At 61.3% G+C, this 56507-nt stretch carries 57 protein-coding genes (1 of these 57 running past the window's edge); 25 read left to right on the plus strand and 32 right to left on the minus strand.

Going from position 1 to position 56507, the window contains the following annotated elements; all coding sequences use genetic code 11:
- Positions 1-193 precede the first annotated feature (193 nt).
- The 12 genes from C2134_RS05215 to C2134_RS05270 form a co-directional block, all read right to left on the minus strand.
- Complete coding sequence (locus C2134_RS05215; RefSeq protein WP_103318128.1) at positions 194-754, minus strand: glutathione peroxidase; 561 nt, start codon at positions 752-754, stop codon at positions 194-196.
- 123 nt (positions 755-877) lie between these two features.
- A complete protein-coding gene (gene trxA, locus C2134_RS05220) occupies positions 878-1240 on the minus strand; it encodes a thioredoxin (protein ID WP_103318130.1) in 363 nt (120 codons plus the stop codon).
- Positions 1241-1372: 132 nt separating this feature from the next.
- A complete protein-coding gene (gene gltS / locus C2134_RS05225; RefSeq protein WP_103318132.1) occupies positions 1373-2575 on the minus strand; it encodes a sodium/glutamate symporter in 1203 nt (400 codons plus the stop codon).
- A gap of 233 nt (positions 2576-2808) precedes the next feature.
- Positions 2809-3753, minus strand: coding sequence for a class I SAM-dependent methyltransferase (locus C2134_RS05230; protein ID WP_103318134.1), 945 nt, complete (start codon positions 3751-3753; stop codon positions 2809-2811).
- Positions 3754-3831: 78 nt separating this feature from the next.
- Entirely contained in the window at positions 3832-4362 is a 531-nt protein-coding gene (gene coaD / locus C2134_RS05235; RefSeq protein ID WP_043628250.1) for a pantetheine-phosphate adenylyltransferase, read from the minus strand.
- Between the two features lie 91 nt (positions 4363-4453).
- Positions 4454-4861, minus strand: coding sequence for a VOC family protein (locus C2134_RS05240; RefSeq protein WP_103318136.1), 408 nt, complete (start codon positions 4859-4861; stop codon positions 4454-4456).
- A gap of 104 nt (positions 4862-4965) precedes the next feature.
- On the minus strand, positions 4966-5937 hold the full coding sequence (locus C2134_RS05245) for a peptide ABC transporter ATP-binding protein (protein WP_103318138.1): 972 nt from the start codon (positions 5935-5937) through the stop codon (positions 4966-4968).
- Positions 5930-6910: an ABC transporter ATP-binding protein gene (locus tag C2134_RS05250; RefSeq protein ID WP_103318139.1), complete on the minus strand. Its 981-nt coding sequence runs from the start codon at positions 6908-6910 to the stop codon at positions 5930-5932. Before C2134_RS05250 ends, C2134_RS05245 begins: the two co-directional genes overlap by 8 nt.
- 10 nt (positions 6911-6920) lie before the next feature.
- Positions 6921-7841: an ABC transporter permease subunit gene (locus C2134_RS05255; protein WP_103318142.1), complete on the minus strand. Its 921-nt coding sequence runs from the start codon at positions 7839-7841 to the stop codon at positions 6921-6923.
- 13 nt (positions 7842-7854) lie between these two features.
- Positions 7855-8883: an ABC transporter permease subunit gene (locus C2134_RS05260; RefSeq protein ID WP_071109704.1), complete on the minus strand. Its 1029-nt coding sequence runs from the start codon at positions 8881-8883 to the stop codon at positions 7855-7857.
- A gap of 433 nt (positions 8884-9316) precedes the next feature.
- Entirely contained in the window at positions 9317-10912 is a 1596-nt protein-coding gene (locus C2134_RS05265) for an ABC transporter substrate-binding protein (protein WP_043628261.1), read from the minus strand.
- A 173-nt stretch (positions 10913-11085) separates the two neighbouring features.
- Positions 11086-12207: a beta-ketoacyl-ACP synthase III gene (locus C2134_RS05270; protein WP_103318144.1), complete on the minus strand. Its 1122-nt coding sequence runs from the start codon at positions 12205-12207 to the stop codon at positions 11086-11088.
- A gap of 288 nt (positions 12208-12495) precedes the next feature.
- Here C2134_RS05270 and iscR point away from each other — a divergent pair, with 288 nt between their 5' ends.
- From iscR to C2134_RS05330, 12 genes are all read left to right on the plus strand, one after another.
- Positions 12496-12993: a Fe-S cluster assembly transcriptional regulator IscR gene (gene iscR / locus C2134_RS05275; protein WP_103318146.1), complete on the plus strand. Its 498-nt coding sequence runs from the start codon at positions 12496-12498 to the stop codon at positions 12991-12993.
- A 28-nt stretch (positions 12994-13021) separates the two neighbouring features.
- A complete protein-coding gene (locus tag C2134_RS05280; RefSeq protein WP_103318148.1) occupies positions 13022-14239 on the plus strand; it encodes an IscS subfamily cysteine desulfurase in 1218 nt (405 codons plus the stop codon).
- Between the two features lie 60 nt (positions 14240-14299).
- Complete coding sequence (gene iscU / locus C2134_RS05285) at positions 14300-14683, plus strand: Fe-S cluster assembly scaffold IscU (RefSeq protein ID WP_043628269.1); 384 nt, start codon at positions 14300-14302, stop codon at positions 14681-14683.
- Between the two features lie 13 nt (positions 14684-14696).
- Positions 14697-15020 carry an iron-sulfur cluster assembly protein IscA gene (iscA, locus tag C2134_RS05290; RefSeq protein WP_043628271.1) on the plus strand — a complete coding sequence of 108 codons (324 nt, stop codon included), beginning with the start codon at positions 14697-14699 and terminating at the stop codon, positions 15018-15020.
- Positions 15021-15113: 93 nt separating this feature from the next.
- On the plus strand, positions 15114-15641 hold the full coding sequence (gene hscB, locus C2134_RS05295; protein WP_103318150.1) for a Fe-S protein assembly co-chaperone HscB: 528 nt from the start codon (positions 15114-15116) through the stop codon (positions 15639-15641).
- Between the two features lie 46 nt (positions 15642-15687).
- Positions 15688-17547: a Fe-S protein assembly chaperone HscA gene (gene hscA / locus C2134_RS05300; protein WP_103318152.1), complete on the plus strand. Its 1860-nt coding sequence runs from the start codon at positions 15688-15690 to the stop codon at positions 17545-17547.
- Positions 17548-17556: 9 nt separating this feature from the next.
- Entirely contained in the window at positions 17557-17898 is a 342-nt protein-coding gene (gene fdx, locus C2134_RS05305; RefSeq protein ID WP_071109699.1) for an ISC system 2Fe-2S type ferredoxin, read from the plus strand.
- 16 nt (positions 17899-17914) lie between these two features.
- Complete coding sequence (gene iscX, locus C2134_RS05310; RefSeq protein WP_071109698.1) at positions 17915-18109, plus strand: Fe-S cluster assembly protein IscX; 195 nt, start codon at positions 17915-17917, stop codon at positions 18107-18109.
- A 127-nt stretch (positions 18110-18236) separates the two neighbouring features.
- Entirely contained in the window at positions 18237-18872 is a 636-nt protein-coding gene (locus C2134_RS05315; RefSeq protein WP_103318448.1) for a glutathione S-transferase family protein, read from the plus strand.
- Between the two features lie 103 nt (positions 18873-18975).
- Complete coding sequence (gene udk, locus C2134_RS05320; protein ID WP_043628282.1) at positions 18976-19590, plus strand: uridine kinase; 615 nt, start codon at positions 18976-18978, stop codon at positions 19588-19590.
- Between the two features lie 117 nt (positions 19591-19707).
- The gene (locus C2134_RS05325; RefSeq protein ID WP_103318154.1) at positions 19708-20022 is read left to right on the plus strand and encodes a hypothetical protein; all 315 of its coding nucleotides are present in this window, start codon (positions 19708-19710) and stop codon (positions 20020-20022) included.
- A gap of 37 nt (positions 20023-20059) precedes the next feature.
- Positions 20060-20512 carry an LEA/WHy family protein gene (locus C2134_RS05330; protein WP_103318450.1) on the plus strand — a complete coding sequence of 151 codons (453 nt, stop codon included), beginning with the start codon at positions 20060-20062 and terminating at the stop codon, positions 20510-20512.
- 3 nt (positions 20513-20515) lie between these two features.
- On the opposite strand, the gene C2134_RS05335 is transcribed toward C2134_RS05330, so the two are convergent.
- The 4 genes from C2134_RS05335 to C2134_RS21140 form a co-directional block, all read right to left on the minus strand.
- Positions 20516-20956 (minus strand): hypothetical protein, encoded by a 441-nt coding sequence (locus tag C2134_RS05335; protein ID WP_103318156.1) that lies wholly within the window; start codon positions 20954-20956, stop codon positions 20516-20518.
- Between the two features lie 106 nt (positions 20957-21062).
- Complete coding sequence (locus tag C2134_RS05340) at positions 21063-22946, minus strand: methyl-accepting chemotaxis protein (RefSeq protein ID WP_103318452.1); 1884 nt, start codon at positions 22944-22946, stop codon at positions 21063-21065.
- Between the two features lie 217 nt (positions 22947-23163).
- The gene (locus C2134_RS05345; protein ID WP_071109692.1) at positions 23164-25050 is read right to left on the minus strand and encodes a methyl-accepting chemotaxis protein; all 1887 of its coding nucleotides are present in this window, start codon (positions 25048-25050) and stop codon (positions 23164-23166) included.
- Between the two features lie 132 nt (positions 25051-25182).
- The gene (locus C2134_RS21140) at positions 25183-26112 is read right to left on the minus strand and encodes a LysR family transcriptional regulator (RefSeq protein WP_158248702.1); all 930 of its coding nucleotides are present in this window, start codon (positions 26110-26112) and stop codon (positions 25183-25185) included.
- Between the two features lie 88 nt (positions 26113-26200).
- On the opposite strand from C2134_RS21140, the gene C2134_RS05360 reads away from it, so the two are divergent.
- Positions 26201-27706, plus strand: a complete 1506-nt coding sequence (locus C2134_RS05360) for an MFS transporter (protein ID WP_103318160.1) — start codon at positions 26201-26203, stop codon at positions 27704-27706.
- 53 nt (positions 27707-27759) lie between these two features.
- Entirely contained in the window at positions 27760-28404 is a 645-nt protein-coding gene (locus C2134_RS05365; RefSeq protein ID WP_158248703.1) for a TetR/AcrR family transcriptional regulator, read from the plus strand.
- A 205-nt stretch (positions 28405-28609) separates the two neighbouring features.
- Here C2134_RS05365 and sucD read toward each other — a convergent pair whose 3' ends face one another.
- The 13 genes from sucD to C2134_RS05430 form a co-directional block, all read right to left on the minus strand.
- Positions 28610-29494 (minus strand): succinate--CoA ligase subunit alpha, encoded by an 885-nt coding sequence (gene sucD, locus C2134_RS05370; RefSeq protein WP_071109690.1) that lies wholly within the window; start codon positions 29492-29494, stop codon positions 28610-28612.
- Positions 29495-29521: 27 nt separating this feature from the next.
- A complete protein-coding gene (sucC, locus tag C2134_RS05375) occupies positions 29522-30694 on the minus strand; it encodes an ADP-forming succinate--CoA ligase subunit beta (RefSeq protein WP_043624884.1) in 1173 nt (390 codons plus the stop codon).
- Between the two features lie 161 nt (positions 30695-30855).
- Positions 30856-32289 carry a dihydrolipoyl dehydrogenase gene (lpdA, locus tag C2134_RS05380; protein WP_103318165.1) on the minus strand — a complete coding sequence of 478 codons (1434 nt, stop codon included), beginning with the start codon at positions 32287-32289 and terminating at the stop codon, positions 30856-30858.
- Between the two features lie 16 nt (positions 32290-32305).
- Entirely contained in the window at positions 32306-32491 is a 186-nt protein-coding gene (locus C2134_RS05385; RefSeq protein WP_071109688.1) for a hypothetical protein, read from the minus strand.
- 53 nt (positions 32492-32544) lie between these two features.
- The gene (gene odhB, locus C2134_RS05390) at positions 32545-33801 is read right to left on the minus strand and encodes a 2-oxoglutarate dehydrogenase complex dihydrolipoyllysine-residue succinyltransferase (protein WP_103318454.1); all 1257 of its coding nucleotides are present in this window, start codon (positions 33799-33801) and stop codon (positions 32545-32547) included.
- Between the two features lie 52 nt (positions 33802-33853).
- Positions 33854-36682: a 2-oxoglutarate dehydrogenase E1 component gene (locus C2134_RS05395; RefSeq protein ID WP_103318167.1), complete on the minus strand. Its 2829-nt coding sequence runs from the start codon at positions 36680-36682 to the stop codon at positions 33854-33856.
- Positions 36683-36827: 145 nt separating this feature from the next.
- A complete protein-coding gene (gene gltA, locus C2134_RS05400; RefSeq protein ID WP_103318169.1) occupies positions 36828-38117 on the minus strand; it encodes a citrate synthase in 1290 nt (429 codons plus the stop codon).
- Positions 38118-38169: 52 nt separating this feature from the next.
- Positions 38170-38418 (minus strand): FAD assembly factor SdhE, encoded by a 249-nt coding sequence (locus C2134_RS05405; protein ID WP_043624895.1) that lies wholly within the window; start codon positions 38416-38418, stop codon positions 38170-38172.
- The gene (locus tag C2134_RS05410; RefSeq protein WP_043624897.1) at positions 38415-39125 is read right to left on the minus strand and encodes a succinate dehydrogenase iron-sulfur subunit; all 711 of its coding nucleotides are present in this window, start codon (positions 39123-39125) and stop codon (positions 38415-38417) included. Before C2134_RS05410 ends, C2134_RS05405 begins: the two co-directional genes overlap by 4 nt.
- A gap of 13 nt (positions 39126-39138) precedes the next feature.
- On the minus strand, positions 39139-40914 hold the full coding sequence (gene sdhA, locus C2134_RS05415) for a succinate dehydrogenase flavoprotein subunit (RefSeq protein ID WP_103318171.1): 1776 nt from the start codon (positions 40912-40914) through the stop codon (positions 39139-39141).
- A complete protein-coding gene (gene sdhD / locus C2134_RS05420) occupies positions 40914-41258 on the minus strand; it encodes a succinate dehydrogenase, hydrophobic membrane anchor protein (protein ID WP_103318173.1) in 345 nt (114 codons plus the stop codon). Before sdhD ends, sdhA begins: the two co-directional genes overlap by 1 nt.
- A complete protein-coding gene (gene sdhC / locus C2134_RS05425) occupies positions 41252-41629 on the minus strand; it encodes a succinate dehydrogenase, cytochrome b556 subunit (RefSeq protein WP_043624903.1) in 378 nt (125 codons plus the stop codon). Before sdhC ends, sdhD begins: the two co-directional genes overlap by 7 nt.
- A gap of 221 nt (positions 41630-41850) precedes the next feature.
- Entirely contained in the window at positions 41851-42588 is a 738-nt protein-coding gene (locus tag C2134_RS05430; RefSeq protein ID WP_103318175.1) for a GntR family transcriptional regulator, read from the minus strand.
- A gap of 198 nt (positions 42589-42786) precedes the next feature.
- Here C2134_RS05430 and C2134_RS05435 point away from each other — a divergent pair, with 198 nt between their 5' ends.
- The 4 genes from C2134_RS05435 to C2134_RS05450 all read left to right on the plus strand — a co-directional run bounded on the left by C2134_RS05435 (position 42787) and on the right by C2134_RS05450 (position 48178).
- A complete protein-coding gene (locus C2134_RS05435) occupies positions 42787-43767 on the plus strand; it encodes a malate dehydrogenase (RefSeq protein WP_103318177.1) in 981 nt (326 codons plus the stop codon).
- 111 nt (positions 43768-43878) lie between these two features.
- Positions 43879-44986, plus strand: a protein-coding gene (gene prfB / locus C2134_RS05440) for a peptide chain release factor 2 (protein ID WP_103318178.1) whose coding sequence is annotated in 2 segments (ribosomal slippage) — positions 43879-43962 and positions 43964-44986 — 1107 coding nt in all. Because the reading frame shifts where the segments join, the coding sequence is not laid out codon by codon here.
- 89 nt (positions 44987-45075) lie between these two features.
- The gene (gene lysS / locus C2134_RS05445; RefSeq protein ID WP_103318180.1) at positions 45076-46584 is read left to right on the plus strand and encodes a lysine--tRNA ligase; all 1509 of its coding nucleotides are present in this window, start codon (positions 45076-45078) and stop codon (positions 46582-46584) included.
- Positions 46585-47086: 502 nt separating this feature from the next.
- Positions 47087-48178 (plus strand): acyltransferase family protein, encoded by a 1092-nt coding sequence (locus C2134_RS05450; RefSeq protein WP_158248704.1) that lies wholly within the window; start codon positions 47087-47089, stop codon positions 48176-48178.
- A gap of 1400 nt (positions 48179-49578) precedes the next feature.
- On the opposite strand, the gene C2134_RS05455 is transcribed toward C2134_RS05450, so the two are convergent.
- Positions 49579-49842 carry a helix-turn-helix domain-containing protein gene (locus C2134_RS05455; protein WP_046155361.1) on the minus strand — a complete coding sequence of 88 codons (264 nt, stop codon included), beginning with the start codon at positions 49840-49842 and terminating at the stop codon, positions 49579-49581.
- A gap of 270 nt (positions 49843-50112) precedes the next feature.
- On the opposite strand from C2134_RS05455, the gene C2134_RS05460 reads away from it, so the two are divergent.
- The 5 genes from C2134_RS05460 to C2134_RS05480 all read left to right on the plus strand — a co-directional run bounded on the left by C2134_RS05460 (position 50113) and on the right by C2134_RS05480 (position 53631).
- Complete coding sequence (locus tag C2134_RS05460; protein ID WP_103318183.1) at positions 50113-50529, plus strand: DUF1484 domain-containing protein; 417 nt, start codon at positions 50113-50115, stop codon at positions 50527-50529.
- 142 nt (positions 50530-50671) lie between these two features.
- Positions 50672-50986, plus strand: a complete 315-nt coding sequence (locus C2134_RS05465; protein ID WP_103318185.1) for a transcriptional regulator — start codon at positions 50672-50674, stop codon at positions 50984-50986.
- Positions 50987-50990: 4 nt separating this feature from the next.
- Positions 50991-51263 (plus strand): helix-turn-helix domain-containing protein, encoded by a 273-nt coding sequence (locus C2134_RS05470; protein ID WP_199179879.1) that lies wholly within the window; start codon positions 50991-50993, stop codon positions 51261-51263.
- A gap of 306 nt (positions 51264-51569) precedes the next feature.
- A complete protein-coding gene (locus tag C2134_RS05475) occupies positions 51570-52811 on the plus strand; it encodes an ABC transporter substrate-binding protein (RefSeq protein ID WP_103318189.1) in 1242 nt (413 codons plus the stop codon).
- 346 nt (positions 52812-53157) lie between these two features.
- Complete coding sequence (locus tag C2134_RS05480) at positions 53158-53631, plus strand: lectin (RefSeq protein ID WP_233196370.1); 474 nt, start codon at positions 53158-53160, stop codon at positions 53629-53631.
- An 8-nt stretch (positions 53632-53639) separates the two neighbouring features.
- Here C2134_RS05480 and C2134_RS22150 read toward each other — a convergent pair whose 3' ends face one another.
- Both C2134_RS22150 and blaCRP read right to left on the minus strand, forming a co-directional pair.
- Entirely contained in the window at positions 53640-53897 is a 258-nt protein-coding gene (locus C2134_RS22150; RefSeq protein ID WP_103318190.1) for a double zinc ribbon domain-containing protein, read from the minus strand.
- A gap of 117 nt (positions 53898-54014) precedes the next feature.
- Complete coding sequence (gene blaCRP / locus C2134_RS05490) at positions 54015-54896, minus strand: CRP family carbapenem-hydrolyzing class A beta-lactamase (protein ID WP_103318192.1); 882 nt, start codon at positions 54894-54896, stop codon at positions 54015-54017.
- Between the two features lie 289 nt (positions 54897-55185).
- Between blaCRP and C2134_RS05495 the strand changes: the two genes are divergently transcribed.
- On the plus strand, positions 55186-56304 hold the full coding sequence (locus C2134_RS05495) for a hypothetical protein (protein ID WP_103318194.1): 1119 nt from the start codon (positions 55186-55188) through the stop codon (positions 56302-56304).
- A gap of 23 nt (positions 56305-56327) precedes the next feature.
- On the plus strand, positions 56328-56507 hold the 5' end (the start) of the coding sequence (locus C2134_RS05500) for an HBL/NHE enterotoxin family protein (RefSeq protein WP_199179880.1). The gene runs 906 nt beyond the window's last position; only the first 180 of its 1086 coding nucleotides appear in the window; it begins with the start codon at positions 56328-56330; its stop codon lies beyond the right edge, outside the window.

Here is a 56507-nt window from a genome sequence, read left to right on the forward strand (position 1 = left end):
GCTGTTTCGTTCGCTGCGTCAGCTGAGGAGGCGAACTATACGCCCGGGCCTCACCCTCGTCAACACCTTTTGCGAGAAAAAGTGAGATTTCCTCATCACAATCTTGCAAGCCACTGATTTGAAAGAAAACTGAAATGACGGGATTACAAGAAAAGACAACGCCGCCTGGCGGCGGCGCTATTCAAGGCAGGCTTCAAGGCTGTGTTTGAGCGGTGGATTGGGCCGCAGCGGGCTTCAAATAAGGCAGAAAAGCGTCCACCACCTCCGGCGCGTCGGGCTTGGTCCTGGTATTGATGCTGATAACCTTGCTTGCGCCCGGCAGGATCAGATACTTGTGGAAATTCCACATCGGCGCGTCGTCGGTAGCGGCGATCAGCGCCTTGAAGAAGGGCTGAGCGTCGCCGCCCCGGACATGCCCCTTGCCCGCCATTGGAAAGGTCACGCCATAGTTGGCCTGGCAGAACGCGCCGATCTCGCTCGGCTTGTCCAGTTCCTGATAAAAATCGTTGCTCGGGAAGCCGATGACCATCAGGCCGCGCGGCCCGTATTGCTTATATAACGACTCCAGCTGGGTGAACTGCGGGGTGAAGCCGCAGTGGCTGGCCGTATTGACCACCAGCACCGGCCGGTCCGCATACTGGCAGAGATTGATTTCGCCGCCCATCAGACCGGGCACCGTGTAATTGAGCAGAGACGGGCAACTGGCCAGCGCCGCTTGCCCCCACAACAGCAATAGCACACTCCAACGCTTCATGATGCCTCCCAGCCGAACGCGCTTCAGCTTCGGCGCAATACCACATAATAAGATAAGAATAGGGCAATGCGCCCTCGCCTGCCCTATCGTCTCACATTACATCCACCGTCTGCCGCTACCCTGTCATTCTTGCTGGCTGGCGATATCCGCCCTCACTTTGTCCATATCCAGCTCGCGCAATCCCTGAATCAACTGCTCGAACTGGGCGCCCATCATGGCGCCGGCCTGGTTGAACACCATGATGCCATCCTTGATGGCGATCAGCGTCGGGATGGAGCGGATATTGAAATGGCTGGCCAAGTCGCGTTCGTCTTCGGTATTGATCTTGCCGAACACGATGTCGGCGTGCTTCTCCGACGCCGCCTCGAATACCGGGCCGAACATCTTGCAGGGCCCGCACCATGGCGCCCAGAAGTCGAGGATGACCAACCCCTCTTCCTTCATATTGGCGTTGAAATTGTCGGCGGTGAGGTTGATATAAGACATGGCTGCTCTCTTTCGCTATCGGGTGGCCCGCCTGCGGCGGACCGTCTTGAGATCAACATATGAGCGCGGCAAGCCCATTGCAAGCCATCGCCCCAGTTGAATTTTTCTATTCCCCCGATAGCCGCGGCGCTGTCAGCCGATGAACGGCAACGCCAGATACAGCTTGATCACGATGGCGTTGACGATATCGATGAAGAAGGCCCCCACCATCGGCACCACTAGGAAAGCCAGATGCGACGGACCGAAGCGCTCGGTCACCGCCTGCATATTGGCGATGGCGGTGGGCGTGGCGCCCAGGCCGAAGCCGCAATGGCCGGCCGCCAAGACAGCCGCGTCGTAGTTGCGCCCCATCACGCGGAAGGTGACGAACACGGCGTACAGCGCCATCGCCAGCGTCTGCAGCAATAGCAGCGCGAAGATAGGCAGCGCCAGCGCCGCCAAGTCCCACAGACGCAGCGACATCAAGGCCAGCGCCAGGAACAGCGACAGGCTGACGTTGCCGAGCACCGACACCTCGCGCTCGAAGATCTTGTACCAGCCGAGCGCCGCCAGGCCGTTGCTGATCAGCACGCCGACGAACAGCACGCAGACGAAAGTGGGCAGTTCGAACGCCGTTCCCTTCAATAGCGAGCCGATGAAAGTGCCGCCCAGCAGGCAGACAGCGATCAGCGCCAGCGTCTCGATGAAGGAATGCGGCGTGATCAGCCGCTGCGCATCCGGTTGCTCGAAGCCCTGCGGCGGCTGGTCGCTATTGTGTTCCGCGCCCGGCGTCTTGACCCGCTTGACCAGGAAGCGCGCCACCGGGCCGCCGATCAGGCCGCCCAGCACCAGGCCGAAAGTGGCGCAGGCCATCGCCAGCTCGGCGGCGGAGGCCAGGCCATAGGTGTCGCTGAAGGTGCCGCTCCATGCCGCGCCCGTGCCATGGCCGCCTGACAGCGTGATCGAGCCGGCCAACAATCCCATCAGCGGGTCCAGGCCCAGCGCGCTGGCCACAGCCACGCCCAGGGTGTTCTGCACCAGCAACAGGCCGACCACCACGCCGAGGAAGATGCCTACCGTCTTGCCGCCCTGCTTCAGACTGGCCAGGTTGGCGTTCAGGCCGATGGCGGCGAAAAAGGCCAGCATCAGCGGCGTTTGCAGCGAGGTGTCGAAACGGACCTCTATGCCGGAAAACTGGCGCAAGGCCAGCAGGCAGGCGGCGACGACCAGGCCGCCGGCGACGGGTTCGGGAATGTTATACGTGCGCAGCACGCCGGCATGGGCGACCAGTTTGCGCCCTAGCAGCAGGACGAGAGAGGCAGCCACCAGGGTGCCGTAGAAATCAAGCTGGATCATCGTTTCTCCTGTTGTCGTTTTGAGCGAAAGCGCGCACGCGCCGCGACACAGACAGACCGATGATTGAGAGGAAGGCATGGCGCATTCCGCATCTTGCCGCGCGCGGCAAGGCGACACACAGGCCGCCGGCTGGCTAGTCGGCGGCTCCATGCGGAAACGCGCTGTGCTATTCGAGTGGAGGGCGCAGGAGAAAGTTCGCGTAAAAACGTTTTACAATCAGCGCGATGCGCCAATCAAGCGCGGCTGATGCGCCAGCACTGGTGAATCTTGCGATTGCGGAAGTCTTCCGGCACCGATTGCGCGCTGATGTCGCGGATCTGATAATCGTCGCTCAGCCGCTCGTCCAACTGGAAAGTGCGCAGATTATTGGAGAAATACAGCCAGCCCCCCGGCGCCAGCAGCGCCATCGCGTAGTCGATCAGCCAGACGTGGTCGCGTTGCACGTCCAGGATGTCGCGCATTTTCTTGGAGTTGGAGAAAGTGGGCGGGTCCATCACGATCAGATCGAACTGCTTGCCCTCGTCCACCGCCTGCTCCAGATACTGGAACACATCGGCGCGGACCAGCTGGTGCTTGTCCAGGTCCAGGCCGTTCAGCTCGAAATTGCGGCGCGACCAATCCTGGTAGGTATTGGACATGTCGACGGTTTCCGAGCTGACCGCGCCGCCGGCGCCGGCATAGACGGTGAAACTGCCGGTGTAGGCGAACAGGTTCAGGAAACGTTTGCCGGCGGCTTCTTCGCGCACCCGCTTGCGGGTATTGCGGTGATCCAGAAACAAACCCGTGTCCAGATAGCGGTCCAGATTGACGATAAAGCGCTGGCCGAACTCTTCGACCACAAAATCGTCTCCCTCGCGCCCCACTTTCTCGTACTGGCTGACCCCCTTCTGCCGACGGCGGTTCTTCAGCGTCACCGCGGCGGCAGGGATGCCAGTCACCAGCTCGATGGCCGCGGCCACCGCATCGATCCAGGCGCGATACTCATCGTCGCCCATTTCCCAGCCGGTGTCGTATTCCTGCAGATGCACCTTGCCGCCGTAGATGTCAACGGCGAACGGAAACTGCGGCACGTCCTTATCGTAGACCCGCCAGGCATCCAGCCCCTGACGGCGCGCCCATTTGGCGTAATGCTTGTAGTTCTTGGCCAGACGGTTGGCGAAGGCGCTGACATCCTGCATGAAAAATCCTCGAAGCGGCAAAGCAAAGCGCCAGCCGAGGGCTGGCGCGACATTCGGTTCAGGCCTGCATTATAAGGCCTATTGCGGGGAATACATCTCCAGCATCTTGCGGTACACCGGCTCCGGCAGGTACTGGCGAATCACGCCCTCCCAGCCGCGCGGCCCGATCAGCCCCTTGACCATGGTCGATGACACCTCGGCGTACTCGCGCGGCGGCAGCAGGAACAAGGTGGTGATGTCCGGATGCAGGTCGGAGTTGATATAGCGCATGGTGCGCTCGTATTCGTAGTCGCTGGCGGTGCGGATGCCCCGGACGATGTAGTTGGCGCCGACGCTTTGCGCGTAATTCACCAGAAACTGATTTTCGAAGACCTCGACTCTCAGCTTGCTGAATCCGGCAGTCACCTCGCGCAGCAGCGCCACCCGCTGCTCGGCGCTGAAGGTGCAATGCTTGTCGGGATTGACGCCAACGGCGACGATCAGCTCGTCAAACAATTCCACCGCCTCTCGTATCATCCACAAGTGGCCATTGGTCACCGGGTCAAAGCTGCCGGCATAGACGGCTCGTTTCAATTGACGTTTTCCTCGGGCTTTGAGTGCGTGTTCCATGGCGAATGTATCTCGCGAAGGCGGGGTGGTAAAGGAATTTTTGTGCGACGCGGCAAAAAACTGCCGCGCCGGGAGGGACGTCAAGAAAAGATCATAATTGACAGTTGACCATCCAGCTGATGCCGAATTTATCACTAAAACAGCCAAAAAGCGCGTTCCAGAACGTTTTGCTCAGCGGCACCGTCACCTGGCCGCCTGCGCTCAGCGCGGCAAAAACCCTTTCCGCCGCAGCGGTGTCGCCCTCCAGGTTGATCGACAGCGTGATCTGCTGGCCAGGCGCCATCTGCCGGTCGGTGTCCGAAATCATCAGCGCATTGGCACCGAAGGTCAGCCTGGCGTGCATCACCCAGTTCGGGTCGATGCCCCCCATCGACGGCACATCCTTGGGCGCGTCGGCGTAACGCATCAGCATGGCGATTTGGCCGTCCAGCGCCTCGCGGTAGAAATTCAGCGCCTGCTCGGCCTGGCCGTTGAAGTGCAGATAGGGGTGAAGATGCATGATCCGCCTCCGTTGTGGGTGAGCTTTCAGTGTAGCCGCACATGCAGACGAAAAATGAAAAGCCCGCAACGGGGGCCGTTGCGGGCTGACAGGCGCGTTGGAACTCAGCCGTTGATCTCTTCCGCGCGATGACAGGCCACCATGCGCGCATCCAGCTCGCGCAATTGCGGCACTTCCACCTTGCAGCGCTCCGCCGCGTGCGGGCAGCGCTTGTGAAACGCGCAGCCGGACGGCGGATTGAGCGGGCTGGGCAGTTCGCCTTCGATCTTGATCTTGATGCGGCGGTCCTCCGGATGGATGGACGGCGTGGCCGACAACAGCGCCTGGGTGTACGGATGCAAGGGGCGCCCGTAGACGCGGGATTTGTCGCCCACTTCCACCGCCCGGCCCAGATACATCACCATCAGATCATTAGCCACGTGCTCCACCACCGCCAGGTTGTGCGAGATGAACACATAGGCGGTATTGAACTCTTCCTGCAAATCCATGAACAGGTTCAGCACCTGCGCCTGGATCGATACGTCCAGCGCGGAGGTCGGCTCATCCGCCACCACGATCTTGGGGTTCAGCATCATGGCGCGGGCGATGGCGATGCGCTGGCGTTGGCCGCCGGAGAACATGTGCGGGTAACGGAAGTAGTGCTCCGGACGCAGACCGACGCGCGTCATCATCGCGCGGACTTTCTCCTCGCGCGCCTTGGCCGACAGATCGGTATTGATCAACAGCGGCTCGGACAGCTGATCGCCTATCTTCTGGCGCGGATTCAGGGAACCATAAGGGTTCTGGAACACCATCTGCACCTTGCGGCGCATGGCTTTCAGTTCGGCGCTGCCGGCCTGGGCGGCATCCTGGCCGTCCAACAGCAGCGAGCCGGACGTCGGCTGCTCGATCAGCGTCAGCTGGCGCGCCAGCGTGCTCTTGCCGCAGCCTGACTCGCCCACCACCGCCAGCGTGCGGCCGGCTTCCAGTTCAAACGAAACGCCAGCCAGCGCCTTCACCTGCGCCTTGGGCTTGAACATGCCCTGCGCCACATCGTAATAACGGGTCAGATCCCTTGCTTGCAAAACCTTAGCCATGCTGCTTCTCCTTGGCCGGCAACGGGTAGTGGCAACGCACCGCGCCATGCGCATGGGCGGTCAGTCCGGGCCGCTGGCTGCGGCAATTGTCCTGCGCGTACGGGCAGCGCGGCGACAACAGGCAGCCGCTCGGACGGTCGTATTGCCCCGGCACGATGCCAGGCAGCGTGGACAGGCGGCGCGCGCCCTTGCTGTGCTCCGGAATGGACATCAGCAAGGCCTCGGTATACGGGTGGGTCGGATGGCGGAAGATTTCCGGCACCGTGCCCATCTCCGCCACCTGGCCGGCATACATCACCACCAGCCGCTGCGCCACCTCGGCCACCACGGCCAGATCGTGGGTGATCAGGATCAGGGCCATGTTCTGGCTCTTCTGCAAGGACACCAGCAGTTCCATGATCTGCGCCTGAATGGTGACGTCCAGCGCGGTGGTCGGCTCGTCGGCGATCAACAGCTTGGGATTGCAGGCGATAGCCATGGCGATCGCCACGCGCTGGCTCATGCCGCCGGACAGCTGGTGCGGGTACGCGTCCAGACGGGTGGCGGCGGCGGGAATCTCCACCAGCTGCATCAGCTCCAGCGCGCGCGCCTTCAAGGCCGCGCCGCGCAGGCCCTGATGCACTTTCAGCACTTCCATGATCTGGTAGCCGACGGTGTAGCTGGGGTTCAGCGCCGTCATCGGATCCTGGAAGATCATCGAGATATCCTTGCCGACGATCTTGCGGCGGCCGCGCGCCGAGATGGTCAGCAAGTCCTTGCCGTCGAAGGACAATTCGTCGGCGACGATGCGGCCCTGCCCTTCCAGCAGGCCCATCATGGCCATCATGGTGACCGACTTGCCGGAACCGGACTCACCGACAATGCCGACGATCTCGCCCTGATCGACCGACAGCTCCAGCCCTTCCACTGCGCGGAACGGATTTTTTTCCGATCCGAACTCCACGGACAGATTCTTGATTTGCAACAGACTCATATTCTTATCCTCAGGCGGCGCGCTTCAGTTTCGGGTCCAGCGCGTCGCGCAGGCCGTCGCCCATCAGGTTGATCGCCAATACCGACAGCAGGATGGTCAGGCCGGGCAAAGTCACCACCCACCACGCGCTCTCGATGTAGTCGCGGGCCGAGGCCAGCATGGTGCCCCACTCGGCGGTCGGCGGTTGGACGCCCAGGCCCAAGAAGCCCAGCGCGGCGATTTCCAGAATCGCGGAGGAGAAACTCATGGTGGCGTGCACGATCAACGGCGCCATGCAGTTCGGCAGCACGGTCACGAACATCAAGCGGAACAGACCGGCGCCTGCCACGCGCGAAGCCACCACGTAGTCGCGGTTCAGCTCGGTCATGGCGGAGGCGCGCGTCAGCCGCACATAGGCCGGCAGCGAGACAGTGGCGATGGCGATCATCGCATTGGTCAGGCCGGGCCCGAGGATGGCCATGATGGCCACCGCCAGCAGCAGCGACGGCAGGGCCATCATGATGTCCATCAGGCGCATGATGGAAGCGCCCAGCACTTTGGGGAAGAAGGCGGCGAGCAAGCCCAGGATCACGCCCGGCACCAGCGCCATCACCACCGACATCAGGCCGATGAACAGCGACAGGCGCGCGCCGTAGATCAGGCGCGACAGGATGTCGCGGCCCAGCTCGTCGGTGCCGAACAGGAATTGCACGCTGCCGCCGGCCTCCCAGGACGGCGGCGTCAGCAGGTGGTCGCGATACTGCTCGATCGGGCTGTACGGCGCCAGCAGCGGCGCCAGCAGCGCACAGGTGACGATGAAGACCACGAAGACGAGGCCGGCGACCGCGCCCTTGTTGTGGGAAAAGCCCTGCCAGAACTCCTTCAGCGGAGACGGATAGGACAGCGCCAGGTCGGCCGGCTGAGCGGCCGCGGTTTGCTTGGTTTGGCTCATATTGCGTCCCTGCTTACTTGGCGTGACGGATGCGCGGATTGGCGATGCCGTACAGGATGTCGACGATGAAGTTGGTGACGATCACCAGCGTGGCCACCATCAGGATGCCGTTCTGCACCACCGGGTAGTCGCGGCGGCCGATGGCGTCGATCAGCCATTTGCCGATGCCGGGCCAGGAGAAGATGGTCTCGGTCAGCACCGCGCCGCCCATCAACGTGCCCACCTGCAGGCCGATCACCGTCAGCACCGGGATCAGCGCATTGCGCAGGGTGTGGATGAAGATGACGCGGGCCGGCGACAGGCCCTTGGCGCGCGCGGTGCGCACGTAGTCTTCGCGCAGCACTTCCAGCATGGACGAACGGGTCATCCGGGCGATCACCGCCAGCGGAATGGTGCCCAGCACGATGGACGGCAGGATCAGGTGGCTCAACGCGCTCTTGAACGCGCCGGCATTGCCCTCGGGGTCGGCCGACTCGGCCAGCCAGCTGTCGATCAGCATGAAGCCGGTGCGCGGATGGATGTCGAACATCAGGTCCATGCGGCCCGATACCGGCGTCCAGCCCAGCTTGACCGAGAAGAACATGATCAGGATCAGGCCCCACCAGAAGATGGGCATGGAAAAGCCGGTCAAGGAGATGCCCATCACGCCGTGATCAAACAGCGAGCCGCGCTTGATCGCCGCCAGCACGCCGGCCAGCAGCCCCCAGACAATGGCGAACAGCAGCGCCGACAGCGCCAGCTCCAGCGTGGCGGGGAACAAGGTCTTGAACTCGGTCCAGACGCTGCTCTTGGTCACCAGCGACTCGCCCAGATTGCCATGCAGCAGGTTGACGATGTAGTCGAAATACTGGGCGTACAAGGGCTTGTCCAAGCCCAAGCGGTGCAGCGCCTCGGCGTGCATCTTGGGGTCGAGCGTGCGCTCGCCCACCATCACTTCCACCGGGTCGCCGGGAATCATGCGGATCAGGCCGAATGTCAGCAGCGTAATGCCGAAAAAGGTGGGCACCAGAAGGCCCAGCCTGCGCAAGATGAATGAAAACATGGATAACTCTCCCGGGCGCGGACGATGCCAACATCGCGCGCGCCGTCTGACTTCTAGAGACATGGCGAGCAGGAAATCGGCACGGGGAGATACTGGGAGAGAACTGGGCCGCCGCGCGAGGCGCGACGTAAAGAGGACAGGGTGCCGGGCGGCGGACGGCAACTAAACCACCCACCAGCATTAGCTGCATCCACCACTCCGGCGAAACAGACGATATCAGTCCGCCTCCCGCGAGGGATTGACGCAGGTCAAACCGGCGTCATGCCGGCTGCCTTGCCCTGGCCTTGCTTCTAGCTTCTACCTTGATTCCCGTGCAGATACTGCCATGCCGGACCACCGCTTTCTCTAAACGGATCGCTGATGAGGCCGGCACTTGTTGCAAGCGGCGGAGCCTGGGCCCCGCCGCCATGGTCATGCCTGATTCAGGCTAAGCTTACTTGACGCTGACGCCGTAGAAGGAGTTCAGGCCAAACGGGCTGACCTTGAACCCTTGCACCGACTTCAGCATCGGCTGATTGACGGTGGAGTGGGCGATGGTGGTCAGCGGCACTTGCTGCTTCACGATCTCCTGCGCCTTCATGTACAGCTTGGTGCGCTCGGCGACGTTGGCGGTGCTCTTGCCCTTCTGGATCAGGTCTTCGAACGGCTTGTAGCAGAACTTGGAGAAGTTGTTGCCGTTCATCGCATCGCAGCCGAACAGCACGCCCAGCCAGTTGTCCGGATCGCCGTTGTCGCCGGTCCAGCCGATCAGCATGGAGTCATGCTCGCCGGCCTTGGCGCGCTTCAGGTACTCGCCCCACTCGTAGGAGGTGATCTTGGCCTTGACGCCGATCTTGGCCCAGTCGGACTGGATCATTTCCGCCATCAGCTTGGCGTTGGGGTTGTACGGACGCTGCACCGGCATCGCCCACAGGGTGATGTCGAAGCCGTTGGGGTAGCCCGCCTTGGCCAGCAGGGCCTTGGCCTTGGCCGTGTCGTACGGCGCGTCCTTCAGGTTCTTGTTGTACGACCACTGGGTCGGCGGCATCGGGTTGGTCGCGGCTTGGCCGGCGCCCTGGTACACCGCCTGCAGGATGGCCTTCTTGTTGATGGCCATGTCCAGCGCCTCGCGCACTTCCAGCTTGTCCAGCGGCTTGTGCTTGACGTTGTAGGCCAGGTAACCCAGGTTGAAGCCGGCCTGGGAGATCACTTTCATCTTCGGATCGGCCTTCATCGCGGCGATGTCGGTCGGACGCGGATAGGTGGTGATCTGGCACTCGCCGGCCTTCAGCTTCTGGTAGCGCACGGAGGCGTCGGTGGTGATGGCGAACACCAGGTTGTCCACCTTCGGACCATCAGCCTTGTCCCAGTAATCCTTGTTGGCGGCAAAGCGGATCTGCGCATCTTTCTGGTAGCGCTTGAAGATGAACGGACCGGTACCCACCGGCTGCTGGTTGATCAGCTGCGGCTTGCCGTCCTTCAGCAGCTTGTCGGCGTATTCGGCGGACTGGATCGAAGCGAAGCTCATCGCCAGGTTCTGCACAAAGGCGGCGTCGATCTTCTTCAGCGTGAACTTGACGGTGTACGGATCCACCTTCTCGACCTTGACGATGTTCTCGTCCATACCCATGTCGGTGAAGTACGGGAACTCGGTCGGGTAAGCCTTGCGGAACGGATTGTTCTTGTTGAGCATCCGGTCGAAGGTGAACACCACGTCATCGGCGTTGAATTCGCGCGTCGGCTTGAAGTAGTCGGTGGTCTGGAACTTCACGCCCTTGCGCAGATTGAAAGTGTAAGTCAGGCCATCGGCCGACACTTCCCACTTTTCGGCCAGGCCCGGAATCACCTTGGTGCCGCCGCGCTGGAATTGCACCAGACGGTTGAACACGGTTTCGGCCGAGGCGTCGAAATCGGTGCCGGAAGTGTATTGGCCCGGATCGAAACCGGCCGGGCTGCCCTCGGAACAGAACACCAGGGTTCCGGCGGCATGCGCCGCCAATGAAGTTCCCGCAAACGCGCCAAGCACCAAAAGCTTTTTGAAAGCTTGCATAAATGTTTCCCTTCCCTTTGTACAGACCATCAGTCGGGTCTTTTTTGCTATTGAACCGGAATCTTGGATTCGGCTGGTGGGGATACATTATGCACAGAGGGCGCTTTTGACAAGCGCCCTCTGGCTTTTTTATGGCATTGTCGGCCGTTGCAGGCCCTTCACCCAACAAGCGCTTACAGTTTGCGCAACACCACGGAGCCGACGGAATAGCCCGCCCCGAAAGAACTGATGACGCCAACATCGCCGGCCTGCAAGTCGTTGGAATGCAAGTGGAAGGCAATGACAGAGCCGGCGGAACTGGTGTTGGCGTAACGGTCCAAAATCACCGGCGCCTCCACCGTGTCGGCCTCGCGCCCCAGCACGCGCCGGGCGATCAGCTGGTTCATCGCCAGATTGGCCTGATGCAGCCAGAAGCGGCGCACCGCCGACGGCTCAATGTCCAAGAACTCCAGATGGGCGACGATATGCTCGCCAACCATCGGGCATACTTCTTTGAATACCTTGCGCCCCTGTTGCACAAACAGCTTGTCAGGCTTGCCGATGCCACTTTCGTCGCAACGGTTCAGGAAGCCGAAATTATTGCGGATATTGTTGGAAAACACCGTGGCCAGCTTGCAGCCGAGCACTTCGTAGCGCTGCGCGGAAACGGCCGCGTCGGCCCGTTCCAACACCACGGCGGTGCAGGCATCGCCGAAGATGAAGTGGCTGTCGCGGTCGCGGAAGTTCAGGTGAGCGGAACAGATCTCCGGATTCACCATCAGCACCGCCCGCGCCTGGCCAGTGGCCACCGCATTGACCGCGGTCTGGATGCCGAAGGTGGCCGACGAGCAGGCCACATTCATATCGAAGGCGTAGCCGGCTATGCCCAGCGCCTGCTGCACCTCAACCGCCATCGCCGGATACGGCCGCTGCATATTGGAGCAGGCGACAATCACCATGTCGATGTCGGCGGCGCTGCGGCCGGCAGCCTCCATGGCCTGGCGGGCGGCGGCCACGGCCATCTCGGCCTGCACCGACAGCTCGTCGTTGGGGCGTTCCGGCAGATACGGCGTCATCCTGGCCGGATCGAGCACGCCGCTCTTGTCCATCAAAAAGCGTTGCTTGATGCCGGATGCCTTCTCGATGAATTCGGCGCTGGATTCGGCCAGCGGCTCAAGCGCGCCGGCTTCGATTTCGGCCTGATGAGCCGCGTTATGGTTGCGGACGAAGGTATTGAACGCCTCGACCAACTCCTCATTGCTGACGGCATGAGGCGGGGTGAACAACCCCGTGCCGCTGATGACGACCTTATGCATTGTGCTTGTATCCTCGCGCTTCCCCGCAGGGTGGACATGGCGGCGGCATCGTCTGCCGCCGCGTGGCGATTCCCCACGCATGCCGACAGCGGCACAACCGTCCCGATATTGCAGCGATTTTACACAAGCGCATGGACAAACACTAAAAATCCATAGCCCCGCCCGGCTTAAACCAAGTAAAATGCTCAACTTTGACCTTCCGGTGACCGGGATCGGCCGAACAATACTTGACTAAAATAGTCGGATATTGGGTATAATGGCGACAACCACCCACCGGAACAGAACATCATGCGCCTCACCACCAAAGGACGCTTCGCCGTCACCGCCATGCTGGATCTGGCCATGCGCGAGGAGCGCGGCCCGGTCACCCTGGCCGGCATCAGCGAACGCCAAAACATCTCGCTGTCCTACCTGGAACAACTATTCGGCAAACTGCGCCGCGCCGAGCTGGTTGACAGCGTGCGCGGCCCTGGCGGCGGCTACACCCTAGCCAAAGACATCCAGGACATCTCGGTTGCCGACATCATCGTCGCCGTCGACGAGCCGGTGGACGCCACCCAATGCGGCGGCCGCGAAAACTGTCGCGGCAGCCAGCGCTGCATGACCCATGACTTGTGGACCAACCTCAACGTCACCATTTTCGATTACTTGTCCAAGGTGAGCCTCGCCAGCCTGGTGGAGCAACAGCATTCCCAGGAAGAGCACGCCAAGGAAACCAGCGTGGTGCAGGACAAACGCGACAGCTGCGGCAGCAAGCACGCAGCCGCCGCCGGCAGCGCCCTGTAAGCGCCTGAAAATCTTGCGGAGATAATGTATGAGCCAGCTCAAGCTACCGATCTATCTGGATTACTCGGCCACCACCCCGGTGGACCCGCGCGTCGCCGAAAAGATGATTCCCTATCTGACCGGCAAGTTCGGCAACCCCGCCTCGCGCAGCCACAGCTTCGGCTGGGAAGCGGAAGAGGCCGTCGAAAACGCGCGCGCCGAAGTGGCCAAGCTGATCGGAGCCGACCCTAAAGAAATCGTCTGGACCTCCGGCGCCACCGAGTCCGACAACCTGGCGATCAAGGGCGCGGCCCAGTTCTACAAGAGCAAGGGCAAGCACATCATCACCGTCAAGACCGAGCACAAGGCGGTGCTGGACACCTGTCGCGAACTGGAGCGCCAGGGCTTCGAAGTCACTTACATGGACGTGCAGGAAAACGGCCTGCTGGACATCGAAGCGTTCAAGGCTGCCATCCGTCCCGACACCATCGTGGTGTCCGTGATGTACGTGAACAATGAAATCGGCGTGATCCAGGATATTCCGCAGATCGGCGAGATCTGCCGCGAAAAAGGCATCATCTTCCACGTCGACGCCACCCAGGCCCCGGGCAAGGTCAAGATCGACCTCAACACCCTGAAGGTGGATCTGATGAGCCTGTCCGCGCACAAGGCATATGGCCCCAAGGGCATCGGCGCGCTGTACGTGCGCCGCAAGCCGCGCGTGCGCCTGGAAGCGCAGATGCACGGCGGCGGCCACGAGCGCGGCTTCCGCTCCGGCACCCTGGCCACCCACCAGATCGTCGGCATGGGCGAAGCCTTCCGCCTCGCCCGCGAGGAAATGGACAGCGAGAACGAGCGCATCCGCATGCTGCGCGACCGTCTGTGGAACGGCATCCAGGACATGGAAGAGGTGTATATCAACGGCGACATCGACCAGCGCGTGCCGCACAACCTCAACGTCAGCTTCAACTTCGTCGAGGGAGAAAGCCTGATCATGGCCATCAAGGACCTGGCCGTGTCCAGCGGCTCCGCCTGCACCTCCGCCTCGCTGGAGCCGTCCTACGTGCTGCGCGCCCTGGGCCGCAACGACGAAATGGCGCACAGCTCCATCCGCTTCACCTTGGGCCGCTTCACCACCGAAGAAGAAATCGACTACGCCATCGCGCTGTTGAAATCGAAGATCGGCAAGCTGCGCGAACTGTCGCCGCTGTGGGAGATGTACAAGGACGGCGTGGACCTGAACAGCGTTCAATGGGCGGCGCATTGAGCCGATAACCAGTTACCGGCCGCGGCGGCCTAGCCGCCGCGGCCTTGCAGGAGCAAGAAAATGGCATACAGCGAAAAAGTGTTGGATCACTACGAAAATCCCCGCAACGTCGGTTCCTTCGACAAGGGCGACGACAGCATCGGCACCGGCATGGTCGGCGCGCCGGCCTGTGGCGACGTAATGAAGCTGCAGATCAAGGTCGGCGCCGACGGCGTGATCGAAGACGCCAAGTTCAAGACTTACGGCTGTGGCTCCGCCATCGCCTCCTCCTCCCTGGTGACCGAGTGGGTGAAGGGCAAGTCGCTGGACGAGGCACTGAGCATCAAGAACACCGCCATCGCCGAAGAGCTGGCGCTGCCGCCGGTGAAGATCCACTGCTCCATCCTGGCAGAAGACGCGATCAAGGCCGCAGTGGAAGACTACAAGCAGAAGCACGGCAAGTAAGCGGAGACGACCGATGGCACTGACTCTTTCCGAACGCGCTGCCGCCCACATCAGCGCCTTTATCGCCAAGCGCGGCAAAGGTTTGGGCGTGCGCCTGGGTGTGAAAACCTCCGGTTGCTCCGGCATGGCCTACAAGCTGGAATTCGTCGATGTCGAAAACAGCGACGACGTGCGTTTCGAAAGCCACGGCGTGGCGATCTTCACCGACGCCAAGAGCCTGGCCTATCTGGACGGCACCGAGCTGGACTACGCCAAGGAGGGTTTGAACGAAGGCTTCAAGTTCAACAACCCCAACGTCAAGAACGAGTGCGGCTGCGGCGAAAGCTTCAACGTCTGATTGCCGATACCGTCGCCGGGCGGAGCGTGGACGCGCAAGCCGTCATGCTCCGCCTGTGTTTTTCCGGCTCCTCCCTTCGCTCCGGACGCATAGATGAACCACGATTTCAATCAGGACTTCTTCGCCCTGTTCGGCCTGCCGCGCCGCTTCGCGCAGGATGCCGCCGCGCTTGACGCCGCCTGGCGCGCCGCCGCCGCCCAGGTTCACCCGGACCGCTATGCCAGCGCCGGCGACGCCGAGAAACGCAGCGCGCTGATGCTGGCCACCCGTGTCAACGAGGCGTATCAAACCCTCAAATCCCCGCTGAACCGCGCCCGCTACCTGTTGCAGCTGTCCGGCGTCGACACTCAGGAAGAAAACAATACCCGGATGCCGGCGGATTTCCTGATGGCGCAGATGGAATGGCGCGAGGACATAGACGACGCACGCGCCAGCGTAAATGCGCTGGAGTCGTTGTCGCACCGGCTGCGCGGCGAGGTCAAGGCCATGCAGGCCGAGCTGGAAACGGCGCTGGACGCGCGCGGCGACTTGGACGGCGCAGCCGTTCTGGTGAGAAAATTGCGCTTCATGGAAAAGCTGGACCAGGAAATCGGCGACGCCATCGAGAGCCTGCTGGACTAAGCTCCCTTCGCGACGCCGCCCTGAGCAACGACATAAAGATCACGACATGGCCTTACTGCAAATCGCCGAACCCGGCCTCTCCGCCGCTCCCCACCAACATCGCCTGGCCGTTGGCATCGACCTTGGCACCACCAACTCGCTGGTGGCCACCGTCCGCAGCGGCGCCTCCGTCGTCTTGCCGGACGAGCATGGCCGCAGCCTGCTACCGTCGGTGGTGCGCTACGGCGACGAAGGCGTGCTGGCGGTGGGCTACGACGCCCAGCGCGAGCAGAACCGCGATCCGCACAACACCGTGGTCTCGGCCAAGCGTTTCATGGGCCGCGGCATCAGCGACATCAAGGACATCGGCAGCCTGCCTTATCGTTTCGTGGACGCGCCGGGCATGGTGCAACTGGTCACCCGCGCCGGCATCAAAAGCCCGGTGGAAGTGTCGGCCGACATCCTGCGCGCCTTGAAAGACCGCGCCGAAGCCAGCCTGGGCGGCGAACTGACCGGCGCCGTGATCACCGTGCCGGCCTACTTTGACGACGCCCAGCGCCAGGCCACCAAGGACGCCGCGCGCCTGGCCGGCCTGAACGTGCTGCGCCTGCTCAACGAACCCACCGCCGCCGCCATCGCCTACGGCCTGGACAACGGCAGCGAGGGCACCTACGTCGTCTACGATCTGGGCGGCGGCACGCTGGACGTGTCCATCCTGAAGCTGACCCGCGGCGTGTTCGAAGTGCTGGCCACCAGCGGCGACTCGGCGCTGGGCGGAGACGACTTCGACCACCGCGTATTCTGCTGGATGCTCGAATCGGCCGGCCTGTCCGGCCTGTCGGCCCACGACATGCGCCTCTTGCACACCCGCGCGCGCGAAGCCAAGGAAGCGCTGACCGACCACGCCAGCACCCGCATCACCGCCATCCTGTCGGACGGCCAGTCGCTGGACCTGGAGCTGGACCAAGCCACGCTGCACGCCATCACCAAGACGCTGGTGGACAAGACGCTGCAGCCGGTGCGCAAGGCCCTGCGCGACGCCAAGCTCGCGCCCGAGGACATCCAGGGCGTGGTGATGGTGGGCGGCGCCACCCGCATGCCGCACGTGCAGAAGGCCGTGGCGGACTACTTCGGCCGCGCCCCGCTGACCAATCTGGACCCGGACAAGGTAGTGGCGCTGGGCGCCGCCATCCAGGCCAATGTGCTGGCCGGCAACAAGCAGGACGACGAGTGGCTGCTGCTGGACGTGCTGCCGCTGTCGCTGGGCATCGAAACCATGGGCGGCCTGACCGAGAAGATCATCCCGCGCAACAGCACCATCCCGGTGGCGCGCGCGCAGGACTTCACCACCTTCAAAGACGGCCAGACCGCCATGTCCATCCACGTGCTGCAGGGCGAGCGCGAGCTGGTCTCCGACTGCCGCAGCCTGGCCAAGTTCGTGCTGACCGGCATTCCGCCCATGGTGGCCGGCGCCGCGCGCATCCGCATCACCTTTCAGGTGGATGCCGACGGCCTCTTGTCCGTCACCGCCCGCGAGCAGACATCCGGCGTGGAGGCCAGCATCGAGGTCAAGCCGTCCTACGGCCTGTCCGACGACGAAATCAGCCGCATGCTGACCGACTCCATGGCCAACGTGCAGGAAGACATCGAAGCGCGCAAGCTGCGCGAGGCCATCGTCGATGCCGAAAGCCTGCGCGACGCGACGCGCAACGCCTTGGAACAGGACGGCGATCTGCTGGATGAGTCCGAGCGCGCCGCCGTGGAAGCCGCCGTCGCCGCCGTGGACGCCGCCATCGCCGCCGCCGAGACCCGCCGCGTCAACGAAGCCAGCGCCGCGCTGAACCACGCTACCGAAACCTTCGCCGCCCGCCGCATGGACCGCAACATCCGCCGCGCGCTGAAGGGCCACAAGATTACCGATTTGTAAGGACTCGCCATGCCGCGAATCATTGTTCTGCCCCATCCCGACCTGTGCCCCGAGGGCGCGGTGATCGACAACGCCGAAACCGGACAAAGCATCTGCGACGCGCTGCTCGCCCACGACATCGAAATCGAGCACGCCTGTGAAATGTCCTGCGCCTGCACCACCTGCCACTGCATCGTGCGCGAAGGCGGCAACTCGCTGAATGAGGCCGACGAGCTGGAAGAAGATTTGCTGGACAAGGCCTGGGGCCTGGAAGCGCAATCGCGCCTGTCCTGCCAGGCCATCGTCGCCGACGAAGACCTGGTCATCGAGATTCCCAAGTACACGATCAACCACGCTAGAGAGCACCACTGAAGGGAGGGCAAGCTGCATGAAATGGACCGACGTTAACGACATCGCCATCGAACTGGCCGAAGCCCATCCCGAGGTGGACCCCAAGTCCGTGCGCTTCGTCGATCTGCACAACTGGGTGGTGGACCTGCCCGGCTTTGACGACGACCACAGCCGCGGCGGCGAGCGCGTGCTGGAGGCGATTCAGCAGGCATGGATAGACGAGGTGGAATAAGCCACTTTCGCATCAAGGCCCCGCCAAGCGGGGCCTTTGTCATGGCAGCGCGTGTCAATCCGCCGCAGCGGGTTTATCATCGATGAATACGCGCCGGCGCTGGGCCGGCAACCGACACGGAGCCGCCATGTTCACCCTCATCATCGGCAACAAGAACTACTCCTCTTGGTCGCTGCGTCCCTGGCTGGTGCTGAAGATGCTGGACGAGCCGTTCAAGGAACAGCAGATCGACCTGTTCCTATCCGACACCAAGGCGCGCATCCTGGCCGCCAATCCGGCCGGCAAAGTGCCGGTACTGGTGGACGGCAAACTGCGGGTTTGGGATTCGCTGGCCATCTGCGAATATCTGGCCGAGTGCTTTCCCGCAGCGCGCTTGTGGCCGGACGACGCCAAGCTGCGCGCCGTCGCCCGCTCCATCGTGGCGGAAATCCATTCCGGCTTTGAGGCGCTGCGGCGCAGCCTGTCGATGGACATCACCCTGCGGCAGATCGATTACGAAAGCTCGCCGGCGGTGGAGGCCGACATCGCGCGCGTCGTTTCGCTATGGGAAGAACACCGCGCCAGCCATATCGCCGACGGCGATTTCCTGTTTGGCCATTTCACCATCGCCGATGCCTTCTTCGCGCCGATCTGCACCCGATTCCAAACCTATAACGTCGCGCTGCCGCCCGCTTCCCAGGCTTACGTGCGCCATATTCTCAGCCTGCCGGCCATGCAGGAGTGGTATCGGGCGGCCGAACTGGAAAATAACAGGCCTGCTTGATGAATCGTGGTCGAAAGGTGTCGCAAATCGAGTGGAACAACGCGCCATAAGTCATTAGAATGGCGCGTTTTTTATATTTTCATTACATCAAGGAAATCCGAACATGAGCACCCCGTTCATCATTGGCGTTGCTGGCGGCAGCGGCAGCGGCAAAACCACGGTTACCAACAAGGTGCTGGAAACCATTGGTTCCGAGATGGCGGCGGTAATCATCCAGGACTACTACTATCGCGACCAGAGCCACCTGACTTTCGAGCAGCGGCTGGGCACCAACTACGACCACCCGCAGGCGTTCGACTGGCCGCTGCTGATCTCGCATATCGATGATCTGCGCAACGGCCGCGCCATCGAGATGCCGGTGTACGACTTCGCCAACCACACCCGCTCCGACCAGACCGTCACCGTGCAACCGGCGCCGGTGATCGTGATCGAAGGCCTGTTCCCGCTGTACGACGCCGCGCTGCGCGAAATGATGTCGCTGAAAATCTTCGTCGATACCGATTCCGACGTCCGCTTCATCCGCCGCCTCAAGCGCGACATCGCCGAGCGCGGCCGCACCATGGAAAACGTGATCGAGCAATACCTGACCACGGTGCGCCCGATGCACAACCAGTTCATCGAGCCGACCAAGCGCTTCGCCGACGTGATCCTGCCGCACGGCGCCAATGACCCGGCGGTGGACATCATCACCACCAAGGTGGCCAGCCTGATGGTGTGACTGACGTCCGCCCGCCAAGCCGCCTCCGGGCGGCTTTTTGCTGCCTGCTTGACGCCCGCCGCCGCCGGGCACAGAATCGCCTGCGCGCCGCATGGCGCATTCTCAACAAGGACAATCATGCATACGATCAAACCGCGCAATCCGCTGGCTTGCGCGCCGATATTGAAAAAAGGCGGGGCGCACGCGGCCAGCCGCTCCGGACAGCGCCATGCGCAAAAACAGGCGCTGTGGGCCGAACTGCAGGACTGGAACGAATGGGATCACCATCCGCTCGCCGCAAGCCAGGGCGAAGCCGACGCCGAAGAGGCGTTTTTGGCGAACGCAGCCGCAAAAGCAACAGGCCATCATCGAGATGGCCTGTTGCTTTTGCGCGCTGGCACGCTAACAATTCCGTACAATGCATTTACACAAGGCGACATGCGCTGCCAGTAGAATGCGCTTTCGCTATTGCAAATTGGATCACCGCCTCATGAAATGGATCGCCACCACGCTGCTGATGCTGCTGCTTGCCGGCTGCGGCAGCATGGGCCTGAAAAAACCGCAAGTCAGCCTCAGCAATATCGAACCGGGCAAGAGCACGCTGTTCGAGCAAAACTTCCTAGTGACGCTGCGCATCAGCAACCCCAACGCCATCCCGCTGAAAGCCAATGGCCTGACCTTCGAAGTGATGGTGGCCGGCGAGAAACTGGGTACCGGCATGAGCGACCAGCCGATCTCCATCCCGGCCAACGGCGAAGGCCAGGTGCAGCTGCAGGTGCGCACCTCGCTGGCAGGCTGGATACGCCAGCTGGCCAACTGGCAGCAGTTGCCGGGCGGCAAGCTGGACTACGATGTCCACGGCCAGTTGCAAGGGCTGAACGGCATGGCGGACCTGCCGTTCGAAAGCAAGGGGCAGTGGCAACTGCCCGCGCTGAAAAAATAGGCTTTAACGCTGCAAGGGGGCGACGCAGTCGTTGCCCTCGAAGCTGACGCTGAGCACTTCCTGCGTTTTCTTGTCGACCACAAAATTGGTGGCGCAGCGGTACTGGTAGGTGCCGCCGCCGCTGAAACCATTGCTGACCCAACGCCCCGGCGTTTCGATCACCTTGGCTTGGCCGTTGTTGTCGGTGACGGTCACCTTGGTGCCGGGCTCGTAACGGGTGTTCTCGGTCAGCGGCTGCTGCACCGTGCTTTCTTTCACATACGAATACAGCATATTGCCATTGGGCATTTGCATGGTCTTGGTGGGCGGTCCCCATACGCTCAACATTTCGTTGGCGTCGCGGCCCTGCCAGCGATATACCTTTTGCGCGTAGCCTTCCTGGGTGGGAATCATGGAGCAGCCGGCCATGCCCAGCAGCAACAGCGGTAACAACAGCTTGTTCATTGTCAGCCTTTTTCTTGTCCGATACGCATCACGCCGCCCATTTTCCCGTCTGAGCATGAAAAACGCCAGCCCAAGGGCTGGCGTAGCAAATCAAACCATCTGATTTTTACAATTTGAAGCGGCTAAACGCCTGCTGCATGCTGCGCGCCACCCCATCCAGCGCATTCAGCGTTTGCTGCGCCTCCTGCAGCGCGGCATCGGAATCGAGGATCTTGTTGTTGATCGACTCGGTGCTCTGCGCCATCGCCGTGGTGGCGTTGTGCTGCTCGCCGGTGGACAGGGCGACATCGCCTATCTTGTCCACTACCTGGCCCATCGCGCGGGTGATGTCCACCAAGCGCGAGCGCGCCTGTTCGGTCTGGCTGGCGCTGCTGTCCACCGACTGGATGGTGCGCTCCATATTGCCCACCGCCTTGCCGGTTTCGGACAGAATGTTCTGCACCATATTGCCGATCTCCACCGTAGCCGTGCCGGTGCGCTCCGCCAGCTTGCGCACCTCGTCGGCCACCACGGCGAAGCCGCGGCCCTGCTCGCCGGCGCGCGCGGCTTCGATCGCGGCGTTCAGGGCCAGCAGATTGGTCTGATCGGCAATGTCGCGGATCACGCTGGTGATCTTGGAAATCTCCTGCGAACGCTGCTCCAGCGCCGCCAGCAGGCCGGCCAGCTCACCCACCGACTGGCTGGTGCGCGCCATCTCGCCGCTGATGCGCTGCAGCTCCTCGGCGCTGGCCTGGGAGTGGGCGCCGGTATCGCGCGCCAGCTCGTCGGTTTCGCGGGTGGCGTCGGCGATGTGCGAGATGCTGACGGTCACTTCTTCAATCGCCGCCGCGTTGGAGCTGGAAATATCGGCCAGCGCATGCGAATCCTCGGCCACCTTGGCCACCACCGCGCCGACGGAGATCACGCCCTGGGTCAACTGCTCGGCTTCGCTACGTAGCTCGCGGAACATGCCGTTCAGGCGTTCGACAAACTGGTTGAAGGCTTCTGCCATCTGCGCCACCTCGTCTTCCCCTTCCGCGCCGATGCGGCGGGTCAGATCGCCCTCGCCTTGCGAAATCTCGCGCAGCGCGTCGCGCACCTGGATCAAGCCCTTCAGCAAACGCCCCAGATACGAACCCGCCAGCAGCAGCATCACCACCAGCACCACCAGCAGTTCGATCACCATATCGACCATCATCTGCCGCAGCGGCGCGTCGCGCAGTTCGCTGTCCACCACCACGCCCAGCACCCAGTCGCTGCCTTCCACCGGGCTCAGGCGCAGCAGGCGGCGTCCGCCATCCAGCTCCACCTCGGCCGCTTCCTTCTTGTCCAACAGGCTGGCGATGTGGTCAGCATCCATGCCCGGCATCAGGTCGGACAGCGGCTTCAAAGCCGTATCCGGCTTGGGATAAGCAATCAGTTTGCCATCCTTGCCCATCAGGAACACAAAGCCATTGCCCGGCAAGGACACGGACAAGACCGACTTCACCAGCTGGCCGATGGCGATGTCGCCGCCGACCACCTTGTTGCCGGCCGGCAAGGCCTGGGCCACGGTGATGACCAGATCGTTGATGGTGGCGCTGGCGGGCTTGTATGGCGGCGTCACGATCACGCCGCCCTTGGCCTTGGCGGTCTTGAACCAGCCGCGCGAAGCGGGATCGTATTCCGGGCTGGGCTTCTGCTTGCCGGGGATGGAATAGACCATGCCCTTGGTGTCGCCGTCGCCGACGAAAATCTGGATATAGCCGCCGGCCTCGGCCAGCTGCTGCAGATAGAGGGTGGGATCGGCTTCTCCGCCATGGCGCACGGCGCTGGCGATGATCTGCCGGCGCTGCTCCAGCCAATTGGAGACGAAGCGCTGCTGTCCGCTGATGGCCAGATCGAGCTGGGCATCGATGCTGTCGGACAGATTGCTGCGGAATTTCAGATAGGCGCTGACGGCTGTGGCGCAGGTAGCGACCAATATGGCCAGCGCCAACAGCAGGGCGATCTTGCTTCGGATGGATTTCATGGCATTGCGCTTTTCATCGACGATGGGCCGGCCCCACACCACCCGCGCAGAATCTGCGCTGGCAGCGAGCCTCAAAACGCGGCAAATTGTAAATCACAGTTACAAATTGCGCGACCAGTCGTAAGCAAAATAATCCAACATCCTGACCAGCAGACAAGCAATAGCCAGCTGACATGTCGCTTCCGCCACACTGCCGGCCGGCTGCTTCTCGATCTTGTTATAGCTTGAAACGTCCAAACGCGTCCTGCATGGTGCGCGCCACGCGACGCAAATCTTCCAGCGTCTGCATCGCGCCCTGCAGCGCGGCGTCGGAGTCCAGAATCTGGTTGTTGATCGACTCGGTGCTTTGCGCCATCGCCGTGGTGGCGTTGTGCTGCTCGCTGGTGGACAAGGCCACGTCGCCGATCTTGTCTATCACCTGCTGCATGGCGTCGCTGATGGCGATCAGGCGGCCGCGCGCCTGACTGGTCAGTTCCACGCTGGTATCCACCGCGCCCACCGTGCGCTGCATATTGCCCACCGCCTTGCCGGTTTCGCTGAGGATGTTCTCCACCATATCGCTGATTTCCACCGTCGCCTTGCCCGTGCGCTCCGCCAGCTTGCGCACCTCGTCCGCCACCACCGCGAAGCCGCGGCCCTGTTCGCCGGCGCGTGCCGCCTCAATGGCCGCGTTCAGCGCCAAGAGGTTGGTCTGATCGGCGATGTCGCTGATCACGCTGGTGATCTTGGAAATCTCCTGCGAGCGCTGCTCCAGCGAGCCCAGCAGCGCAGATAGCTCGCCTACGGACTGGCTGGTATGCTCCATCTCGGTGCTGATGCGCTGCATGTCGCCGGCGCTCTCGCGCGAGTGCTCGCCGGTGTTGCGCGCCAGCGAATCGGTTTCGCGCGTCGCATCGGCGATGTGCGAGATGCTGACGGTCACTTCTTCAATCGCCGCCGCGTTGGAGCTGGAAATATCAGCCAGGCGATGCGAGTCGTCGGCCACCTGCTTGACCGCGCCGCCGACTTCGATCACGCCTTGCGCCAGTTGCTCGGCCTCATCGCGCAGTTCGCGGAACATGCCGTTCAAACGGCCGACAAACAGGTTGAACGCCTTGGCGGTCTGCGCCACTTCATCATCGCCCTGCACATCGATGCGGCGGGTCAGATCGCCCTCGCCCTGCGCGATCTCCTGCATCGCGTCACGCACCTGGACCAGGCCGCGCAACAGCTTGGCCAGATAGCCGGAACTGAGCGACACCAGCACCAGCAGCACCACGGCCACGCCGCCGGCAATCAGCCAGATCAGCTGCGTCACCGGCGCCAGCACCGCGGCTTCGTCCGCCGCCACCGCCAGCACCCAATCGGTGCCCGGCACCTGGCGCAGCACCACCAGGAAGGTCTTGCCCTCGATCTCCAGCGGCGTCACTTCGCCGCTGTTCACCAGTTGCTGGAAACGGTTGTCGTCCAAAGCCGGAATCAGCTCGCCAATCGGCTTCAACTCCTGGCCCGGCTTGGGATAGGCGATGACCTTGCCCTGGCGGGTCAGCAGGAAGGCGTGGCCGTCGCCGGCCAGCTTGATGTCCAGCACCGACTTCACCAGTTTCTCGATCAGGATATCGCCGCCGACGACGATTTCCTGGCCCGGCGCCTTGTCGGCGATGGTGATCACCAGCTTGTCCTTGGTTTCCGGTTCGGAGTCTTTGTACGGATCGGTGACGATCACGCCGCCGGCGGCCTTGGCCTGCTGGTACCACGGCCGTTGGGCCGGCTGGTATTCGGCGCTGGGCTTGGCGCGGCCGGGCACGGAGTAGAACATTTCGCCGCTATCGCCGTGGCCGGCATAGATGATGTTGAAACCGCCGCCCTTGGCGATCTGCTGCAGATAGTAGCTGGCCTGCGGATCGCCGGCGCGGCTGAGGCTGGCGCCGATCAGGTTCTTGCGCACCGTCAGCCATTCCGACACCAAGCCGCCTTGCAATTGCTGCACCTGGGTGACTTCGCGTTTGGCCTCGTCGTAGGCGTGGTTGCGGATATTCAGGCAAGCGAGAATGGTGACGCTGAGGGTGGCCACCAGAATGGAGGCCGCCGTCAGCAGCATGAGCTTGTGTCGGATGGAGCGCATGATGATAAGCCGATACTGATATAAAAGGCTTATTATCCGGCATGCAGGCTGCGGCGCACCGTTAAAAATAACATTCCATTTAAATAATAACGCCAAATTTCAATCATTCTTGCTGAAAGATGGCAATAAAGCTTAATCGCGCCATTCTGCGCTCTGTTGCCACAGCAGGCTGTCGATGAATTTCAGCAGGGGATCGGCATCGCGGCGCGGATGCCAGACATGCTCCACTTCTATCGCCAGATCGGCGTCGTCTATGCGCCGCCAGCGCAGGCCGGCGTCTCCTCCCCGCAACACTTGCGCGATCAAATCCGGCAGCACCGCCACCGCCGGCAGCCGCTCCAGCAGCAAGGGAATCGCCAGCAGGCTGGCGGTGGAGGCGATCACCCGCCGCGCCTGGCCATGCGCGCGCAGATAGTCGTCCACCAGGCTGGCGTCGTTGCCGATGTACGAGGTGTACAAATGCGGCGGCCGCGCCAGCTGGGCCGCGTCCAGCAAGGAGGGCAATGCCAGGCGGCCGGCGTGGTGCACGCAGACGAAGCGGCTGCGGAACAAACGCCGCCGGCTCAAACGCCCCGGCAATTGCGGAAAATGGCCGATGGCGCCGTCGATGCGCCGCTCGTCCAGCGCGGTCGGCACCTCGGACGCCGGCATCGCCAGCACCTGCAGGCATAGGCCGGGCGCCTGTTCTTGCAGGGAGGCGATCAGCCGCGGCAACAACGCCGCCTCCAGCAAGTCCGGCATCGCCAGCCGGTACGCCCCGTCCAGTTGGGTTGGATCGAAAGCGTGCGGCGCGATCAGCTGCTGCGCCTGCGCCAGCCATGCCTCCAACAGCGGCAGCAAGGCCTCGGCATAGGGGGTAGGCGCCATGCGCCGGCCATCGCGGCACAACAGCGGGTCGCCGCACTGTTCGCGCAGCCGCTTCAGGATATGGCTGACCGCCGGCTGGCCCAGGCACAGCCGCTCCGCGCTCTGGCTGACGCTGCGCGTGCTCAGCAGCGTGTGCAGCACCACCAGGCTGTTCAGATCGAGGCGGCGCAAGCGCAGGGCGTCAATATCATTCACAGTAATACATCCAATGAAAACGATCGATTTTATTAAATCATAAGCGCTTTCTACACTGGCGGCATCCCCCACTATCGGATGCCTCGGCATGCAATCCTCCCCGCACTCGACCAGCCGTGCCCGCCTGCTGGCGATCGCCTTGATCGCCTGGCTGGAATTCCTGCAAAACGGCCTGCTCAACTTCGCCTCCTCGCAGGTCATGGGCGGCATCGGCGCCGGCCCGGAGGAATTCAGCCAGGCGGCGATGGCCTATGCGCTGTGCGCGGTGGTTGCCTTGTTCAACCATCAGTGGTGCGTGGAGCGCTTCGGCTCGCGCCGCCATCTGCAGGCGTCCATCGTTCTGTTCGCGCTGGGCGCGCTGATCGCCGGCGCGGCCGAGTCGCCTGACGGCTTCATCGCCGGCCGGGCGATACAAGGCCTGGGCGGCGCCGCCTTCTTCACCGCGGCGCGCTTGGAAGTGGCGCAATTGCCGCTGGCCAAGCGCGGCCTGGGGCTGGTGGCCTTCGGCCAGGCGCTGCTCCTGGGCAGCGCGCTGGGGCCGCTCTTGGGCGGCTGGCTGCTGCAGGCCCATGGCTGGCGCGCGCTGTGCTGGGGCGTTTTGCCGTTTCTGCCGCCGGCGCTATGGGCCGCCCGCCTGCTGCCCTTGCGCCCGCCCGCGCCCCGTCCCGCGCATTACCCGGCGCAATCGTTTGTCTGGCTGCTGGCGGCAGTGTTTTTGCTGCAATGGCTGATTCAGCAAATGCCATACCAACTGTTCGGCCATCCGCAATGGCTGGCCGCCGCCGGCGCAGCCGGCATCGTCAGCTATGCGCTGTTCCGCTCCCTGCACCGCCGCCGCGCCTCGGACCGCCGCCGCTGGCGCCTGTTGCGGCGCCCCGGCTACCGCATGGGCCTGTTCGGTTACAGCTGCTGCTACCTGCTGGTTTCGGCCAATAGCTATATCCTGCCTATGTTGACGGTGCAGGCCTTGGGTTTCGACCTGCCCACCAGCGGCCTGCTGCTGTCGATCAGCTATCTGGCGGGCATGTTGTTCGCGCTGCTGTACGCCGGACTGTTGCTGCGCGGACGCGCGCCCGGCCTGCGCCAGACGCTGCTGGCCAGTTGCGCGCTGCTGGCGGCCTACGGCTGGCTGATGAGCGGCCTCAACGGCGAGGCCGGCGTCGGCCGCTTGACGCTGATCCTGCTGCTGAACGGCGGCTTCATGTCCCTGTTCATCATGTCGGTGGCACAGAGCACCTTCCGCACCATCGCCCCCGCCGCCTTTGCCCACGCCTATCAAACCAAGAACATCGTGCGCCAGGTTTCGATCTCCGCCGGCGTGGCCCTGGCCAGCGTTTTCATGCAGGAACGCAACGCGCTGCATTACAACCGTCTGGCCGAGCGATTTTCGTGGGATGCGTGGCAATTTAACGACGCTTTGCATCTTTTACGGGAACAATTGCCCAATTTGAGCGATACTCAGCGACTTGGAGTGCTGGCCGGCGAACTGGCCCGGCAGGCCACGCTGATTTCCTGTCTGGACTTTTTCCGTCTGGAGGTATGGATCGCGCTGGCGCTGGCGGGCTGTCTGCTCGCCCTGCGCGCAGCGGATTGATCTGCGGCAGCCGGCTCTCGCTCGTACCCATGTTTCATCAGGAAGAAATTGTCATGCGCAAGAGCGGCACGCAATCGGAGACCTTCAACAAGATCGTCGAGGCCAGCCTGCAGCTGTTCAATCAGGAAGGCGAACGCGTCATCACCACCAACCACATCGCCGAGCGGATGAACATCAGCACCGGCAAGCTCTACTATCACTTCCGCAACAAGGAAGAGATCATCAACGAGCTGTACCATCGCTATGTGAAGGGGATGGCGGAGCAATTGTCCGCCGCGCTGAACCACAACAACTCGATCGAGGCGATGGTGATGGCGATGGAAAAGACGCTGCGCCATATCTGGAGCTTCCGCTTCCTGCCCAAGAGCCTGCCCAGCCTGTTCTGCGTCAACCCGCAGTTGGAAGAGGAACATCAGCAGCTGTCCCGCGGCCAGCTGAACAGCAAGCTGGGCCAGCTGTTCGCCAGCCTGCGCGAACAAGGCATGCTGCTGGTGGACGACCAGCAGCTGGTGCATCTGGTGCAGCATTTCCAAATGGTGCAAACCGGCTGGGTCAACACCATCAAGCAGAACGCCAGCGCGGCGGAGCTGGACAAGCTGATCCAGTCCGGCTGCCGCAGCCTGATGTTCCTCTTGGCGCCCTACGTCAGTCCGCGCTTCCAGTCGCCGTTCGAGCGCGTGTTCTCGCGTTATGCCTAACTAGGCCTGATACCCGCCACGAAACCCACGAAAAACACGAACATCTGCTGCGCGCAACAAACTATTTGGCCAAGCATCGGCACGGCGCGACGTATTGAGTCTCGGTGTAAGCTTTTCGTGGATTTCGTGGCCAAAATCCGCCGTTCAAATAAAAACACCCCGCGATCGCTCGCGGGGTGTTTTCGTTCAGACCGGCAAACCGGGCTTAGATCATGCCCTTGCTCTTCAAGAGTTCGAACATGGTCTTGCCGATTTCGGCCGGGCTGCGGGTGTAGGCGATGCCTGCGCGCTCGAAAGCCTTGAACTTCTCTTCCGCCGTGCCCTTGCCGCCGGAGATGATGGCGCCGGCGTGGCCCATGCGCTTGCCCTTCGGCGCGGTGACACCGGCGATGTAGCCGACCACCGGCTTGGTCACGTAGGACTTGGCGAACTCGGCCGCTTCCTCCTCGGCGGAACCGCCGATTTCGCCGATCATCACGATGGCGTCGGTATCCGGATCATCCTGGAACAGCTTCAGCGCGTCAATGTGGCTGGTGCCCGGGATCGGGTCGCCACCGATGCCGATGCAGGTGGACTGGCCCAGGCCCAGCGCGGTGGTTTGCGCCACGGCTTCGTAGGTCAGGGTGCCGGAGCGGGACACGATGCCGATGCGGCCCGGGTTGTGGATGTGCCACGGCATGATGCCGATCTTGCACTCGCCCGGGGTGATGATGCCGGGGCAGTTCGGGCCGATCAGGCGGATGCCGGCTTCGTCCACGGCCTTCTTCACGTACAGCATGTCCAGGGTCGGCACGCCTTCGGTGATGCAGACGATCAGCTTCACGCCGCTGTCGATGGCTTCCAGGATGGAATCCTTGGCGAAGGCTGCGGGCACGTAGATCACCGAGGCGTCAGCCTGGGTTTGACGCACGGCGTCCTTCATGGTGTTGAACACCGGCAGGCCCAGGTGCTCGGAACCGCCCTTGCCCGGGGTGACGCCGCCCACAACCTTGGTGCCGACCTTCAGCGCCTGTTCGGCGTGGAAAGTACCGTTCTTGCCAGTGAAGCCTTGCACCAGCACTTTGGTGTCTTTGTTTACCAATACGCTCATTTTGTATTCCTCAGCTCAGTGCGGGTCTCAGGCAGCGGCCTTGACGGCGGCGACGATCTTCTCGGCAGCGTCGTTCAGACCCTGGGCGGAAGTCAGTTTCAGACCGGATTCGTCCAGGATCTTGGCGCCCAGTTCGGCGTTGTTGCCTTCCAGACGCACCACCACCGGCACCGTCACGTTCACTTCCTTCACGGCGGCGATGATGGCCTCGGCGATCATGTCGCAGCGGACGATGCCGCCGAAGATGTTGATCAGCACGCCTTGCACCGAGGTGTCGGCCAGGATCAGCTTGAACGCTTCGATCACGCGCTCCTTGGTGGCGCCGCCGCCCACGTCCAGGAAGTTGGCCGGCTGGCCGCCCTTCAGCTTGATGATGTCCATGGTGGCCATCGCCAGGCCGGCGCCGTTCACCATGCAGCCGATATTGCCTTCCAGCGCCACGTAGTTCAGGTCGAACTCGGAAGCCTTCACTTCGCGCTCGTTCTCCTGGCTCTTGTCGCGCATGGCCAGCAGATCCGGGTGTCGGTACAGGGCGTTGGAGTCCAGATTGATCTTGCCGTCCACGCAGGCCAGTTGGCCGTTTTCGCGCAGCGCCAGCGGGTTGACTTCGAACAGGGCGAAGTCGTTCTCGACGAAGGCCTTGTAAGCGCCCAGCATCAGCTTGGTGAAGGAGGCGACTTGTTCGCCCTTCAGTTCCAGCGCGAAAGCGGCGTCGCGCGCCTGGAACGGCTGCATGCCGACCAGCGGATCGATCTCGATCTTGATGATCTTTTCCGGGGTCTCTTCGGCCACCTTCTCGATTTCCACGCCGCCTTCGGTGGAAACCATGAACACGACGCGCTGGCTGCCGCGGTCCACCACGGCGCCCAGGTACAGTTCGCGCTGCACCGGGTACATGTCTTCGCAGACCAGAACCGAGTTCACCGGCTGGCCGGCGGCGTCGGTCTGATAGGTCACCAGATTGGTGCCAATCAGGGTCTTGGCGACTTCCGCGGCTTCTTCGCGGCTCTTCACCACTTTCACGCCGCCCGCCTTGCCGCGGCCGCCGGCGTGCACCTGGGCCTTCACGACGGCGAATTTGCCGCCCAGCTTGTCGTAGGCGGCAGCCGCTTCTTCCGGCGACGTGGCCAGAATGCCTTGTTGCACCGGCAGGCCGTAACGGCTCAGCAGCTCTTTCGCTTGGTATTCATGCAGGTTCATCTATGGTTTCCTTTCGGGGAAATGATGGCGGGCATGCGCCTCTGCCTCTATTCCTTGATCGCTTGCCAAACCTTGTTGGCGCAGGCCGCGCCAGCCCCCCGGCTGGCATCTCGGCCCGTTCCCGGTTGGGTCGTGCGCATTGTACACGACCCGCGCTCCCATCAACCGTGCAACGCGCGCTTGTCGGCGGCGAGCGCGGCTTCGTGCACCACTTCGGACAAGGACGGGTGGGCGTGGACAATGCGCGCCAGGTCTTCGCTGGCGGCCTTGAACTCCATCGACACCACGCCCTCGCTCACCAGCTCGGACACCATCGGGCCTATCATGTGCAGGCCCAGGATGCGGTCGGTCTTGGCGTCGGCCAGTATCTTGACCATGCCCTGCGCCTGGCCCAGGCCCAGCGCGCGGCCGTTGGCGCCGAAGCCGGAAGTGCCCTTCTTGTACTCGATGCCCTCGGCTTTCAGCTGCTCCTCGGTCTTGCCGACCCAGGCGATTTCCGGCGAGGTGTAGATCACCCACGGAATCACGCCGAAATCGACATGCGGCTTCTGGCCAGCGATGCGCTCGGCCACGGCCACGCCCTCTTCCGACGCCTTGTGCGCCAGCATCGGGCCACGCACCACGTCGCCGATCGCCCACACATTGGGCAGATTGCTATGGCAGTGCTCGTCCACGGCGACGAAGCCGCGCTCGTCCAGCTGCAGGCCCACCACCTCGGCGCCCAGGCCCTGGGTGTTCGGCACGCGGCCGATGGACACGATCAGCTTGTCGAACTCGGCCTTCACCGCTTCGCCGTTCAGTTCGTAATTGACGGTGACGCTCTTCTTGCCGGTCTTGATCTCGCCGATCTTCACGCCCAGCTTGATGTCCAGGCCGGTGTCCTTGGTCAGCGTCTTGAACGCTTCCTTGGCGATCTGTTGGTCGGCGGCCGCCAGGAAGGTCGGCATCGCTTCCAGAATGGTCACTTCGGCGCCCAGACGCTTCCAGACGCTACCCATTTCCAGGCCGATCACGCCGGCGCCGATCACGCCCAAGCGCTTGGGCACCGCCGTCAGCGCCAGCGCGCCTTCGTTGTCCAGCACCAGCTGGTTGTCGGTGGCCAGACCCGGCAACGCGCGCGGGCTGGAGCCGGTGGCCACGATCACGTGGACGGCTTCCAGGGTATCCACCACCGCGCCATTGTCGGTGACTTCGATCAGCCACTTGTCGCCCTGGCGGCCCTTGAAGCTGGCCAGGCCATGGATGTTGGCGACCTTGTTCTTCTTGAACAGGAAGCTGATGCCGGCGGCGTTCTTGGTGATGATCTCGGTCTTGCGGGCCAGCATCTGGCCCACATCCATCTTGGCGCCGGACACGCTGATGCCGTGTTTGGCGAAATCATGCTGCACGGCGTGGAAGTTTTCCGACGACTGCAGCAGCGCCTTGGACGGAATGCAACCGACGTTCAGGCAGGTGCCGCCGAGGGAAGGCTTGCCTTCCGGGTTCTTGAACAGGTCCACGCAAGCGGTGTTGAAGCCCAGCTGGGCCGCGCGGATGGCCGCGACATAACCGCCGGGACCGCCGCCGATCACTACCACATCAAACTGTTGGCTCATGGGATTTCCCTTGGGGTCAGGCCTTGCCGACTTTGAACAGCAAGGCCCCGAAAGCAATCATGAACAGCGCGATGACGATCTTGCCGAACAGGTTGTAATAGCTCTCCCGCACGCCTTGCTGGCGCTTTTTCCAGGTCAGGAAAAGCAGCGCCACGCCAGCCAGTACCGAGGCGAGTGCGTAAAGCCAATCCGGCAGATTCATGTTTACTCCGTTCGTGAAATATCAGACAGGCCGGCTTGCGCCGGCCCGGTTCATCACAGGTCGAGCAGCAGACGCGCCGGATCCTCGATGGCGTCCTTGATGGCCACCAGGCTCAGCACCGCTTCGCGACCGTCGATGATGCGGTGGTCGTAGGATTGGGCAAGATACATCATCGGGCGCACCACCACTTGACCGTTCTCAACCACGGCGCGCTCCTTGGTGGCATGCATGCCCAGGATCGCCGATTGCGGCGGGTTGATGATGGGGGTGGACATCATCGAGCCGAAAGTGCCGCCGTTGGAGATGGTGTAAGTGCCGCCGGTCAGCTCTTCCACGGTCAGCTTGCCTTCCTGGGCGCGCTTGCCGAAGTCGGCGATCTGCTTCTCGATCTCGGCCAGGGACAGCTGGTCGGCGTTGCGGATCACCGGCACCACCAGGCCGCGCGGGCTGCCCACGGCCACGCCCACGTCAAAGTAGCCGTGGTAAACGATGTCGTTGCCATCCACCGAAGCGTTGACGATGGGATATTTCTTCAGCGCGGCAACCACGGCCTTGACGAAGAAGCCCATGAAGCCCAGCTTGATGCCGTGCTCTTTCTCGAACTTCTCTTTGTACTTGTTGCGCAGGTCCATCACCGGCTTCATGTTCACTTCATTGAAGGTGGTGAGGATGGCGTTGGTCTGTTGGCTCATGACCAGACGTTCGGCCACGCGCTGGCGCAGACGCGACATCGGCACGCGCTGCTCCGGACGGCCGGACAGGATGCCGGCGACGTTGACGGCGGACGGCGTGGAAGCCAGGGCGACGCCGGCGTTGGCGGCCGGGGCGATCACCGGACCGGCCTGCGACGGCGCGGCCGACTTGGCGGCGGCTTGCACGTCTTCCTTCAACACGCGGCCATCGCGGCCGGAGCCGGCCACTTTGGACAGATCAACGCCGGTTTCGGCGGCCAGTTTGGCGGCGGACGGCATCGCGGCAGCGCCGGCAACCGGGGCGGCGGCTTGAACCGGAGCCGGCGCAGCGGCGGGCGCCGGGGCGGCGGCAGCGGCCGGAGCGGCTGCGCCTGCCTTGGCGGCGGTGTCGATCTTGGCGATCAGCTGGCCAGAGGTCACGGTCGCGCCATCCTGCTGGACGATTTCCACCAGCACGCCGGCTTGCGGCGCCGGCAGTTCCAGCACCACCTTGTCGGTTTCCAGGTCGATCAGGTTTTCGTCGCGGTTGACGAATTCGCCGACCTTCTTGTGCCAGCTCATCAGCGTGGCTTCGGATACGGATTCCGGCAGTTGCGGAACTTGGACTTCAATCAGCATGTTCTTCTCCATGGAGGAGCGGCCGCGATGCCGCCCCTTTTCTCTCATTGGCTCAGCGGGAAACCGTCATCGCTTCTTCGACGAAGGCCTTCAACTGGGCGACGTGCTTGCTCATATAACCTACGGCCGGCGAGGCGGACGACGGACGGCCGGCGAACGACAGCTGCTGCTTGGCGTTCAGCAGGCCTTCCAGGCGATGGCGGATCTGGTACCAGGCGCCCTGGTTGCGCGGCTCTTCCTGCACCCACATCACTTCCTTGGCCTGGGTGAAGCGCGCCAGTTCGGCGGCCACCTGCTCGGTCGGGAACGGATACAGCTGCTCGATGCGCACGATGGCCACTTCGTCTTCCAGCCCGCGTTCCTTGCGGCCGGCGGCGAGGTCGTAGTACACCTGGCCGGCGCACAGCACCACGCGCTTGACCTTCTTCGGATCCTTGGCCACGGCATCGCCAATCACCGGGCGGAAGCTGCCGGTGGTCAGGTCTTCGATCGGGCTCATGGAGTCCTTGAAGCGCAGCAGGCGCTTGGACAGGAAGATCACCAGCGGCTTGCGGTACGGACGCAGCACCTGGCGGCGCAGCATGTGGAACATCTGCGCGGCTTCGGACGGCATCACCACCTGCATATTGTGCTCGGCGCACAGCTGCAGCCAACGCTCGACGCGGGCGGACGAGTGTTCCGGGCCCTGGCCGTCGTAGCCGTGCGGCAGGATGGTGGTCAGGCCGCACAGACGGCCCCACTTGGTCTCGCCGGAGGAGATGAACTGGTCGATGGCTACCTGGGCGCCGTTGGCGAAGTCGCCGAACTGCGCTTCCCAGATCACCAGCTGATCCGGCGCGGAGCAGGCGTAGCCGTACTCGTAGGCCAGCACCGCTTCTTCGTTCAGGATGGAGTCGATCACCAGGAAGTCGCCCTGGTTGTCGGACATATTGCGCAGCGGCACATAGGCGCCCTGGTCCCAGCGTTCGCGGTTCTGGTCGTGCAGCACGGCGTGGCGGTGGCTGAAGGTGCCGCGGCCGGAGTCTTCGCCGGAGATGCGCACGCCGAAGCCGTTGGTCACCAGGGAGGCGTAGGCCAGCGTCTCGGCCATGCCCCAGTCCACGTTCTGCTCGCCTGCGGCCATCGCCTTGCGGGCGGCCAGCACCTTCTGCACCGTCGGGTGCAGCTTGAAGCCGTCCGGCAGCGTGGTGAACTTGTCGGTCAGGCGCTGGATGTCGGCCAGCGGCAAGGAGGTGTCGGTCGGATGCGCCCAGTGGGTGCCCAGGTACTGGCTGAAGTCCAGCGCGTGCTCGCGCTTGTAATTGGACAGCGTGGTCTGCTCCACGTGTTCGCCCTTGTCCAGCGCGTCGCGGTAGGCCTGGATCAGCGCGTCGGCTTCCTCGGCCTTCAGCACGCCTTCCTGCACCAGACGCTCGGCATACATGGCGCGCACGCCTTGATGCTTGGCGATCTTCTTGTACATCATCGGCTGGGTCAGGAACGGGTCGTCGCCCTCGTTGTGGCCGAGCTTGCGGTAGCACACCAGATCGATGACCACGTCCTTCTTGAAGGTCATGCGGTAGTCCAGCGCGGCCTGCATCACGTAGCACACGGCTTCCGGATCGTCGCCGTTCACGTGCAGGATAGGCGCCTCGATCATCTTGGCCACGTCGGTACAGTACATCGTGGAGCGGATGTCGCGGGTGTCCGAAGTGGTGAAGCCCACCTGGTTGTTGATGACGATGTGGATGGTGCCGCCGGTGCCGTAGCCGCGGGTCTGCGACAGGTTGAAGGTGCCCTGGTTGACGCCCAGACCGCCGAAGGCGGAGTCGCCGTGAATCAGCACCGGCACCACGGTCTTGCGCTCATTGTCCTTGCGGCGCTGCTGGCGCGCGCGCACCGAGCCTTCCACCACCGGGTTGACGATTTCCAGGTGCGAGGGGTTGAACGCCAGCGACACGTGCATCGGTCCGTTGGCGGTCGGGATGTCGGACGAGAAGCCCATGTGGTACTTCACGTCGCCGGAAGCCATCTGCTGGGCGGCCTTGCCTTCGAATTCGGCGAACAGGTCGCGCGGCTGCTTGCCCAGGGTGTTGACCAGCACGTTCAGGCGGCCGCGGTGGGCCATGCCGATGATCAGTTCCTGCACGCCCTGTTCGGTGGCGTTCTGGATCAGGTGGTCCAGCGCGGCGATGGTGGATTCGCCGCCTTCCAGCGAGAAGCGCTTCTGGCCGACATACTTGGTATGCAGATAACGCTCCAGCGTCTCGGCCGCGGTGATCTGCTTCAGGATGCGCTGCTTCTTGGCCGCGTCGTAGCGCGGGGTGGACAGATCGCCCTCGAAGCGCTTTTGCACCCAGTGCTTCTCGTCGGACTGGGTGATGTGCATGTACTCCACGCCGATATTGCCGCAGTAGGTCTGCTTCAGGCGGGACAGGATGTCGGACAGCGGCAGCTTCTGCGCGCCCACCAGCGAACCGGCGTTGAACTGCACCGCCATGTCGGCGTCGGTCAGGCCGTGGGTGGCCGGGTCCAGTTCGCGCACGATGGCCTGGTCCATCCGCTTCAGCGGGTCCAGATTGGCCTGGCGCGAACCCAGCACGCGGTAGGCCGAGATCAGCTTCAGCACGCCCACTTGCTTCTGCATCGCCTCCCAGTCGGTGGCGGCGGCGGTGCGCTGGCCGGTCAAGGGCTTCTTGGCCAGCTGGATGAACGACTCCTGGATCGGCAGGTGCGGCACGTCGCGCTCGGCGGCGCCCGGCGCTTGCGCCAGCTTGTCGAAGTAATCGCGCCACTCGTGCGGCACGGACGTGGCGTCAGCGAGGTACTGTTCGTACAGCTCCTCGATGAACGGGGCATTCCCGCCGAACAGGTAGGAATGGCTGTACATGGATTGCATCATGGTCTGGCTACCCTTTGTCTGGATGTTGCAGCATTTGCGCAAAGCGCTATGGCAAGACGGTCTTGCCGCAGCGCTCTGAGAGCCTTCAGCGGCTCAAAAAAGGGCTGGTCGAAGCCCCCGCTTCAACCAACCCTGCTTCTTCAAATCAGCGCTTGGCGATGTCCACGAAATCGCGACGCTCGGCGCCGGTGTACAGCTGGCGCGGACGGCCGATCTTCATGCCCGGATCGCCGATCATTTCGTTCCAGTGCGCGATCCAGCCCACGGTGCGGGCCAGCGCGAAGATCGGGGTGAACATGGAAACCGGGATGCCGATGGCGGACAGCACGATGCCGGAGTAGAAATCCACGTTCGGATACAGCTTGCGCTCGATGAAGTACGGGTCGGACAGCGCGATCTTTTCCAGCTCCATCGCCAGCTTGAACTTCGGGCTGTCCTGCAGGCCCAGTTCCTTCAGCACTTCGTCGCAGGTGTGCTTCATGATGGCGGCGCGCGGGTCCATGTTCTTGTACACGCGGTGGCCGAAGCCCATCAGCTTGTAGCGCTTGTCCTTCACGCCCTGCATGAAGTCGGCCACGTTATCCACGGAACCGATCTCGTCCAGCATCTTCAGCACGGCTTCGTTGGCGCCGCCGTGGGACGGGCCCCACAGGCAGGCGATGCCGGCCGCGATGCAGGCGAACGGGTTGGCGCCGGAGGAGCCGGCCAGACGCACGGTGGAGGTGGAGGCGTTCTGCTCGTGGTCGGCGTGCAGGGTGAAGATGCGGTCCAGCGCGCGAGCCAGCACCGGGTTCACCTTGTACTCTTCGCACGGGGTGGAGAACATCATGTGCAGGAAGTTTTCCGCGTAGGTCAGGCCATTCTTCGGATACGAGAACGGCAGGCCCTTGTTGTAGCGGTAAGCCTGGGCGGCGATGGTCGGCAGCTTGGCGATCAGGCGGTGGGCCGAGATGCGGCGGTGTTCCGGATTGGAGATGTCCAGCGAGTCATGGTAGAAGGCGGACAGCGCGCCCACCACGCCCACCATCACGGCCATCGGGTGCGCGTCGCGGCGGAAACCCTTGAACAGGCTCATCAGCTGGTCGTGCAGCATGTTGTGGCGCATCACGCCGCGTTCGAATTCCTTGCGCTGGGCGGTGGTCGGCAGTTCGCCGTTCAGCAGCAGATAGCAGACTTCGAGATAGTCGCTCTTCTCCGCCAGTTGTTCGATCGGGTAGCCACGGTAGTACAGCTGGCCCAGATCGCCGTCGATGAAGGTGATCTTGGATTCGCAGCTGGCGGTAGCCAGGAAGCCGGGGTCAAACGTGAACATGCCGGTCTTGCCAAAGGCGCGGATGTCGACAACGTCCGGACCCAGGGTGCCCTCGAGGACCGGCAGGTCCAGCGTTTCCTTACCCTCGTTGTAGCTGAGCGTTACTTTGCGATTCGTTTCCACAGCAATACTCCCAGTCGTTATTTCGTTGTTGTTAGTGTGGTCGTGGCGGCCGTCACAGCGATCGCAGGATCGCGACAATGGCCATTTGTTCCGGATCGTCGAGATCGGCCTTGCCGTTTACGACATCCAGGAAGTCAGTGTCAGGCAGATCAAGCAGGCTCCGGTAGGCGTCGATCTCGGCCGGGGACAGCCGCTCGAACGGGCCGGCGAAGAATTTCTCCAGCACCAGGTCGAGTTCGAGCAGGCCCCGGCGCGAACGCCAGCGGATCCGTTTCAGTTCGATCGGATCGTATCCGGTCATACCGCGCGCCTAACCATCAGGTCCTTGATCTTGCCGATGGCCTTGGTCGGGTTCAGACCCTTGGGGCAGACATCGACGCAGTTCATGATGGTGTGGCAGCGGAACAGACGGTACGGGTCTTCCAGATTGTCCAGACGCTCGTTAGTGGCTTCGTCGCGGGTGTCCGCGATGAAGCGGTAGGCGGCCAAGAGGCCGGCCGGGCCGACGAACTTGTCCGGGTTCCACCAGAACGACGGGCAGGACGTGGAGCAGCACGCGCACAGGATGCACTCGTACAGGCCGTCCAGCTCCTTGCGATCTTCCGGCGACTGGCGGCGCTCGCGTTCCGGCGGCGGCGTGTCGTTGATCACGTACGGCTTGATCGAGTGGTACTGCTTGAAGAACTGCGCCATGTCCACGATCAGGTCGCGCACCACCGGCAGGCCCGGCAGCGGACGCAGCTCGATCGGCTGCTTCAGCGTGCGGAAGTCGGTCAGGCAAGCCAGACCGTTCTTGCCGTTGATGTTCATGGCGTCGGAGCCGCAGACGCCTTCGCGACAGGAGCGGCGGAAGGACAGCGTGTCGTCCTTGGTTTTCAGCTTGACCAGGGCGTCCAGGAGCTTGTGCTCGGTGGCGTCCATGTCGATGCTGATCTCCTGCATGTACGGCTTGGCATCCTTGTCCGGATCGTAGCGGTAGATGCTGAATTTGACAGTTTCGGTAGTCATCTCTGTTCAACCCTTAGTAGGAGCGGGCCTTCAACTTGATCGTTTCGACAGTCAGCGGCTGCAGGTTCACCGGCTTGTATTCCAGACGGTTGCCGTCGCGGAACCACAGGGTGTGCTTGAGCCAGTTCTTGTCGTCGCGGCCGTTCGGGGTTTCCGGGGTGTCCGGCGCGTCGTCGCGCACGTGGGCGCCGCGGCTCTCGGTGCGGGCATTGGCGCTGATCATGGTGGACTTGGCCACTTCGATCAGGTTTTCCAGCTCCAGCGCCTCGATGCGGGCGGTGTTGAATACCTTCGACTTGTCGCCGATCTCGGTCTTCGCCACCATCTTTTCCACTTCCAGAATCTTGTCCACGCCTTCGGCCAGCATGTCCTTGAAGCGGAACACGCCGCAGTGCGCCTGCATCACGCGCTGCATCTCGGCGCGCGCCTCATGCACCTGCACGCCGTTGGTTTGACCGTCCAGGCGCGCCACGCGGGCGACGGAGCGCTCCACGTCGGCCATCGCCAATTCCGGCAGGTCTTCCGGCTGCTTCTTGATGAAGTCGATCATCGAGTTGGCCGAGCTCTTGCCGAATACCAGCAAGTCCAGCAGCGAGTTGGTGCCCAGGCGGTTGGCGCCGTGCACCGAGGCGCAGGCCACTTCGCCGGCGGCGTAGAAGCCATGCACCGGCTCGCCGTGCACCACCACTTCGCCGTGGTAGTTGGTGGGGATGCCGCCCATCTGGTAGTGGCAGGTCGGCACCACCGGGATCGGGGCCTTGATCGGGTCCACGCCGGCGAACTTGATGGAGATTTCGCGAATGCCCGGCAGCTTGGACATGATCACCTCGGGGTCGAGGTGGGTAATGTCCAGCAAGACGTGATCCTTGTTCGGACCGCAGCCGCGGCCTTCGTTGATCTCGGACACCATGGCGCGCGACACCACGTCGCGGGAAGCCAAATCCTTGGCGTTCGGCGCGTAACGCTCCATGAAGCGCTCGCCGGAGCTGTTGCGCAGAATGCCGCCTTCGCCGCGCACGCCTTCGGTGATCAGCACGCCCGCGCCGGCCACGCCGGTCGGGTGGAACTGCCAGAACTCCATGTCTTCCAGCGGGATGCCGGCGCGGGCGGCCATGCCCAGGCCGTCGCCGGTATTGATGAAGGCATTGGTGGACGACGCGAAGATGCGGCCGGCGCCGCCGGTGGCGAACAAGGTGGCCTTGGCCTGGAACACTACGATCTCGGAGGTTTCCATTTCCATGGCCACTACGCCCTGCACGCGGCCTTCGGCGTCGCGGATCAGGTCCAGCGCCATCCATTCCACGAAGAAGTGGGTGTTGGCGCGCACATTGCGCTGATACAGCGCGTGCAGCATGGCGTGGCCGGTACGGTCGGCGGCGGCGCAGGCGCGGCGCACCGGCTTGCCTTCGCCGAATTCCGACATATGGCCGCCGAACGGACGCTGGTAAATGGTGCCGTCCGGGTTGCGGTCGAACGGCATGCCGAAGTGTTCCAGCTCCACCACCACCTTCGGCGCCTCGCGGCACATGAATTCGATGGCGTCCTGGTCGCCCAGCCAGTCCGAACCCTTCACGGTGTCGTACATGTGCCAGTGCCAGTTGTCCGGCTCGGAGTTGCCGAGCGAGGCGGACACGCCGCCCTGGGCGGCCACGGTGTGGGAACGGGTCGGGAATACCTTGGACAGCACGGCGGTTTTCAGGCCGGCTTCCGACAGTTGCAGCGCGGCGCGCATCCCTGCGCCGCCAGCGCCCACGACAACTGCATCAAAATGACGAATGGCGATACCCATTACAGCCCCCAAACCACTTTAACGGAATAGATGAAACAGGAAACCAGCCAGACGATGGTGAACACGTGCAGCGCCAGGCGGATGCCCACCGGCTTCACGTAGTCCATCCATACGTCGCGGATGCCTACCCATACGTGCAGGAACAGCGCCAGCAGCGAAACCTGGGTGAACAACTGCACCCAGGTATGGCTGAACAATTCTTTCCAGCTGTCAAAACCGGACGGCAGCGACAGCAGGAACAGCGCCATCGCCACGGTGTAGATCACCATGATCACGGCGGTGACGCGCTGCATCACCCAATCGCGCAGGCCGTAGCCGGCGCCGACAACAATGCGGTTTACCATAGAGCGATGCCTCCCAGAACCAGCGTCAGCAGCAGGCTGACGGCCAGCACGGTTTTCGCGGTGGCGCGGGCGGTCTCCAGCTCGAGACCCTTGTGAACGTCAAGGAACAGAAAACGGATGCCGGCGCAGAAGTGGTGCATGTACGCCCAGATCAGGCCCAGCAATACCAGTTTCATCAGCGGGTGGGAGACTACGGCGCGGTAGGTTTCAAACGACTCGGCGGAGCTGAGCGAACCGTGCAGCAGATAGATCAACAGCGGGAGGGAAAAGAACAACGCCACACCACTGACCCGGTGCAGGATGGAGACGAAGCCCGGCACGGGCAGTCTGATCCTGGCCAAGTCCAGATGCTTCGGTCTTTGCTTCTGCATAAGGCTTTCCTTGGATGTTTTTGTGACCAAGTGGGTTATCAAACGCCGCGCCCACCCGGACGCGCCGCCAGGCAGACTCAAACCTTTATCTCTGGTCCGATGCCTGCCCTTACCTGGCATATTGCAAAGCATGCGTTTGCAATATGCGCGGGGGATTCTAACAAATGTCGGCTTAGGACGCTGCCCGCTCGCCGTTTAATCCAAATCAAAGCGCCGGCGCCTCAGCCGTGCTTCACTGTATAAGCCAGCTGGTGCGTCAGGCAGTAACGCTGCCGCCACTCCAGGGGCCGGCCGTCCATGTCTGCCGACAAGCGCAGCAGGCACAGCGCCGGCACGTCGGCCACCATGCCCGTCACGCCGAGCAGGCTGGCCTCCTCGCGCGGCAGCATTTCCGCGCGAAACTGCTCGCTGACAATCTTCAAGCGCACGCCGAAGCGCTGCTGCAAGGTGCCGTACACGCCGGCCGAGCCGCGCAGCCAGCGCGCGTCCATGCCTTCAAACACTTCCGCCGGCAGCAGCACATCGTCCAGCGCCACCGGCGAGCCATGGCGACGCCACAGCTGACGAATCCTCAATAAAGGCGCCAAACGGCGCAACTGCAAGGCCTCTGCGATATCTTCGCTGGCATTCAGCCGCGACAGCCCCAGAAACTCCCGCGCCAGCTCGTCCGGCTGCTCCGTGAACAAGCCCGGCGTCACCAGCCTGGCGTCATCGCCCCAGTCGCCCGGCACCGGCGCCACATAGGTGCCCCGCCCCTGCTGGCGATACAGCAAACCGGCGTCCACCAGCTCAGACAATGCCTTTCTTACCGTGCCCTGGCTGGCCCCCAGCTCGTCGGCCAGCTCCCATTCGCTGGGCAGCGCATCGTGCGTCTGCCACTCCCCGGCGCCTATCCGCTGCAGCAGCAGCAGCTTGACCTGGGCATAAAGCGGCTGTCTTTTCAGCGCATTGACTGTCATGGTCTGTGTTTTAACACCAAACAAATCAAGCGTAAAGGCATGTCTTATATAAGACATAAGACTCAAACGACTGTTTGACGCCATATTCTTGTCTGATTAGTCCAAATCGATAAACAGCCGTGATACACTCTGGCCACATCTATACTGCAGAGCAACATCTGCAGCTCATTATCGGATACGTCAAAGGAGAGTCCGCCAATGAAAGCCCCCGTTCGCGTTGCCGTTACCGGCGCTGCCGGCCAGATCGGCTACAGCCTGCTGTTCCGCATTGCCAGTGGTGAGATGCTGGGCAAGGATCAACCGGTCATTCTGCACCTGCTGGACCTGCCGCAGGCCCAAACCGCGCTGAAAGGCGTGATGATGGAGCTGGAAGACTGTGCCTTCCCGCTGTTGGCCGGCATGGTAGCCACCGACGACCCGAACGTGGCCTTCAAGGACGTCAAGGTCGCTCTGCTGGTGGGCGCCCGCCCGCGCAGCAAGGGCATGGAGCGCAAGGACCTGCTGGAAGCCAACGGCGCCATCTTCACCGTGCAGGGCAAGGCGCTGAACGACCACGCCGCCCGCGACGTCAAGGTGCTGGTAGTGGGCAACCCGGCCAACACCAATGCCTGGATCGCCATGAAGTCCGCGCCGGACCTGGACCCGAAAAACTTTACCGCCATGTTGCGTCTTGACCACAATCGCGCCCTGTCGCAGATTGCCGCCAAGACCGGCAAGCCGGTGTCGTCGATTGAAAAGCTGGCCGTGTGGGGCAACCACTCCCCCACCATGTACGCCGACTACCGCTTCGCCACCATCGATGGCCAATCGGTCAAGGCCATGATCAACGATGAAGCCTGGAACCGCGACGTATTCCTGCCCACCGTGGGCAAGCGCGGCGCCGCCATCATTGAAGCGCGCGGCCTGTCCTCCGCAGCCTCCGCCGCCAACGCCGCCATCGACCACATCCACGACTGGGTGCTGGGCAGCAATGGCAAGTGGGTGACCATGGGCGTGCCGTCCGACGGCTCCTACGGCATTCCGGAAGGCGTGATGTACGGCGTGCCGGTAGTATGCGAAAATGGCGAATACAAACGTGTTGAAGGCCTGGAAATCGACGCGTTCAGCCGCGAGCGGATGGACCTGACCCTGGCCGAACTGGAAGAAGAGCGCGCAGCCATCGCTCACCTGTTTGGCTAATTCCCGGCCTGACTGAAGAGAAGCGCACCACTCGGTGCGCTTTTTGTCTTTGGTCAAACCAGAAATTCACATTTGAATTTACTAATACAGACTGCCATTTGGAGCGAAAGCATGATTGAAGTTGAAGTTTTGAACCAAATTGCGGCCAAAATCGAAGACCTGGCCGCCCGCGCCGCCGATATTCGGGGGTATCTTTGACTACGACGGTAAAAAAGACCGTCTGGAAGAAGTCAGCCGCCTGACCGAAGACCCGGATATCTGGAACGACCCGAAAAAGGCGCAGGATCTGGGCCGCGAGCGCAAGCAACTGGAAGACGTGGTGCTGGTGCTGGACAGCATCAACGCCACCATCGCGGACAGCCGCGAACTGTTTGAAATGGGCAAGAGCGAGGAAGACGACGACACCATCCTCGCCGTGCAGGAAGATCTGGTCGGCGTGGAGGAAAAAGTGGCGAAGATGGAATTCCGCCGCATGTTCCACGACCCGATGGACCCGGCCAACTGCTTCATCGACATCCAGGCCGGCGCCGGCGGCACCGAAGCCCAGGACTGGGCCGGCATGCTGCTGCGCATGTACACCCGCTACGCCGAACGCAAGGGCTTCAAGGTGGACGTGCTGGAGGTGTCCGAAGGCGAAGTGGCCGGCATCACCAGCGCCACGCTGAAGATCGAAGGCGAATACGCCTTTGGCCTGCTGCGCACCGAAGTGGGCGTGCACCGCCTGGTGCGCGTGTCGCCGTTCGACTCCAACGCCCGTCGCCACACCTCGTTTTCGTCCGTGTTTGTCTACCCGGAAGTGGACGACAGCTTCGAGATCGACATCAACCCGGCCGACGTGCGCACCGACACCTACCGCGCCTCCGGCGCCGGCGGCCAGCACATCAACAAAACCGACTCGGCCGTGCGTTTGACGCACATCCCCACCGGCATCGTCGTGCAGTGCCAGAACGACCGTTCCCAGCACCGCAACCGCGACGAAGCCTGGCAGATGCTGCGCGCCAAGCTGTACGAGCTGGAACTGAAAAAGCGCAACGAAGCCAAGCAGGCGCTGGAAGACACCAAAACCGACGTGGGCTGGGGCCACCAGATCCGCTCCTACGTGTTCGACCAGTCCCGCATCAAGGATTTGCGCACCAGTTACGAAGTGGGCAACATCAAGGGCGTCATGGATGGCGACCTGGACGGCTTCATCGAAGCCAGCCTGAAACAGGGCGTGTAATCGCCATAGACCGGCCGCATGCGGCCGGTTTTTGCCGTTTTTTATAAAGTGTATTTTGCCGAAGGACCCCAACCCGGCACGGAGTCATCATGTCTGATCACGAACAAGCACAGGCGCAAAGCCAAGACGAAAACCAGATCATGGCGGAACGCCGCCTGAAACTGAAGGCGATCCGCGAAAAAGGCATCGCCTACCCCAACGACTTCAAACGCAGCCACTTCGCCAAACCGCTGCAGGACGACCACGCCGATAAAGAAGCCGAAGCGCTGGAAGCCGAAAAAATCGAAGTCGCCGTCGCCGGCCGCATGATGCTTAAACGTGTGATGGGCAAAGCCAGCTTCGCCACCATGCAGGACGTCAGCGGCCGCATCCAGGCCTTCATCTCCCGCGACAACGTGGGCGAAGACGTCTACGCCGACTTCAAGCGCTGGGACATGGGCGACATCATCGCCGTCAAGGGCCTGCTGTTCAAAACCAAGACCGGCGAACTGACCGTGCAAGCCACGGAAGTGCGCCTGCTGTCCAAGAACATCCGTCCGCTGCCGGAAAAATTCCACGGCATGACCGACCAGGAGCAAAAGTACCGCCAGCGCTACGCCGACCTGATCATGAGCGAGGAAAGCCGCGAAACCTTCATCAAGCGCTCCAAGATCATCCAGAAGGTGCGCGACGTGATGGTGGGCGAAGGCTACCTGGAAGTGGAAACCCCGATGATGCACCCGATTCCGGGCGGCGCGTCGGCCAAGCCGTTTGTCACCCACCACAACGCCCTGGACATGCCGCTCTACCTGCGCATCGCCCCGGAGCTGTACCTGAAGCGCCTGGTGGTGGGCGGCCTGGAACGCGTGTTCGAGATCAACCGCAACTTCCGCAACGAGGGGATGAGCACGCGCCACAACCCCGAGTTCACCATGATCGAGTTCTACGAAGCGTACAGCGACTACCAGCGCATGATGGACATGACCGAAACCATCATCCGCGAGTGCGCGCTGGTCTCCTGCGGCTCCACCACCGTCACCTACCAAGGCAAGGAAGTGGACCTGGGCAAGCCGTTTGACCGCTTCACCATCGTGGGCGCGATCAAGCACTACAACCCGCAATACACCGACGCCCAGCTGTCCGACGCGGCCTGGGTGGCCAGCGAGATCAAGCGCCTGGGCGGCAAACTGCCCCCGGCCCCGGGCCTGGGCAGTCTGCAGCTGGCGTTGTTCGAGGAATGCGCGGAATCCCTGCTGTGGAACCCGACCTTCATCATCGACTACCCGGTGGAAGTGTCCCCGCTGGCGCGCGGCTCCGACACCCAGCCGGGCCTGACCGAGCGTTTCGAGCTGTTCATCGTGGGCCGCGAGCACGCCAACGGCTACTCGGAGTTGAACGATCCGGAAGACCAGGCCGCGCGCTTCCAGGCGCAAGTCGCCCAGAAGGACGCCGGCGACGACGAGGCAATGCACTACGACGCCGACTACATCCGCGCGATGGAATACGGCCTGCCGCCGACCGGCGGTTGCGGCATCGGCATCGACCGTTTGGTGATGTTGTTGACGGATGCGCCGTCTATTCGTGATGTGATACTATTCCCACATATGAGAATGGAATAAAATCTAGTATTAATTTGACTTAAAAGCCACTTATTTCTATGAGTGGCTTCTTCTATGCAAAATTTATGCCGCCATTTTAAGTATCCCATGGCATTACCAGAAAGTCATGCTCAACAAGCTGACTAATTTCATCCACAATGAAAACTCCAATTTTGAAAAATTTACAAAACTCGTCAATCACAGCCTAGAAGAATAAAAACCAATCCGAGCGATTTTTCAACACTAACTTTCAATGTATTAAATAATAAAACCTCATTAAAAATGGTAGAATTTTCACATGTAAAAAAACATCATTATGAGTTTTCGATTTCGTTTTTCATATCAAATACTCAGCCTCTCTTTCAGAGACTGACGAAAAAATCCGTGCTCTAGTAGCAATTGATTCTTTGCACGGTGACAATTACTTTGCTAGCGAATGCAACTACGGAATCTGATTGATTTTTTAAACAATTCACATCAAGCCGTATATAATTCTCAGCCATACCACCGCAGAAGAGTATATATGAAAATAGCAAACAAATTGAATCAACTAACAGGGCTTCGCTACTTTGCTGCCTTATTGGTTTTTCTTTCACATCTCAAGTGGAGTGGCAGCAGCGAAATCTTGGTGAAAATTTTTGAATCTGGCTATGTGGGGGTCTCATTTTTTTTCCTACTTTCCGGTTTCGTTCTTTCCCACTCATACAAAGAAAGAATATTAGATAAAAGCTTAAGCTGTTTCAAATATATATTACTAAGACTTGCCAGACTCACACCCTTGCATTTCTTAACTGCTTTGCCATTTATCCTACTCGCCACTTACAAAGCAGATATAAATATTTTCAAAGCAATAGTAAATCTTAGCTACCTACAGAGCTGGATACCGAGCTCCAGCTATTATTTCTCCTTCAACGCACCATCTTGGTCTTTGTCGAATGAGATGTTTTTTTATTTTTGTTTTTTCCCACTTGTTTTTCTTAACACCAAGAATCTGGTTAAAATTTTTCTTGCTCTTCTTTTAACCATACTGACTTCTGCCTTATTTTTCACCACACAACTCTCTGGACTGAAACTATTTGGTGGAAACACTTTGGCTCATTGGCTATTTTACATCTTCCCGGGTTTTAGAATTTTAGAATTCATAGCTGGCATGTTAATTTTCCAACTATGGAAAACTGGTTATAGATTGCCACACTGGGTAACCAGTGCTTCATATATTCTTCTTATTACCTCCATGTACTTTGCAAATCAAATACCGGAGCCATTCAGACTATCTCTGTACTTTATTCCATTTGTTTCCCTATTCTTCTATGCAAATTTGACAGAAGATACTCCATCCTACCGGCTATTCTCAACAAAATATTTAACCCTTCTTGGCAATGCATCGTTCGCCTTTTATTTAATCCATCAACCATTGATTAATATACTTGAACGCCTGACCCAAAAATATAATTTATCTTATCTCCCATTTTTCATACTTTGCTTAAGCGTCGCCACCTTAGCTTCAATTTTCATCTACATTTTTTACGAAAAGAAAGCTGAATCATTCTTAAAAAACTACATTTCCAACAAGATACAGAACCAGACAATTCTTGCAACCAAGGCTAATCACTAAGTGCAGAATTCACTTCAAAAATAACATTTATTTCTCGCCTTAAAAACTGCTTGAACGAACCGACAATTCAACTACACCCGGCGCTATTGGAGGGTGATATATTTTCTTCTTCACATTTTGGCGTAGAATTAAAGCCATCCGACGGGGTGGCTTTTCACATCATGCCGAGCAGCTACTAAGCAGGCAAAACGGCTTGGAATTTATGATCAAAATCACGCCAAAATTTAGCCCAATTCAGCTTTACACCTATAGCGGCAAGCACCTCATTATGAGGAAACAATGTCCAACCACTTTTAGTTTTCCGACAAATCAAACCTGGGGAGACATTGTCAGGATCTAGGATTTTTGCGATCTCCTCAACAATACCAACTTCAATACAGTAATCGTGCCACTTAGGGTTTATTTTAACTGTGCATGAATAAATTATATCTTCTACTTTATAATCAACAACATATGGTATTTTCCATTTTTTCTCCTATTGTATTTATGGAATACAAAAGCCCTCGAGGCTTAGAGAGCATCAAGGGCTTTTTTGGATGAGTTTCTCCCATCCAATTATTATTCTATCATCTCAACACATAAAAAGTCAATATAACCCACCTCAGACACGTGAAATATTCATATAATCTCTACTCTTTGATATTGCCACCATACATCCACGGCTTTCTCACTACCAAATATTTTCAAAATTTTTTGCTGAGGTAGTCTGAGACTTTATAGGACCGTAGGTTGGGCTGAGCCAAGCAAAGCCCAACGTTTACCGCGCAATACCGATTGGTTTTGTGTCCACTCCGGGGACAAATAATTAAATGCCGGTTCCGTCCGGCTGGACGGGTCCATTTCTTTTGCCTCGCCAAAAGAAATGGACGAAAGAAAAGGCGCCCCAACAGCGCTGCGAAACCCCGCCTCCAAAGCCCTTTCCAAGGCGCCGCCGAACTCGCGGGGCGCTAACGTCGCCCCGCTCAAACGGGCGGCGGCTTAAAATCTTGGAAAGGGCTTCGGAGTCGGCTTGCGCTGATGGGATAGGGACAAGTCGGTTCGGCTCTACAACCGATTAAACAAGCTCCATTACATGCCCCAACACAGCCAAGCGCTCACAAAAACTGGCACGTTAGCGATGCGCCCCTCCCCCTTCAAGCCTGCCGCCGGGTGGCAGGCCCGAGGTCTTAAGCGGCTGCATGTCTAAGTCCCGCGACGTTAGCGCGGGACGTGTTCAGCCGCGCCTCGGGCATGACGGGAACCGGCGGGAAGCCGAAGGCCAGGCTTGCAGGGTGGCCTTTAGGGGTGGAGGGGATATTTGGCCAAGCAAATATCCCCTCCCTGCCGCCGGGCAGCCCCGGCAATCCAAATCATCATCCGCGCAGCGGATTCCCAAAAGCACATCACGGGCAGACCGCCCGCTACTTGCTCGCCTTGTCCAGCAAGCCGCCAAACATTTCCGGGTCCACCAAGTCTCTCAGCGCCACGCCCAAGGCGTCAGCCAGTGCGCCCATGTTGTCGATGGAGACATTGCGCTCGCCGCGTTCGATCTCCGAAACATAGGTTCTGCTCATCCCCGCCTGCAAGGCCAATGCCTCCTGCGACACGTCGTGCAGGCGTCTGGCAATGCGCAGGTTGCGGGCGAAAACCGCGCGGGCGGTTAAGGGTTTCGTTGTGTTTTCCATACCCCGATAGCATCAGCGCTTGCTAGTGCTCAAGCCACGCGGTATGATTTGCAAAATGATAACTATAAGTGTCTTTTTGATTGTTATTGATATCTTCATGACACTCATTATGTGCTATGCGCTGCTTTGACAGCCACACATGGAGGTGCTTATGCAGAAAATTCCCATCCCGTAATTCACAACAACCAAGCCTGATCGTTCCGTCAAGATCGTATCCAGCGCTACATCAGCCAATCGGCGACAGCGCCCAATCAAAATGAGGGTTTTGCCATGCCTAGCATCACCCGCAGTTCGTCTCACCTTGCCGTTTCACTGAAAAACCGTCACCCCGCCCGCAGCCGTTGGCTACTGCACAATCAAGTCCCCACGCATCCGCCCAGCCTGCTGGCCATGACCCGGCTGCATGAAGCCTTTGCCGCCTTGCAAGAGCAATTGGCCGGCAAGGATCAAGCCAAGGTCAGAGAACCGGCCGCGCGCGTGGCGCATTTGTGCCACGACATCGAACAGGCGGTGGTGGAGTCCATCTGCCACCTCGCCCATGGCCAATTGGTTTTGCAATCCGTGATCGATTTGCTCGCTTGCCTAGGCGACGACGTGCGCCTGCCATCCAGCCGCATCAAAGAATTGCTGGAGCCGCTGGACAAACGCATGGGCGAGTCGCTGACGCTGCTCACCCGCGTGTTATAAGCCGCGTTCCATAAAAGCCAGCCCGGAGCAGCGGACTGGCTGTTTTGCCAAACCCTTGCCACCTTAGCCACTTTTGATGGCAGGCTGGCGCCTTCTCACTCATGAGCATTGCCGATATACGGCAATGCCGTATAATAATGGTATGTACACCGTCATTGAGACAGCAGTCTTCAAGCGTTGTGCTGATGAAATCTGGTCCACCACTGAACGTTTGGTCTTTATTGAATGGCTTGCCAACAACGCCCTTGCGGGAACCGTTATCCCCGGAGCGGGTGGTTTGCGCAAGGTGCGTTGGTCCCGCTCAGGTATAGGCAAGCGCGGTGGTGTCCGGGTGATTTACTACAATTTGCTTGAAGATGGGCAAATTTACTTGCTGATTGCCTATACCAAGGCCAAGTTCGACAACTTGCCCGCGGCATTCCTCAAGCAGCTACGTGAAGAGGTGGAGCGTGGATAAGGAAATGGAACAATTCCAGGCTGACTTGCTGCAGTCGGTCAAGGAAATGAAAGCCGGCGAAGCCGCCCGCGTCACTAAAGTGGAGATTTCGCCCATAGCCGCCACTCGCGCCAAGGTGGGCCTGTCACAGGCCGCGTTTGCTGGCCTCCTGGGTGTCAGCACTCGCACCCTGCAAGACTGGGAGCAAAATAGGCGGCAGCCTACCGGCGCGGCAAAAACGCTGCTAAAAGTCGCTGAACAACATCCAGAAATTCTGCGAAATCTGAAAACTGCATAAGTCCCCAACATTCGAACTTACAGTCGCTCGACTGTCTACTTGTGAGCAAGACGACGGCTTCCTCCATACTGCCGCATCAAAGAATTGCTGGAGCCTCTGGACACAAGCCGTGGAACGAATACGACGCGTCCTCTTCTCCTTCAGCGCGCACCGTCACTCAATCATCGTCCATACAGCGGGTGCCACAGCCATGGCGGATCGCCCCTGCGCGGCATCCCTTTGCCTTGCTGGCCTATAGTGAAGCAAACCGTCCATCAGGCCGCTCCAGCCCTTGTCCACGCGGCCGGCAATCTGTGAGCTACGCCCATGCGCCTATTCGCCCTCTGCCTCGTCCTGTCTGGCCTGCTTGGGCAATCGGCATGGGCTGCGGAGCTGACTGCCGTGGTGTTATCGGTCAATCCTCAGCAGTATCTGGCCTTCCACAATGCCGCCCAGCAATTTTCAGCGGCCCATCCGGCCATCAAACTCACGCTGCGTGTGGTCGAAAATGAGCAGTACAAGCGGGAGCTGCCAGCCATGCTGAGCAGCGCCAGCCCGCCCGATGTGCTGTTTATGTTTGGCGGCGTGGCGCTGACCGACGCCGTGCAAAAAGGCCAGTTGGCCATGCTGGACAGGCCCGGCCAGGCCAACGACTGGCAGCAGCACATGCCGCCGGCCCTGCTGCGCTTGGTGACGGTTGAGGGCAAACCGTATGGCGTGCCGCTCAGCTATTACCCTTGGGCCATTTATTACAACAAACTGGCGCTGGCCAAGGCTGGCGTTGCGCCGCCCACCACCTTTGCCGAGCTGCTGGCCAGTTGTGACAGATTGCGGGCCGCGGGCGTGGCGCCCATTACCATTGCCGCCAAGGATTTATGGCCATTGGCCGGCTGGTTTGACTATCTGGACTTGCGGATGAATGGCCTGGAGTTCCATCAGCAATTATTGCAAGGCAAGCTGTCCTGGCTGCGGCCGCAGCTCGCCCAGGTGTTCGCCGCCTGGCAACAACTGCGTGATCACCATTGCTATGACAGTGACAGCGCCGCGCTGGATTGGCGCGCGTCGCTGCCCATGCTCTATAACCAGCGCGCCGGCATGATGTTGATGGGCAGCTTCTGGACCGGGCAGCTGCCCAGCCGGAAAATCAATGAAATCGGCATGATCGCCTTTCCAAAGATTGCCGCCGCAGAGAGCACCTATGAAGAAGCGCCCGCCGATGTGCTGGTGATGACGGCCAAGGCGGCCCATCGCCAAGAGGCGGAGCAATTCCTGCGCTTTTTTGCCACGCCAGCGGTTCAGGCAGCACTGGCCAGCGCCACCGGGCTTTTGCCAGCCCGGCAGGACGCGCCGGTGGCAAACGCGCCGTTTTTACGGCAGGGCCGGACGCTGCTCAATCACGCCGGCGGGTTTTCCCAATTTTTTGACCGCGACAGCCATGCCGAATTTGCCGCCCGCGCCATGCCGATCTTGCGTGAGTTTGCCTACGGCCAGCTCAGCGCCATGGAGGCTCAGCGCAAGCTGGAGGCCGAGCGCAATCGCGATTACGGCCCGTTAAGCGGCAAGCCATGATCCGCGGCTAACGTCTTCGCACACGGCGGCCAAGCCCTGCCGCAAAGCGTCAGCCCCCTCGCTTGAGCAAACTGGGTGCTTTGACAATGACGCCCAGCATCGCCGCGGCATGCTCGCTCCCGATTGTAAGTGCCATTTACTCGCAGCCAAGCCTCAGCCTGATTGGCTCCGCGCAACTCATGCCTTTCCCATCGCAGCCAGTCAGTCAAACACGGTTACACAAACGCCAAACAGCGTGGCGGACGCTTGTCATGCCGGGTCTTACACTGCCGCACCTAAAAAATAAATCAGTTCATATGAAAACATCCGTGATCATCATTTTGGGGGCGGCACTGGCAAGCGGCGGCTGCAGCAACATTACCGCCAAAGACGTCTTGATTGGCACCGCCGTAGTCGGCACCGTCGCCGCCGCCGGTTACTACGCCAACAAGCAGAGCAAGAAGCAACGCGAGCAAGAGCAGCAGCCGCGCATGCTGGCGGCCGCTGCCTGGACCTTGCCGGCGGCGCCAACGCCAACGCGCCGTTGCAACTATGGGACTGCCACGGCAGGGAGAACCAGCGCTTCCGGCTGGACAATGGCCAGCTCAAGTCCGGCAGCCTGGACGTGGCAGGCGCCGACCCGCGCCGCGGCGCGCGCGTCATCGCCTATACCTGCCACAACGGCAGAAACCAGCAATGGGAATGGGCCAACGGCCAGCTGCGCAGCAAGCTGAATAAGCGCTGCCTGGATGCGGAAGGCGGCAACAGCCGCAACGGCACGCGCTTGCTGCTTTGGGACTGTCATGGCGGCGCCAACCAGCAATTCATTTGGCGCGCGTAAAGAACCGCTCAGCCCAGGCCGGCGCCGCACTGCGCGCAGAACCTTGCGCCGGGTCCGGCCTCTTGCCCACACTGACCGCAAGGCGGCGGCTGCAGACTGATGCCGCAATGCTGGCAAAACCGCGCATGCGCTGCGTTGCCCTGGCGGCAAGAGGGACAGCCCTGCAAGGCCAGGGATGGCGGAGACCCCGCCGACGCTTGGCGATCATGGTGTGTGGATTCGTGATGTCCGTGGCGGCGGCCAAACCATTTGCCAAAATGCCCCATTGCTCATCTCCTTGTTGATTGAAGCCTGGGCGCATTTCACAGCCTGTAGCGGCTACAGGGTCAAGCTCCGTTTGGCAGTTTGATGCGTTCAAAGCCTGCCCTGCTGGTCGCCTCGCCTTACCGCGTCATCACCCCTAGCGCTTCCAGCGCGGCCTTGGCCGCATCCGCGATGACGGCATCGCTGTGCTTGATGTCTTTCTTGGACGCGCGGGTATAAACCGCCATCACGATGGGCGCGCGGCCAGTGGGCCAGATCACCGCGTAATCATTGGCCGTGCCGTACACGCCGCAGGTGCCGGTTTTGTCGCCCACCGACCAGCCGGCCGGCACGGCGGCGCGAATGCGCTGGTTGCCGGTAGTGTTCCCCTTGAGCCAATCCACCAGCTGCTGACGCTGCGGCGCCGCCAGCGCCGTGCCTAGGGTCAGTTTTTGCAGGCTTTCCGCCACAGCGCGCGGGGTGGAGGTATCGCGTGCGTCGCCGGGTATGGCGGTGTTCAGCTCCGGCTCCCAACGCTCCAGGCGGAAAGTGCTGTCGCCGATGGAACGCATGAAGGCCGTCAGTCCGGCCGGGCCATCCAGTTGCTTCATTAAGACATTGGCGGCGGCATTATCGCTGTACTGCACCGTGGCCGCGCACAGGCCGGCTACCGTCATGCCGCTGGCCTGGTGCTTTTCCGAGATGGGGGACCAGACGATCAGGTCCTCCTTGCCGTAATGGAGAGTTTGATCCAGAAAGCCAGGTTTACTCTGGCTATGCGCCAGCGCGGAAGCAGCCAGAAAACCCTTGAACGAGCTGCACAGCGGGAAGCGCTCGTCCGCGCGGTAACTCACGGTGGCGCCTGAGCCGGTATCCAGCGCATACACCCCGATCTGGCCGCCGAAATCGCGCTCTAGCCTGGCTATTTTCTGCTCGGGAAGATTGGCAGGCATGGCTGCGGAAAAGCCTGCCTGCGGCAATAGCAGGCAAGACAGCAAAACGAGGCGGCGGGACAGTCTCATCAGGAACACTCCTTCTTGAAGGTGGAAGTAGGATTCTGGCCCCACAACAAACCGCTTTCACCCCATGAAAGTGTAACTGCCGTAACAGACTTGTTCTTGCCTCTCCGCATGTCCGGACTTGCCGCAGCCGTGGGCACTCGATACAGTCATGGCGATGGCGACCTTGGAGTATAGGCAGAGAAGCCAGTCTCTAAACGGTCCAAACGGCCAAATGCCTTCAGCCCGATTTTTCCCTAGTGTGATGGGGCCGCCAGCCCGGAGCGGCCCACTTCACTCTCAGGGAGCCATCATGCTCAAAACCATCACACAAGGGGACGCCTCCCAATCGATTGATCTTGGCGATCAGGACATGCTGATTGCCGTGCTGAGCAGCAGCAACAACGCCCTGCTGACCGAGTCCTACGGCAATCTGCTGCGGCAGCAGCAAGCCCTGGCCGGCACCGGCATTGACAGCGGACTGGCCATCAAAATAGCCGCCTACCAGGGGCAGATGAACCACCAGGCTCAATATTTCCAGCAAAAAAATCTGTCCGGCCTGATCAATCTGATCACCTACGCCTCCAACTTTGCGGCCCTGGTCAGCGCCTTCAACAATGGTTTGTCCGCCGACGATCAACAGCTCTACGCGCTGCGTCAAACTTATGCCCAGCAACTCAACGGCTTGGCCGATCTGGCCGAGGACTACCAAGTGGGCGCCAAGGCAACCAACACCCAGTACCAGGTGACGGTGGATAGCCTGAACCAGCTGATGGCGTCTTATGACCAATCCATCGTTCAATTGATCAATAGCTTGTCCGACGAAGCCAAACAGCTGAACAAGGACATCGACGCGCTGATCCAGGCCATTGCCGCCAATATCCAGGCCATTGTGGACCAGGGCGAAAAGGCCGGCGCCGGCGTGCGCGAGCTGGGCCTGGCTATTTTGTCCAGCCTGACCCTGAAAGAAGAGAAAGGCAAAGACGGCAAACCTGCGGCAAGCAAACCCGGCGACCAGGTGGAATACATGGTATCCGGCATCACCGCCCTGACCGGCGGCATTGCCGGCTCCAGCCAGGCCGCCAAGGACCTGCGCAGCAATAATGACAAGCTTGCCACCGCCTACCAGGCGCTGGCGCAGGCCAATGCGATGATCACCGTCGCCAAGTCGGTGCAGGCGCAAACCCAGTTGTTTGTTGAAGCCTATCGCAATACGCAGCAAAAAGTCGTCCTGTTGCCCCAATCCTGGGGACAAATCGCCGGCGCTTTCCGCAAGTCCGCCTTCGCCTGGCAAAACCTCAACCCGGACGACGATCTGGCGCGCATCCGCCGCAATGTCTCGCTGTGCAATACCGAATGGCAATTGCTGGCCGGCCAGGTGGCCGACATCAAGGAAAGCTACGCCGGCAACGGCTCGCTTCCGCTTGCTTGACCCTTTATCCAAGGAGAACCAACATGATTCGAGAGAACCTTCCCGTCGACATGGGCCAAGGCATGGCCGGCCAATCTTCGCAATCGCTGCAAATCCAGACTTACTGCAACAGCGTGAAGCAACAGGTGCCGGTGGATTTCAGCCAGTTTCCCAACCTGAAAGACAACCAGGAACAGATCAATGCCGGTCTGGCCACGGCCAAA

The sequence above is a fragment of the Chromobacterium sinusclupearum genome, assembly GCF_002902845.1.
Classification (GTDB): domain Bacteria; phylum Pseudomonadota; class Gammaproteobacteria; order Burkholderiales; family Chromobacteriaceae; genus Chromobacterium; species Chromobacterium sinusclupearum.

Bases quoted from the DNA above. Each gene is read 5' to 3' on its own strand.
- C2134_RS05215 (WP_103318128.1), bottom strand. From the start codon at position 754: ATGAAGCGTTGGAGTGTGCTATTGCTGTTGTGGGGGCAAGCGGCGCTG.
- trxA (WP_103318130.1), bottom strand. From the start codon at position 1,240: ATGTCTTATATCAACCTCACCGCCGACAATTTCAACGCCAATATGAAG.
- gltS (WP_103318132.1), bottom strand. From the start codon at position 2,575: ATGATCCAGCTTGATTTCTACGGCACCCTGGTGGCTGCCTCTCTCGTC.
- C2134_RS05230 (WP_103318134.1), bottom strand. From the start codon at position 3,753: ATGCAGGATGTCAGCGCCTTCGCCAACCGTCTGGCCAAGAACTACAAG.
- coaD (WP_043628250.1), bottom strand. From the start codon at position 4,362: ATGGAACACGCACTCAAAGCCCGAGGAAAACGTCAATTGAAACGAGCC.
- C2134_RS05240 (WP_103318136.1), bottom strand. From the start codon at position 4,861: ATGCATCTTCACCCCTATCTGCACTTCAACGGCCAGGCCGAGCAGGCG.
- C2134_RS05245 (WP_103318138.1), bottom strand. From the start codon at position 5,937: ATGGCTAAGGTTTTGCAAGCAAGGGATCTGACCCGTTATTACGATGTG.
- C2134_RS05250 (WP_103318139.1), bottom strand. From the start codon at position 6,910: ATGAGTCTGTTGCAAATCAAGAATCTGTCCGTGGAGTTCGGATCGGAA.
- C2134_RS05255 (WP_103318142.1), bottom strand. From the start codon at position 7,841: ATGAGCCAAACCAAGCAAACCGCGGCCGCTCAGCCGGCCGACCTGGCG.
- C2134_RS05260 (WP_071109704.1), bottom strand. From the start codon at position 8,883: ATGTTTTCATTCATCTTGCGCAGGCTGGGCCTTCTGGTGCCCACCTTT.
- C2134_RS05265 (WP_043628261.1), bottom strand. From the start codon at position 10,912: ATGCAAGCTTTCAAAAAGCTTTTGGTGCTTGGCGCGTTTGCGGGAACT.
- C2134_RS05270 (WP_103318144.1), bottom strand. From the start codon at position 12,207: ATGCATAAGGTCGTCATCAGCGGCACGGGGTTGTTCACCCCGCCTCAT.
- iscR (WP_103318146.1), top strand. From the start codon at position 12,496: ATGCGCCTCACCACCAAAGGACGCTTCGCCGTCACCGCCATGCTGGAT.
- C2134_RS05280 (WP_103318148.1), top strand. From the start codon at position 13,022: ATGAGCCAGCTCAAGCTACCGATCTATCTGGATTACTCGGCCACCACC.
- iscU (WP_043628269.1), top strand. From the start codon at position 14,300: ATGGCATACAGCGAAAAAGTGTTGGATCACTACGAAAATCCCCGCAAC.
- iscA (WP_043628271.1), top strand. From the start codon at position 14,697: ATGGCACTGACTCTTTCCGAACGCGCTGCCGCCCACATCAGCGCCTTT.
- hscB (WP_103318150.1), top strand. From the start codon at position 15,114: ATGAACCACGATTTCAATCAGGACTTCTTCGCCCTGTTCGGCCTGCCG.
- hscA (WP_103318152.1), top strand. From the start codon at position 15,688: ATGGCCTTACTGCAAATCGCCGAACCCGGCCTCTCCGCCGCTCCCCAC.
- fdx (WP_071109699.1), top strand. From the start codon at position 17,557: ATGCCGCGAATCATTGTTCTGCCCCATCCCGACCTGTGCCCCGAGGGC.
- iscX (WP_071109698.1), top strand. From the start codon at position 17,915: ATGAAATGGACCGACGTTAACGACATCGCCATCGAACTGGCCGAAGCC.
- C2134_RS05315 (WP_103318448.1), top strand. From the start codon at position 18,237: ATGTTCACCCTCATCATCGGCAACAAGAACTACTCCTCTTGGTCGCTG.
- udk (WP_043628282.1), top strand. From the start codon at position 18,976: ATGAGCACCCCGTTCATCATTGGCGTTGCTGGCGGCAGCGGCAGCGGC.
- C2134_RS05325 (WP_103318154.1), top strand. From the start codon at position 19,708: ATGCATACGATCAAACCGCGCAATCCGCTGGCTTGCGCGCCGATATTG.
- C2134_RS05330 (WP_103318450.1), top strand. From the start codon at position 20,060: ATGAAATGGATCGCCACCACGCTGCTGATGCTGCTGCTTGCCGGCTGC.
- C2134_RS05335 (WP_103318156.1), bottom strand. From the start codon at position 20,956: ATGAACAAGCTGTTGTTACCGCTGTTGCTGCTGGGCATGGCCGGCTGC.
- C2134_RS05340 (WP_103318452.1), bottom strand. From the start codon at position 22,946: ATGAAATCCATCCGAAGCAAGATCGCCCTGCTGTTGGCGCTGGCCATA.
- C2134_RS05345 (WP_071109692.1), bottom strand. From the start codon at position 25,050: ATGCGCTCCATCCGACACAAGCTCATGCTGCTGACGGCGGCCTCCATT.
- C2134_RS05360 (WP_103318160.1), top strand. From the start codon at position 26,201: ATGCAATCCTCCCCGCACTCGACCAGCCGTGCCCGCCTGCTGGCGATC.
- C2134_RS05365 (WP_158248703.1), top strand. From the start codon at position 27,760: ATGCGCAAGAGCGGCACGCAATCGGAGACCTTCAACAAGATCGTCGAG.
- sucD (WP_071109690.1), bottom strand. From the start codon at position 29,494: ATGAGCGTATTGGTAAACAAAGACACCAAAGTGCTGGTGCAAGGCTTC.
- sucC (WP_043624884.1), bottom strand. From the start codon at position 30,694: ATGAACCTGCATGAATACCAAGCGAAAGAGCTGCTGAGCCGTTACGGC.
- lpdA (WP_103318165.1), bottom strand. From the start codon at position 32,289: ATGAGCCAACAGTTTGATGTGGTAGTGATCGGCGGCGGTCCCGGCGGT.
- C2134_RS05385 (WP_071109688.1), bottom strand. From the start codon at position 32,491: ATGAATCTGCCGGATTGGCTTTACGCACTCGCCTCGGTACTGGCTGGC.
- odhB (WP_103318454.1), bottom strand. From the start codon at position 33,801: ATGCTGATTGAAGTCCAAGTTCCGCAACTGCCGGAATCCGTATCCGAA.
- C2134_RS05395 (WP_103318167.1), bottom strand. From the start codon at position 36,682: ATGATGCAATCCATGTACAGCCATTCCTACCTGTTCGGCGGGAATGCC.
- C2134_RS05405 (WP_043624895.1), bottom strand. From the start codon at position 38,418: ATGACCGGATACGATCCGATCGAACTGAAACGGATCCGCTGGCGTTCG.
- C2134_RS05410 (WP_043624897.1), bottom strand. From the start codon at position 39,125: ATGACTACCGAAACTGTCAAATTCAGCATCTACCGCTACGATCCGGAC.
- sdhA (WP_103318171.1), bottom strand. From the start codon at position 40,914: ATGGGTATCGCCATTCGTCATTTTGATGCAGTTGTCGTGGGCGCTGGC.
- sdhD (WP_103318173.1), bottom strand. From the start codon at position 41,258: ATGGTAAACCGCATTGTTGTCGGCGCCGGCTACGGCCTGCGCGATTGG.
- sdhC (WP_043624903.1), bottom strand. From the start codon at position 41,629: ATGCAGAAGCAAAGACCGAAGCATCTGGACTTGGCCAGGATCAGACTG.
- C2134_RS05430 (WP_103318175.1), bottom strand. From the start codon at position 42,588: ATGACAGTCAATGCGCTGAAAAGACAGCCGCTTTATGCCCAGGTCAAG.
- C2134_RS05435 (WP_103318177.1), top strand. From the start codon at position 42,787: ATGAAAGCCCCCGTTCGCGTTGCCGTTACCGGCGCTGCCGGCCAGATC.
- lysS (WP_103318180.1), top strand. From the start codon at position 45,076: ATGTCTGATCACGAACAAGCACAGGCGCAAAGCCAAGACGAAAACCAG.
- C2134_RS05450 (WP_158248704.1), top strand. From the start codon at position 47,087: ATGAAAATAGCAAACAAATTGAATCAACTAACAGGGCTTCGCTACTTT.
- C2134_RS05455 (WP_046155361.1), bottom strand. From the start codon at position 49,842: ATGGAAAACACAACGAAACCCTTAACCGCCCGCGCGGTTTTCGCCCGC.
- C2134_RS05460 (WP_103318183.1), top strand. From the start codon at position 50,113: ATGCCTAGCATCACCCGCAGTTCGTCTCACCTTGCCGTTTCACTGAAA.
- C2134_RS05465 (WP_103318185.1), top strand. From the start codon at position 50,672: ATGTACACCGTCATTGAGACAGCAGTCTTCAAGCGTTGTGCTGATGAA.
- C2134_RS05470 (WP_199179879.1), top strand. From the start codon at position 50,991: ATGGAACAATTCCAGGCTGACTTGCTGCAGTCGGTCAAGGAAATGAAA.
- C2134_RS05475 (WP_103318189.1), top strand. From the start codon at position 51,570: ATGCGCCTATTCGCCCTCTGCCTCGTCCTGTCTGGCCTGCTTGGGCAA.
- C2134_RS22150 (WP_103318190.1), bottom strand. From the start codon at position 53,897: ATGGGGCATTTTGGCAAATGGTTTGGCCGCCGCCACGGACATCACGAA.
- blaCRP (WP_103318192.1), bottom strand. From the start codon at position 54,896: ATGAGACTGTCCCGCCGCCTCGTTTTGCTGTCTTGCCTGCTATTGCCG.
- C2134_RS05495 (WP_103318194.1), top strand. From the start codon at position 55,186: ATGCTCAAAACCATCACACAAGGGGACGCCTCCCAATCGATTGATCTT.